The sequence below is a fragment of the Nocardioides antri genome, from assembly GCF_008373765.1.
Classification (GTDB): domain Bacteria; phylum Actinomycetota; class Actinomycetes; order Propionibacteriales; family Nocardioidaceae; genus Nocardioides; species Nocardioides antri.
In genome coordinates this window covers 1-56631 of the sequence record NZ_VUJW01000009.1, presented here as the reverse complement: position 1 = coordinate 56631, position 56631 = coordinate 1, and the positions used below count along the sequence as shown (strand labels likewise).

Here is a 56631-nt window from a genome sequence, read left to right as displayed (position 1 = left end):
CCAGTACATCGGCGACGGCACCGGCGGCGGCGACCTCGACCTCGTCAGCAACGCGTTCACCAACAACGAGCCGAGCATCGCCACCGGTGGCGGAGGCCTTGCGATCGTGGCCGGCGCCAAGGGACCGGCGACGCTCGACATCCTCAACAACACGATGCGCGACTCGCTCACCAACATGCTGACGATCATCAAGAGCCGGGACGTCGCCGCGGGCACCAACAACCTGGTCGCCAACATCACCGGCAACACCATCGGGACCCCCGGGACGGCCAACTCCGGCTCGGTCGAGGGCGACGGCATGGAGATCTCCACGTTCGGTGACGGCAACGCCACCTTCAACGTGACCAACAACGCGATCCACCAGTACAACTCCAGCGGCATCCAGTTCGTCGCGGGTGGCGGGGTGGCCGAGTCCGGTCAGTTCAACCTCAACATCAGCGGCAACACGGTGAGCAACTCGGGCACCAACCCCAACATCACGTTGCTGCAGGGCATCCGGGTCGACAGCGGGGTCGACGGCGGTGACACGTTCGCCACCTGCGTCGACTTCGGCCCGAACTCGATCACCGGCTCCAGTGACGCCGCCAACAAGGACTTCCGGCTGGTGGCGAGCCAGAGCACGACGCTCCGGCAGCCCGGCTACGCCGGCGGTCCGAGCGACGGGACCGCCTTCGCTCTGTACGCCGCAGCGCAGATCGGCGGCGGCGCGCAGGGCACCGCGGTCGCCAACCCACCGGCGACGTTCGCCGGCTCCGGCACCACCTGCCCCTGATCGCGGACCAGAAAGCGAACCCCATGTCAGAACCGTTCCTGTCGGAGATCCGGCTCTTCTCCTTCAACTTCGTCCCGAAGGGTTGGGCGATGTGCAACGGGCAGCTGCTGCCGATCAACCAGAACCAGGCGCTGTTCTCCCTGCTCCAGACGACCTACGGCGGCAACGGGCAGACCAACTTCGCCCTGCCCGACCTGCGCGGCCGGGTGCCGATCCATTTCGGCAACGGCCACCACCGCGGGGAGAGGGCCGGCTCGGAGTCGGTGACGCTCAACATCCAGCAGCTGCCGCAGCACCTCCACTTCATGAACGGGTCGACCGTGGCGACCGGTGGCAACGACAACCCGTCGAACCGGTTTCTCGGGAGTGCCGGCAACCTCTATCACGCGCCGGCCGGCCTCACGTCGATGAACCCGGGCACCATCGGCAACACCGGCGGCAGCCAGGCGCACGAGAACCGGATGCCGTTCCTCGCCCTCACCTTCGCGATCGCCCTCCAGGGCATCTACCCCTCGCAGAACTAAAGGATCAGGTCGTGTCCCAACCCTATGTCGGCGAGATCCGGATGTTCGGCGGCAACTTCGAGCCCAACGGCTGGCGGTTCTGCAACGGCCGGATCCTGCCGATCTCCGAGAACGAGACCCTTTTCCAGATCATCGGCACGACGTACGGCGGCGACGGCGAGCAGACCTTCGCCCTGCCGAACCTGCAGAGCCGGATCCCCATCCACCAGACCAACCCCGGGCCGCCACCCGGCATCAGCCACTACATCATCGGCGCCACCGGGGGCGTGGAGTCGGTGACGCTGACGACGCAGCAGATCCCGGTCCACAGCCACGTCGCGATCGGGGCCGCGGTGACCGGCGACCAGACGAGTCTCGACAACGCGCTGCCGGCGAACTCGGTGACGATCACGCCGTACCTCAACACCGCGCCGGACGCGCCCTTCAACCCAGCGGCAATCGGGCCCGCCGGCGGGAGCCAGCCGCACGAGAACATGCAGCCCTACCTCTGCGTCAACTTCATCATCTCCCTGTTCGGGCTCTTCCCGAGCCAGACCTGAGGCGCAAGGAGCGTTCATGTCCGACCACTTCCTGGCCGAGATCCGCATCTTCCCGTTCGAGTTCGCGCCCAAGGGGTGGGCGCTCTGCAACGGGCAGCTGTTGCCGCTCTCGCAGAACACCGCCCTCTTCGCCCTGCTCGGGACGGTCTACGGCGGCGACGGCAAGTCGACGTTCGCGCTGCCCGACCTGCAGGGCAACGCGCCCATGCAGCCCGGCCAGGGCGGCGGCCTGAGTCTGCGTCTCCTCGGCGAGGTCGGCGGCGCGGAGTTCATCACCCTGCTCGAGAGCGAGATGCCGGCGCACAGCCACACGATGAGCGGCGCGACCCAGGACCCCGCGCTGGCCAAGATCGTCAACCCCAACGCGTCGTGGGCGTTGAGCCAGGGTGGCGGGATCTACCAGTCCTCCTCGAACACCCAGCTCTCGCCGCAGGCGGTGGCGCCCACCGGCGGCAGCCTGCCGCACACCAACCTGCAGCCCTACCTGGTCATGAACTACTGCATCGCGCTCCAGGGCATCTTCCCGCAGCGGTGGACGTGATGAGCACGACCGCCGACCGGGTCACCCACACGCTGCGGGCCGCGACACCCCAGGACCGGGAGTTCCTCCTCGCGCTCTACGGCACGACGCGCGACGACCTGTCGCTGCTGCCGCTCGACGAGGAGCAGCGGGACGCGCTGGTGCGGATGCAGTTCCACGCCCAGGACATGCACTACCGGCAGACAAACCCGAACGCCGACGTCGACGTGATCGAGGTCGACGGCCGCCTCGTCGGCCGGCTGTACGTCGACCGGCGGCCCGGGGACATCCGGATCATCGACATCAGCCTGCTGCCCGAGGACCGCGACGCCGGCCTTGGCAGCGCGCTCATCCGGGCCGTACAGGCGGAGGCAGCGGCCAGCGGGCGGACGGTGAGCCTGCACGTGGCGGTGGGGAACCGCGCTGCCGACCTCTACGTCCGGCTGGGGTTCAGGGTCATGTCCGACGTGGGCGTGTACCGGCTCATGGAGTGGAGGGCGCGGTGACGGTCGGATCAGGCGAAAGCGGCCTCGTAGCGCGGTCCCTTGTTGTCCGGACCGAGCGGCACCAGGAACAGCGCGAGCTCACCCATCTCGTCGTGCTCGAGGGCCCAGAGGCCTTGGCTCAGCTGAGGGGCGGTCGGCCCGCGGAACAGCAGCGAGAACTGCTGCCGGGTCGCTCCGTCGGGGCCTTGTCCGGAATCCTCGAGCCCGACTTCCACTTCGCTCAGGATGAGCGGGAGAACGGAGTCGTCCGGCAGGCGCACGCGGAAGTCCTCACCCACGCGATCGGCGAAGTCGGCGTGCGTGAACCACGGGGTCTCGGTCACCCGCCGATGCTATCCAGGAGGACCCCATGACCGACGTCTCCCGCCGCAGTGTGCTGGGCATCGGCGCCGCCGGGCTCGCCGCGAGCGCTCTGGGCATCGTGGGACCGATCGCCGGAGCCCCGGGCGCGCAGGCCGCCGACCCGTCGTACACGTCTGCCGCGTCGCTCTATCTCCGGCCGCGCTTCGCCTCTCTGCGCGGCAAGGGCTTCAGCCTCGTCCGCAGCGGCGTCGGCGTCCCGGTCGTCCTGCGGCAGGTCGCCGACCTCGCCGGCGCACCCGCCGGAGCGACGGACCAGTTCCGGCTGACGTTCTCGACCAGGGGAGCGGTTCCGGAGCAGGGGACCTACTCGCTGCGACGGGCGGGGTTCACCCCGACGTCGTTGTTCGTCGTGCCGGGCGCGGACGGCACGACACTGACCGCCGTCATCAACTCAGCCGGATAGGGCTGCCGCCTCGATCCGCACCGGCACGCCGTTGAGGTGGGCCATCCCAGACGCACGCTCGAGATCGGCGACGTCGGCGGGGAGCACCTCGTTGACGTTGGCGCCGCCGGCCGCGTTGGCGACCTGCCAGCCGGCGTCGCGGTGGCCCCAGCCGTGCGGCACCGCGATGCAACCGGCCACGACCTCGTCGGTCACGCGGGCAGGGATCTCGATCGAGCCCTTCGCCGTGCTGACCCGCACCACCTCGCCGTCGGAGAGACCGATGTCGGCCGCGTCCTTGGGGTGGACCATGGCGTACTGCCGGCGCTCCGGGTCGCGGTGCTTCGGCGTGTTGTGCATCCACGAGTTGTGGGAACGCACGTCGCGACGACCGATCAGCAGCAGGGGATAGTCGGCGTCGGGCCGGGCGCTCTCGAGGAGGCGGGCAAGCTCCGCCTCGACCACGTCGCCGTCGAGCCGCACCTTCCGTCCGCGGTGGAAGACGTGGCGCTTCAGCGTGCCGGCCTCGAGGTGCTCGGCGAGCACGACGCCGCGCGGGTTCTCCTTCAGCTTCGCGACCGAGAGTCCGCCCGGGCGCAGGCCGAACCAGTCGCCGTCGCGGCCGGTGCGCAGCAACAGGTCGACCAGGCGCTCCGGCGTCAGTCGTCCGGCCGCGGGCGCGAGGGCACGGAGCGCGAGGCGGCCGAACCTGCCGGTCCCGACGAGCTTCGTCGCCGGTGCCGACAGGGCGGCGAAGCCCAGCTCGCGGGCGAGGTCCTCGATGATCTCCCAGTCCGGGCGCGCCTCGCCCCGCGGCGGCACGACCGCCTCGGTCCACTGCACGAACGGCTTGAGGTGGAAGTCGAGCGCGGCGATGACGAGGTCGTCGCGCTCGTAGAAGGACGCGGCGGGCAGCACGTAGTCCGCGTGGCGGTGGGTCTCGTTGACATAGAGGTCGATGCCGACCTGCAGGTCGAGCTGCCCCAGCGCACGCTCGAGGCGGTTGCTGCCGGGCACCGAGAGGACCGGGTTGCCGGCGGAGACGAGGAGCGCGCGCAGCTGGCCCTCACCGGGCGTCTCGATCTCCTCGGCCATCAGCGGTGCGGGCAGCTGGCCGATCACCTCCGGCAGGTCGCCGACGCGCGACCGGTAGGTGTCGTAGGTGTCGATGCCGGCCAGGTGGGCGATGCGCGGCAGGTCGATGGTGCCCCGGCCGAAGAGCAGCCCGCCCTCCCGGTCGAGGTTTCCGGTGACGAGGTTGAGCGCGTCGATCAGGAGGTTGACCAGGGTGGCGTGGCGGCCGAGGCAGGCCCCGGTCCGGCCGTGCGCGGCGGCTGTGCGGGCCCTCGCGAAGTCGCGGGCGAGCGTGCGGATCTCTGCGGCCGGTACGCCGCACCGCTCCTCTGCCAGGTCCGGTGGGCACTTCAGCGCGGCGTCGCGGAGCGTCCCGACGCCGGTGGACTGGCGTGCGATCGCCGCTTCGTCGGCGAGGCCCTCGGTGAAGATCACGTGGAGCATCGCGAGCAGCAGCCAGGCGTCGCCGTCGGGACGGACGCCGACGTGCTCGAACGCGCGTGCGGTCTCGGTACGGCGCGGGTCGACCACGACGACCCGGCCACCGCGGGCGACGATCTCGGTGAACCGCTCCCGCAGGTTCCCCGCGCTGATGAGGCTGCCGCGGGAGACGAGCGGGTTGGTGCCGATCAGGAGCGCGAAGTCGGTGCGCTCGAGGTCGGGCACCGGGACGACGACGGGGGAGCCGTAGAGCAGGGCCGAGGCGACGAAGCGGCTCGACGTGTCCTGGGTGTTCGGCGTGTAGAGGTGGCGGGACCCGAGACCGCGCAGGAACCAACCGATCCACAGCGCGTGGGAGTGGCTGAAGGCGGTGGGGTTGCCGCCGTACCAGCCGATCGACCCGCCGCCGTGCCGCCGCCGGATCTCCCGCAGCCTCGCGCCGATCTCGCTGATCGCGGTCTCCCAGGAGACCTGCTCGAAGCTGCCGTCGGGGCGGCGCCGCAGGGGGTGCAGCACCCGGTCCTCGTCGTTCTGCACGTGCAGGAACTCCAGGCCCTTGGGACAGGAGAACCCGGCCGTGACCGGGTGGTCCTTGTCGGGCCGGATCCTGACCAGTCGGTCGTCCTCGACGGTGGCGACCATGCCGCACGTCGGCTCGCAGATCCGGCAGAAGGTGGGCTTCTCGACCGTGGGCATACCGGGCACTCTAGCGCCTGCTAAGCCGTCGGTGGGGGTGCCTGGTCGCCGGCTCGATAGCCTGAGCGGGTGAGCACCCGCGCCGAGCAGTACGCCGCCGACGTGCTCGGGCGCGAGCAGATCTCGCCCCACCTGGTGCGGGTCACCCTCGGCGGCCCCGGGCTCGCCGGCTTCACGTCGACCGGCATCCCCGACGAGTGGGTCGGCCTGGTCGTGCCGGGCCAGTTCCAGAGCCGCTACTACACCGTCCGCTCGTGGGACGGCGCCGAGCTGGTCCTCGACGTCGTGGTGCACGAGGTCGGGCTGGTGACCGAGTGGGCGAGCGGCGACTGCGTCGGTGACCGGGTCACGATCACCGAGCCCAAGGGGTCGTTCGCATTGCCCGACGGCGCCTCGTGGCTGCTGCTCGTCGGCGACCTGACCGCGCTGCCGGCGATGGCCCGGATCGCCGAGACCCACGGCGCGGCGCTGCCGACCCGGATCTGGGCCGAGGTGCCCGACCTCCCCGAGCAGCTCGGTGACTATCTCCCCGCGGGCGACGACACCACCTGGCTGTCGCTGCCGGACGGCGGCGGCAGCCGCCTCGCCGCCGTCGTGGAGACGATCGACTGGCCGGCCGGCGACGGGTACTTCTGGATGGCCGGGGAGTCCGCGCAGATGCGGGCGATCCGCAAGTTCCTGATGCGGGAGCGGAGGCTGCCGTCCACGGCCTACGACGTGATGGGCTACTGGCGCTCGGTCGCGGCCCGGCAGCCCCGACCGGTCGACCCGGGCCCGATCTGGCGCGCCGGCAAGGCGGCGGGCAAGACCGACGACGAGATCTGGGCCGACTACGACCGGGCCGCACAGGAGCAGGGGCAGCGATGAGTCGCGAGTTCGACCACGAGAACGACGATCTTGACGACGAGCTCGACGACGAGCTCGACGACGAGCTCGACGAGGACTTCGCCGGGATGCCCGCTCCGGCGCCGGCCACGTTCACCTCGACCGAGGGCTTCCGGAGCGGATTCGCCTGCTTCGTGGGACGCCCGAACGCCGGCAAGTCGACCCTGACCAACGCCCTCGTCGGGCAGAAGATCGTCATCACCTCCGACAAGCCGCAGACCACCCGCACCGTCGTCCGCGGGATCGTGCACCGGGCGGACGGGCAGCTGGTGCTGGTCGACACCCCGGGCCTCCACAAGCCGCGCACCCTGCTGGGGGAGCGGCTCAACGACCTGGTGACGGCGACCTGGTCCGAGGTCGACGTGGTCGCGGTCTGCTTCCCCACCGACGAGAAGATCGGCCCCGGCGACCGGTTCCTCGTGAACGAGCTCGCCAAGGTTCGGCGTACGACCAAGATCGCGGTCGCCACCAAGACCGACCTGGTCGCCCCCGACCGGATCGGGGAGCACCTGCTCGACATCGCCGAGCTCGGCCGGGAGACCGGCACCGAGTGGGCCGAGATCGTGCCTGTGTCAGCGGTGGCGGGCGACCAGATCGACCTGCTCGCCGAGCTTCTCGTCGGCCTGATGCCGGAGGGGCCGGCGCTCTACCCCGACGGCGACCTCACCGACGCACCCGAGGAGGTGCTCGCGGCCGAGCTGATCCGCGAGGCCGCCCTCGACGGAGTCCGTGACGAGCTGCCCCACTCGATCGCCGTCGTGGTCGAGGAGATGGGCCTGCGCGAGGGACGCCCCGACGACAAGCCGCTCCTCGACATCCACGCCAACCTGTACGTCGAGCGCGACTCCCAGAAGGGCATCGTCATCGGCCACCGCGGCTCCCGCCTCCGCGAGGTCGGCACCGTCGCGCGCAAGCAGATCGAGACCCTCCTCGGCACCCCCGTCTACCTCGACCTCCGCGTGAAGGTCGCCAAGGACTGGCAGCGCGACCCCCGCCAGCTCCGCAAGCTCGGCTTCTGACCCCCGTTGAATCCGCCCCCGTGACTAGTCGGGCGCCCAGCAGAGGCCGTAGGTCTGGCCCATCTCCCACTGCTCCTCGGTGGGGTACTCGTAGCCCCACTCGTAGTCCAGGGGGTCGGCGGCGACGTCGAGACCGGCGTCCTCGCAGGGTGACGCGAGCTGCTCGCGGACGGCCCGCTCGCCGGGATAGGTGCGGGCGTCGTACGGCACCACCTGGATCGCGCGCCACGAGTGGTCGGCGGAGCAGATGACCCGCTCGAAACGCTCGGCGTCGGGGGCGGCGGTGCCGCACATCGCGTAGCGGTCGCGCAGCTCGGGCTTGTCGAGCGCGCCCTCGAGGCTGGTGTCGGGCTGGGCGAGCTGCCCGTCGCCGGCGACGACGACCACGTCGCAGCGGTACCAGTGGGCACCCTCGTCCGACTCCTCCACGCTCGGCGTGAACCACACCGGCCGGATCATGCTGAGCCGCAGCGCCGCCCGGTCGCCGCCGACGAACGGCAGCAGCGCGTCCGGGCACGCTTCCGCAACCTGCGCCTGGACCCGCTCGGAGTCCACCGCCAGCAGGTGGCCCTCCGCAACGGTGTCGAGCGTGCCGACGGCGTAGGTCTCCGAGGTGTGCGGCTCCCCGCACGGGGTGGGCTTCTTGGCGCTCGTCGGCGCCAGCGCCTGCCGGAAGGAGAGCCGGTAGCACGCGCCGTCTTGCGGCGGCTTCGGCGGCGGGCCGGCCGTCGGAGGCGTCGCCGGTGCGGTCGTCGAGGGCTCGCTCGACGGCTCCTCGTCGCCACCTGAGCACCCCGCGACCGCGGTCGCCGCGAGCGCGACGACCAGGGCGTACGACGCCGCGCGGCGTCGTACGACGGCGTCACTCACTGGTCTTGGCCCAGCACACCGAGCGTCGGTTGCCCGCCTGCCACTCGGCCTCGTGGAAGTGGGTGAAGGCGTACTCGAACCGGGCGGGGTAGTTGAGCCAGGCCTGGATGGACTTGGCGCAGAACGCCTTGGTGCGGCTGGCGACGACCTGGTCGCCGGGGTAGTCGTCCTCGGGCTCGCCCAGCTTGATCGTCGTCGCCGCGCGCCAGTCGTGCTCCTGCGCGCACGGCACCTTCTCGCCCTCGGCGACCGTCGGCCCGACCGCGCAGATCAGCCACCGGTCGTCGGGACGGCCGAGCAGCAGGCCCTTCGCGGTGGTCGGCAGCGGGCGGTACTCCTCGCTGGAGGCGTTCCCGCCGACCACGTCGCAGCGGTACCACCGGGCTCCGTCGTCCCACGCCTTCTCGGACGGCCGGAACCACGCCCAGCTCACGATCGTCCGCAGCACCAGGCTCTCGTCGGCGGCGCCGAGGAACTTCTCGAACTTCTTGGTGCAGGTGCGGTAGGCGAAGTCGCCCACCGCCTCGTCGTCGTAGTCGACGTCGTCGAGCTCGTCGGGGAACTCGCCGATCGCGAACGTCTCTGCGGTGTGCTTCTCCTTGCAGCTCACCGTGCGGGTGGAGTTCGCCGGCTTCTCGACGTCGTCGGGAGTCAGCACGCGGCACGCGCCGAGCTCGGGGATCTCGGTCGAGTCCACCTGATCGGGGTCGACGTTCTTGCCCTGCGGCTCCGAGGAGCAGCCGGCCAGCGTCAGCAGCGCGGCGAGCGCGCAGGCGACGGTGGCGCGCGCGAGCGTCATCGCCGATCCCCTTCGTGTCAGGTGCTGAGCAGTGCCGCGATCGTAGCGCCCAGCTCGTACGCCGCCGCGCGCTCCTCGTCCCCGACGTCGCCGAGCACGGCGAGCACGTCGTACGACTGCTTCCAGCCGAGCGCGCCGACGATCGACTGCACGGCGCGCACCCCGCCGGTGAGGTCGTACCGGCCGTGCATCCAGAGGGCGTACGGGCGCCCCTTCGTGGCGCCCTCGGACTCGCCGGCGCCACCACTCGGGTCGAGGGCGCCACCGACCGCGAGGAACGTCGAGTCGAAGAAGTGCTTGAGCGCCCCGCTCATGTAGCCGAAGTTCACCGGCGAGCCGAGCAGATAGCCGTCGGCTGCCAGCACGTCGTCGGCGGTCGCCTCCAGCGCAGGTCGTACGACGACCTCGACCCCCTCGATCGCGTCGTCGCCCGCGCCGCTCAGCGCGGCGTCGAGCAGGGCCTGGGTGGAGCGCGTGGGGGAGTGGTGGACGACGAGCAGTCGGGCCATCCGTGCAGGCTAGTCCGCCCGCCACGACGCAGCGGGCCCGCACCGGAAGGTGCGGACCCGCTGGGCGGTGTCGTGCCGCGTCAGGGCACGTTGGTGATGGTGTCGCCGGTGTCGAAGGTCGCGGTGTCGGTTCCGGCACCGCCGTTGCCGCTGTCGTTGCCGGCGATGTTGTCCCGGAGGCGGAGCGCGTCGTTGCCGTTGCCGCCCAGGAAGGCGTTCGCCGATCCGTTGCCGGTGAGGATGTCGTTGCCGTTGCCGCCGGTCACGTTCTCGACCAGGGAGGCGTTGTCGCCCTCGCCCGCGGCACCGTCGTTGCCGGTGGCGCTGGCGCCCAGCGTCACCGTGACTGCGGCCGCCCGCGTGCCGTAGTTGAGGGTGTCGATGCCCCCCTGTCCGCTGAGCACGTCGGCGCCGTTGGCGGCGGCGCCCTGGACGAACTTGTCGTTGCCGTTGCCGCCCTGCTCGGTGTCGTTGCCACCGAGTCCGTTGACGACGTCGTTGCCGTTGCCGCCGACGAGCAGGTTGGGGACCGCGCTGCCGGCGAGACTGTCGTGGCCCGCACCGCCGGTGGCGTTCTCGACGGCGAGGAGGGCATCGCCCTCGCCGGCCGCGCCGTCGTTCGCCGTCGTGCCGGTCAGCGTGACGACGACGGGCGTCGTGCGGGCGGCGTAGCTGATCGTGTCGACGCCGGCCTGGCCGTCGACGCGGTCGGCGCCGTCGGGGGCTGCGGCCTGGAGGATCGTGTCGTTGCCGGCGCCGGCGCAGATGGTGTCGTTGCCACCCCCGCCGGTGATCGTGTCGGTGCCGGTGCTGCCAACGATGACGTCGGCTCCGGCCGTGCCGTTGATCGTCCCCGACCCGGTGATGGTCGCGGTCAGCCCGTTGCAGGTTGGCGGCGGCGTCCCCACGATCGGGAACGTCGCGAGCCGCTGGTTCTGTCCGGGCTTCACCGTGCACGGTGCGTCGAAGGAGCCGTCGGGGTGGCCGCCCGGCAGCGCGATCGGCTCGCCGGAGGAGTTGCGGGCGATCATCCGCAGGTCGAGGTTGCCGATGTCGATGGTGCCCTCACCTGCCTCGGGGAAGGTCAGCGACGGGGTTTGGCCGGTGGCGGGGATGTCGAACGGCCCCGAGGCCGGGACCGGCGTCGGCGGAATCGTGACCGGCACCTGGACGTCGGGCAGGTCGACCTGCGGCGCCTGCACGTTGACGTGCGACACGGCGGTGCCCTCGATGGTCTTGGCGCCGATGAGCGCCAGGCCCGAGGTGGTGGTCGCGCTGACGGTGCTGATCGCCTCGATATCGAACGGGGCCGTCGGTACGCCGACCTGGGCCTGCGCCGGCAGGTCGACGGCGATGTCGACGGTCAGGTCCTGCTGGTTGATCAACGGGTACGTGCAGGTGTAGTCGAGCGTCAGGGTGGCGGCGGCCGAGGCGGGCGCGACGCCCGACCCGACGAGCAACCCCGTCCCGAGTGCTCCTGCGGCGATGACGGCCAGCCCTCGTCTGGCCTGCTGAGTAGATCTCACGGTTCTCCCTCTCCCCGGTGGTGACGCGGTCGCGCCACCCTTCGAGGGGAGGTCGGCCGCCGGCAACGGCGGGACCGGACTGGTGCACACCTTTACCGAACCGAGACGTGATCTTGCGACGTGCATGACGGTCCGGGCGGCCAGGTCGCGCGCGGGTTGTCACCCTGGCGAGGGTGTCGTCTCGTCAACCGACGTGACCCAGGCCCGGTCCAGGTCGTTGGTCCTGCATGCCGATCGGGCGGCCACGGGCGGTCGTCCGACGAACCTGGAAAGGACGTCCCCATGCGCTCCCGCATCACCGCCGCCCTCGCAGCCACCGCCGCATTCGCTGCTGCCGTCGTGTCGACCATCCACCCCGCCGAGGCGATCGTGGGGGGCTACCAGGTCACCGACGACCGCTTCGGGTTCATGGCCTCGATCCAGAGCAAGGGCCAGAACGGCACAGCCGGCCACTTCTGCGGCGGCTCGGTCATCGCGAAGCGGTGGATCCTCACCGCCGCCCACTGCATGGTCGACACCCGCCCGGGCGACATCCAGGTCGCCGTCGGCCGCGACAACATCGACACCGACGTCGCGCAGGGCCAGACCCTTGCCGTCGACAGGATCGTGGTGCACCCGAGGTACGAGGACACCGGCACCCACGACGCAGCGCTGATCCACGTGACCGCCGACATCACGACCGCGCCGGCGATCGCCCTTGCGGCGCCGGGCCAGGACTCGCTCGAGCAGCAGGGCGCGCGGCTGACCGTGGCGGGCTGGGGCACGGAGTTCTTCGGCTCGCCGGTCGTCCCGGCCCAGCTCAAGGCCGTCGACGTCCGAGCCGTGGCCGACGAGAACTGCGTCACCAACGGCCTCATGGGCTTCCAGGCCGCCACCGAGGTCTGTGCGGAGGAGCTCGGCGGCGACTCCTGCCAGGGTGACTCCGGCGGCCCGCTGTTCGGTCGCCTGGCCGACGGACGCAGGGTCCAGGTCGGCATCGTCAGCTACGGCCTCGGCTGCGCCACGCCGGGCTTCCCCGGGGTGTACGGCGAGGTCAACAACCCCTCGATCCACAACTTCATCACCACGACCGCCGGCCTGGGTGGCACCACGGCCACGGGCGGCAAGAAGAGGTAGCCCTCTCGGCTGCGGTGCCGAGACGTGTGCCGCACCTCGGGCCGATGCTTTAGAGTGGCCTTGTCATGTTGCGCGCTCTGCTTCTTAGCGGCCGCAGCGAGGTCTGACAGCCGGACCCCTCGCTGCGGAGTGAGTTGCGCGCCCGGCGCCCCGCGAAACCCCACAGCGAGATCAGCCGAGGTAAGTCATGACCACCATCCCGAAGCAGCAGCCGAGCGGCATGCCGTTCCACCGCTACACGGCATTCGAGCCCGTCACCGTCCCCGATCGCACCTGGCCCGACCAGAAGATCACCGCCGCGCCGCGGTGGCTCTCCACGGACCTGCGTGACGGCAACCAGGCGCTCATCGACCCGATGAGCCCGTCGCGCAAGATGAAGATGTTCGAGCTCCTCGTGAAGATGGGCTACAAGGAGATCGAGATCGGGTTCCCGGCGGCGAGCCAGACCGACTTCGACTTCGTCCGGCAGCTCGTCACCCAGGAGAAGATCCCGGACGACGTACGCATCTCGGTGCTGACCCAGGCGCGCGAGGACCTGATCGAGCGCACGGTCGAGTCGCTGGTCGGAGCCGACAAGGCGACCGTCCACCTCTACAACGCGACCGCGCCGCTCTTCCAGCGAGTCGTCTTCAACGTCACCGAGGCCGAGTGCATCGCGATCGCGACGCGCGGAACCGAATGGGTCATGAAGTACGCCGAGCACCTGCTCGACGGCACCGACTTCGGCTACCAGTACAGCCCCGAGATCTTCACCCAGACCCCGACCGACTTCGCGCTCGAGGTGTGCGAGCGGGTCTCCGACGTGTGGCAGCCCGAGCCGGGTCGCGAGATCATCCTCAACCTGCCGGCGACCGTCGAGATGTCGACGCCCAACACCTACGCCGACCAGATCGAGTACTTCGGCCGCGGGCTGACCCGGCGCGACGTCACCGCGATCAGCCTGCACCCCCACAACGACCGGGGTACGGCGGTCGCCGCGACCGAGCTCGCGCTGATGGCCGGTGCCGACCGGGTCGAGGGCTGCCTGTTCGGCCACGGCGAGCGCACCGGCAACGTCGACCTGGTCACGCTGGCGATGAACCTCTTCAGCCAGGGCATCGACCCGCAGGTCGACCTCTCCGACATCGACGAGATCCGGCGCACCGTGGAGTACTGCACCCAGCTGCCGGTCCACCCGCGCCACCCCTACGCGGGCGACCTCGTCTACACCGCCTTCTCCGGCTCCCACCAGGACGCCATCAAGAAGGGCCTCGAGGACCTCGACCGGATCGCCGCCGAGCAGGGCAAGCCGGTCAGCGAGATCCCGTGGGAGGCGCCGTACCTCCCCATCGACCCGAAGGACGTCGGCCGCACCTACGAGGCCGTGATCCGCGTGAACAGCCAGTCCGGCAAGGGCGGCGTGGCCTACGTCCTCAAGGCGGAGCACAGCCTCGACCTGCCGCGCCGGGCGCAGATCGAGTTCAGCCGGGTCATCCAGGAGCGCACGGACGCCCAGGGCGGCGAGGTGACGCCGGACGAGATCTGGTCGATCTTCAAGGCGGAGTACCTCGAGCGCGAGGACCCGTACTCGCTCGAGCGCTGGACGTCGGTCACCGACGCCGAGGGCGACGACCAGCAGGAGGTGCACCTCGTCGTGCGTGGCGAGGAGCGCACGTTCTCCGGCATGGGCAACGGCCCGGTGGCGGCGTTCGTCGACGGCATGCGGCAGGCGGGCGCGGACATCCGCGTGCTCGACTACGCCGAGCACGCCCTCTCCTCGGGCGGTGACGCGGTCGCAGCGGCGTACGTCGAGTGCGAGATCGCCGGCGAGATCGTGTGGGGCATCGGCATCCACCACAACATCGTCACCGCCTCCCTCCGCGCCGTCGTCTGCGCCGCCAACCGCGCGCAGGCGCAGACCATCCCGCACCTCGGCTGAGCGGCCTGCCAGGATGGAGGGGTGAGCGAACGACACCTCGCCTCCGAACGGGTCGGACAGTTCTTCGTCGAGAGCGACGGAGGACGCGACCGGCTGGAGTACACCGAGTACGGCACCGGTGACGCCTGGGTCGTACTGCTGCCGGGGCTGCTGATGCCGCGGCGGATGCACGCCAGCCTCGCGCGGACGCTGGCGTCCGCGGGTGCGCACGTGGTCACCCTCGACCTGCTCGGCCACGGCCGCTCGGACAAGCCGGACGACCCGTTCGCCTACTCCATCACCGCCTTCGCCGAGCAGGTCGTCGCCCTGCTCGACCACCTCGGCGCGCAGCAGGCGGTCATCGGCGGGACGTCGCTGGGAGCGAACGTGACCCTCGAGGTCGCCGCCACCGCGCCTGAGCGGGTTCGGGGGATCCTCGTCGAGATGCCGGTGCTCGACAACGCGCTCGAGGTCGCGATCGTGTCGTTCGCGCCACTGCTCCTCACCGCGCGGGTGTTCCCGTTCGCCGTCTCGGGCCTGCGGTTCGTCACCCGGCGGGTGCCGCGCGGGATCGTCCCGTGGTGGGTGGGGATCGGCCTGGACACGGTCGACCACAAGCCCGGCCCGCTGGCGGCGTACGTCCACGGGCTGTTCTTCGGCCACGTCGCGCCGCCGGCGGCACAGCGGCGGCGGATCACCGCACCGGCGCTGGTCATCGGGCACCCGCGCGACCCGCTGCACCCGGCGTCCGACGCCGAGATGCTCGCCGGGGAGCTGCCGAACTCGACGTTCGAGAGGGCGAAGTCGATCCTCGAGTGGCGGCGCTCGCCGGAGCGGCTCGACCTGGTGGCGACGAAGTTCGTGCTCGGCTGCTGGCGCCCGGCGCGTCGGAGCCGCCGTACGGCGAACTGACGCCCGGGGGAGCAGAATAGGAAGAGTGCTCTACCGCGACGAGGCGATCGTCCTCCGGACCCACAAGCTGGGCGAGGCCGACCGCATCATCACGCTGCTGACCCGGGAGCACGGCCGGGTCCGCGCGGTGGCGAAAGGCGTACGCCGTACGACCTCCCGGTTCGGGTCGCGGCTCGAGCCGTTCACCCACGTCGACCTGCAGCTGGCCGAGGGCCGCAGTCTCGACACGATCACGCAGGCCGAGACGCGCGGGGCGTATGCCGCCGCGGTCGGTGCCGACTACGAGTGCTACACCGCCGGCACGGTGATGCTCGAGACAGCCGAGCGACTGGTGGTGGAGGAGCGGGAGCCCGCGGTCCAGCAGTTCCTGCTGCTGCTCGGCGCGCTGCGGGCGATGGCGTCGGGGGAGCGGCGGCCCGGGCACGTGCTCGACTCCTACCTGCTGCGCTCGCTCGCGGTCGCCGGCTACGCCCCCGCGTGCGTCGACTGCGCTCACTGCGGACGGGCGCCTTCACCTGGTGCCGACGGCGGCCCGGGCTCGCACCGCTGGTTCAACCCGGCCATGGGCGGCGTCCTCTGCGCCACCTGCCGGATCCCCGGCTCCGCGAGCCCGGCCGCCGAGACCCTCCTGCTGATGGGTGGTCTGCTCGCCGGCGACTGGCCCGTCGTCGAGGCCGCCGATCCCCGTCACGTGCGGGAGGCAAGCGGGCTGGTCGCCGCCTTCGTCCAGTGGCAGCTGGAGCGGGGCCTCAGGTCGCTGGTGTACGTCGAGCGGTAGGAGTGGGGGCTGCTCGTGCTGCAGGTTCATCAAGGGATGTCGCTGAACCTGCACCTCCCAGGGTGTGTACGGCGTGGGAAGTGCCGCTTCGACAACATCCCTTGATGAACCTGCGAAGGAGCCCGCCACCCCCGCGCCGAGCAGGACGAAGCGGCTCACCCCGCCAGCCTCGCCAGCCGCTCGACGCGGCGTCGAATCTCGATCGGACGTTCGTAGTCGGCCCAGGTGAGCCGGAGCATCGCTGCACCGGTGACCTCGCGAAGCTCGTCCTCGCGCTTCTTCTCCTCGAAGACCGCGTCGCCGGGATTCTGACCTGGCTTCAACAGACGCCCGTACTTGATCCTGCCGTCGAACTCGCCCATCAAGTTGAGCTGCGGCCACCACCAGTCGACGATCCCGATCAAGATGCCGTGGCGATCCCGTACCTCGTATTGCAGGACCGGGGCGGGCAGGCCGACGATCCGGAAGGTCCATCTGCCGCGGGACTCCCCGACGGACCCGGAGCGCCCGTCGGCCATGCGCACGGGGATGTGGAGGTGGCGCATGAATGGCCAGTGCTGCATCAGGCGGAATTGCGCGGCGAGCTCCTCGTGATCGAACTTCCTGTTGCGGAGTCCGGCGTCGAACAGGCAGAGCGCGGGTTCGTTGGAGAGACGGGACCCGGCCTCGAGCGCACACCGAGCCGGCGGCAGCACCCGCTCCCCGGCGACCACCATGACGTCGTTGTCGACCGTCAGACCTTCGTGATGGACGACGTCACCTTCGATGCGCCCTGGACCGCCGTCCAACCGGGTGACGTGCACGCGATCAAGGGGAGCGCCCCAGACCTCGATGTCGTGCCTGACGCTTCCCGACACATGACTCAGTGCCACGACATCGCCGAGTGACCGGAGCACGGCGCTCGACCTCACCCGATGGCGCCCGACCTCGTCGAGACCTTCCCACTCGTCGGCGAACGCGTAGTACCCCCGCCGGAACCGGACCCACGTCCGAGACCTCACCATGCGCGCGACCGCGCGGTCGTCGTACCCGGCTTCACGCGCTTCTTGGCGAGTGAAGAATCCGTGTTCGGACGTGAGGAATCGAAGCGGGTCCACGGCCACAATGTGGGGGCCACCACCGTCACGCAGCGGGCTATTCACCGGTGCCTGTGGACCGCTGTGCGAGGCGAGCCGTCTGTGGACGGATCCTGGTGCGATCGACCCGTGCAGGTTCATCAAGGGATGTCGGCGAGCATGCACTTCCCAGGGTGTGTACGGCGTGGGAAGTGTCGGTCCAGCAACATCCCTTGATGAACCCACAGCCCCCGCCTGACACACTGCACCCCGTGCGCCGCACCTCGAAGACGACGACCCGCCGCGAGCCCCGCAAGCCCGACCCGCACCCGTCCGGCGCGCGGCCCCCTGCGATCCCCGCAGAGCTGGTGCCGAAGCACGTCGCCATCGTGATGGACGGCAACGGGCGGTGGGCGAAGGAGCGGGGGCTGCCGCGGACGCGGGGGCACGAGCAGGGGGAGCACTCGCTGTTCGACGTGGTCGAGGGTGCGATCGAGATCGGGGTGAAGGCGGTCTCGGCCTACGCGTTCTCCACCGAGAACTGGTCGCGCAGCCCCGAGGAGGTCAAGTTCCTCATGGGCTTCAACCGCGACGTGATCAGGCGGCGGCGCGACGAGATGCACGAGCTCGGCGTGCGGGTCCGGTGGGCCGGGCGGGCGCCCCGGCTGTGGAAGTCGGTGATCAAGGAGCTCCAGGTCGCCGAGGAGATGACGAAGCACAACGACGTCCTCACCCTGACCATGTGCGTCAACTACGGCGGCCGCTCCGAGCTCGGCGACGCGGCGCGGGCGCTGGCCAAGGATGTCGCCGCCGGTCGCATCAACCCCGACAAGGTCACCGACGCCACCCTGGGGCGCTACCTCTACGTCCCCGAGCTCCCCGAGGCCGACCTGATCTGGCGCACCTCGGGGGAGCAGCGGCTGTCCAACTTCATGCTCTACCAGGCGGCGTACGCCGAGCTCGTGTTCTCCGACGTGCTCTGGCCCGACGTCGACCGGAGGCACCTGTGGCAGGCGGTGGAGGCCTACGCCAGGCGCGACCGGAGGTACGGCGGCGCCGATCCTTCCTGAGGATGAATCCCCTGCCGGGAGGCGTGCAGCCGCCGTACGCTTCGGAGCCATGAGGTCCCCCCGTACCGGCGCGCTGCTCACGGCCGCCGTCCTCGCCGTCCTCTCGCTGACCGCCTGCGGTGACGGCGACTCCGAGGCGTCCGACCCCGAGACCGTCGCCACGGTCACGATCACCCCGGGAGCCGACAACACCTCGGTGCCGACGGACACGACCACCGCCACCGAGCCGACCACATCGACGACGTCGACGACCGAGTCGATGACGGAGATGACGATCGCCCCGACCGGCGCCGTCGACGAGGCGGAGCTGGCCGAGGACATCCAGACCGCCCAGGAAGTGACCGACGCCTGGTGGGCGCTGCACTGGAAGGACTACTTCACCGGCCGCTACACGCCGCCCAACGTGGTGGGGCTCTACGACGGCTACGACGAGGCGAACGCGCCGACCTGCTTCGGTGAGCCGCTCCCGCCGGGCAACGCCTTCTACTGCCCCGACGGCGACTACGTGGCGTGGGACAAGACCCTGCTCGAGCTCGGATACGAGATCGGCGACGCCTGGCCCTACCTGATCATCGCCCACGAGTGGGGACACGCGATCCAGGCCGACCTGTCGATGGACCTGCACTCGGAGCAGTACGAGCTGCAGGCCGACTGCCTTGCCGGCGCGGTCCTGTACGGCGCCGCCAACGACAACCCGCCCACGCTGGAGTTCGAGCCGGGCGACGAGAAGGAGATCGTCGACGGGCTCAACCTTATCGCCGACGAGGTGCCCTGGGGCATGTCCGGCGACCACGGCGACTCGTTCCAGCGGATCGAGGCGTTCAACCTCGGGCGCACCGAGGGAGTGCCGGGGTGCCTGCCGGAGCAGGTCGAGAACTGACCTGGTCGGTTTCCACAGGAGACAGTTTCACCGGCCAGCCGGTGAAACTGTCGCTGGGAGTACGAACCTTCATCGGCCAAGCGACAGTTTTCTCGGCCAAGTTCGCGCCTGCACCCGCCGCGCATCCGCCAGCGGCCACGGGCCGCCCCTGCCGGGCTCAGTGCTCGTCGTAGTGGTGGTCGTGCTCGGCGTGCCGATGGCCGTCGTGGACGTAGTCGACGTGGTCGTCGTGTGGCACCGCCAGGTGGCCGCAGCCCGGCCCGTGCTGGTGGGGGTGCTCACCGGCAGGCTCGTGCCCGGGGGCACTGCCGCTGAGGAACGGCGCTCGTAGTCGCGCCCGGCGGCGGGCCCAGACCCCGACCGGCCATGCCACGACGTACCCCGCGAGGGCGAGGAGCACGATCGTCGGGCCCGGCGCGGCGTCGACCTGGTACGACGCGAAGGCGGCGATCACGAGGCCGCCGACCGAAGCGACGGTGCCGAGCACCATCGCTGCGGCGATCGTGGTCCGGAACGAGCGGGTGAGCTGCTGGGCGGTCGCGACCGGCACGACCATGAGCGCCGACACCAGCAGCAGTCCCACCGTCCGCATCGCCACCGTGACGCTGACCGCAGCGAGCACCGCGACGAGCACGTTGTAGAACCGCACCCGGAGGCCGGCGACGCGCGCGAACTCCTGGTCCTGCGCGACGGCGAAGAGCTGCGGCGCGAGACCGAGGCAGAGCGCGAGCACGGCCGCGGCGAGTCCCATGGTCACGATCACGTCGTCGATCGACATCGTCGTCAGCGAGCCGAACAGGTACCGCTGGAGCGTGGCGGCGCTGCTGCCGCCGATCCCGCTGATGAGGATGCCCCCCGCGAGCCCGCCATAGAACAGCAGGGCGAGCGCGACGTCGCCGTTGGTCTGGCCGCGCTCGCGAATGACCTCGATCAGCACGGCGCCGGCGATCGCGACGATCACCGCAGCCCAAAGCGGCGACGTGTTGGTCACCAGCCCGATCGCGACTCCGGTCACCGCCACGTGGCCGATACCGTCGCCCATCAGCGCCAGCCGGCGCTGGACGAGGAAGGTGCCGACGGCAGGCGCGGCGAGACCGGTCAGCAGGGCGGCGATGAGCGCCCGCTGCATGAACGGCGCCGCGAACAGCTCGTCCGGACTCATCACTGGCGTCCGTTCGGCGGGTCCAGCGGAGAGGTGACCCGTGGTGCGTGGTCCTGGTGGTCGGGGGACGCGGGGTGGTGATGGTGCGTGTGCGGCTCGCCGAACCACGACTGGTGGACCTCGTGGTCGCGCAGCGGCGCGCCGTCGTAGGCCAACCGGCCGTCGCGCATGACGACCGCGCGGTCCACGAGCGGAGCCAGCGGACCGAGCTCGTGCGCGACGAGTACGACGGTCGCGCCCCTCGCCTTCAGCGCGGCCAGTGCGCCGGCGAGCGCCTGCTGGTTGGGCAGGTCGACCCCGGCGGTCGGCTCGTCGAGGAAGAACAGCTCCGGCTCGCCGGCGAGCGCCCGGGCGATGAGGACCCGCTGCTGCTGACCACCGGAGAGGTGACTGACGGCGTCGCGCCGGCGGTGGGCGAGGCCGACCACCTCAAGCGCCTCCTCGATGGCGGCGCGGTCGACGCGGGAGAGCGGCCGCAGCAGGCGCCGCCGGGTCAGCCGGCCGGCGGCGACGACCTCCCAGACCGAGGCCGGCACACCGGAGGCGGCCGTCGCGCGCTGGGGGACGAACCCGATCCGGTGCCAGGTCCCGAAGTCGTCCAGCGGGGTGTCGAAGAGCCGCACCTCGCCCTTGCTGAGCGGGCGCAGGCCGACCAGGGCCCGGACGAGCGTCGACTTGCCGGACCCGTTGGCGCCCATCAGCGCCAGGAAGTCACCCACCCCGACCGTGAGGTCGATCCCGCGCAGCACGGGACGTCCTCCGATCTCGACCGCGCCGTCGGCGATCGAGACCGCGGCAGGGGTCAGCGGCATTCGTTGGCCTCGCGGATCGATTCGAGATTGGACTCCATCAGAGAAAGGTAGTCCTCGCCATCGCTGGCGTCGGTCAGCCCCTCGATCGGGTCGAGTGTCGCCGTCCTGAGGTCGAGGTCGGACGCCAGGCCCGCAACCAGGTCGGGCTCGAGCGGCTCGCTGAACACCGTGGTGATGCCCTCGTCCCGGATCAGCTCCTGCAGCTCGCCGAGCACCGCCGCCGTGGGCTCGGCTTCGGGGGACAGGCCGACGAGAGGGGCGATGTGCACGTCGTACTTCTCCAAGTAGCCGAACGCGTCGTGCGACACCACGATCGTGTCCCGCTCGCAGTCGGCGAGGCCGGTCGTGAACTGCTCGTCGAGGGCCTCCAGGTCGCTGCGCAGGGCGGCCGCGTTCTCGTCGTAGTCGTCCGCGTGGTCGGGGTCGATCTCCGCGAGCTCCTCGGCGACCGCGTCGCCGAGGTCGGCCACCCGCAGCGGGTCCTGCCAGAAGTGGGGGTCGACGTCACCGTGGTCGTGCTCGTCCTCGCCCTCGTGGGCCTCGTGCTCCTCGTGGGACTCCTCGGCGGCGACCAGGTCGACGACGTCCGCGGCGTCGAGGGCGACGCCCGCCGCGTTCTGCTCGACGGCGTCGTCGACCGACGGCTGGAAGCCATGCTCGAAGACGACGAGGTCGGCCGATGAGATCTCCGCCGTGGTGCTGACGTTGAGCTCGAGGTCGTGCGGCTCGGTGCCCGGCTGGGTCAAGAGCTCCACGTCGGCGTGTTCGCCGGCGACGCGCTCGGAGACGTAGGCCAGCGGGTAGAACGCGGCGGCGACGTCCACGCCGTCGTCGGCGTTCGCGCCCCCCTCGTCGAACGCCGAGCACCCGGAGGCGGCGAGGGCAAGGACGGTCAGCACCGGGACGGCGAGAGACAAGCGCATGAGAATCATTCTCAACTCTGGGTGCGCCGCGCGTCAAACCGGCGCGGCATCGCCAGTAGGGTCGTGCGGTGCTCGTCGTCAACAGGTTCCGCGTCCCTGCCGGGGAAGCCGCGGCGTTCCGCGCGCAGCTCGACGAGGCGCACGCCGTGCTCGCCGCCCAGCGTGGGTACGTCGACGGCACCCTAGGCCGCAATCTCGACGAGCCGGAGCTGTGGGTGCTCACCACCCGGTGGGAGAGCGTCGGCGCCTACCGACGGGCGCTCTCGACGTACGACGTCAAGCTCGGCGCGGTGCCGATCCTCAGCCGTGCCATCGACGAGCCCAGCGCCTACGAGGTCGTGGAGCCGAACTCGGTTCTTAACGTCCACGACGCCCGCGTAACCTAGGGCGCCCAAGACTTCCCGGCAGCCGGCCGGGCAGCCCCATAGAGAAGGAATCACCGTGGCCAAGCCGCCCCCCTCCGCCGTCGACCAGGTCGTCTCCCTCGCCAAGCGGCGGGGATTCGTCTACCCGTGCGGTGAGATCTACGGCGGCACCCGCTCCGCCTGGGACTACGGCCCGCTGGGAGTCGAGCTCAAGGACAACATCAAGCGCCAGTGGTGGAAGTCCATGGTGCAGATGCGCGACGACGTCGTCGGCCTCGACTCCTCGGTGATCCTGCCGCGCCAGACCTGGGAGGCCAGCGGTCACGTCGCGACGTTCAGCGACCCGCTCACCGAGTGCCAGTCGTGCCACAAGCGGTTCCGGGCCGACCACCTCCAGGAGGAGTACGCCGAGAAGAAGGGGATCGACAACCCCGATGACGTCGACCTCGCGACCCTCGCCTGCCCCAACTGCGGCACCCGCGGCGCGTGGACCGAGCCGCGCCAGTTCTCCGGCCTGCTGAAGACCTACCTCGGCGTCATCGAGGACGAGTCCGGCCTCCACTACCTGCGCCCCGAGACCGCGCAGGGCATCTTCCTCAACTTCGCCAACGTGGTGACGTCGAGCCGGATGAAGCCCCCGTTCGGCATCGCCCAGGTCGGCAAGAGCTTCCGTAACGAGATCACGCCCGGCAACTTCATCTTCCGTACCCGCGAGTTCGAGCAGATGGAGATGGAGTTCTTCGTCAAGCCGGGCGAGGACGAGGAGTGGCACCAGTACTGGATCGACAACCGCACGCAGTGGTACGTCGACCTCGGCGTGAAGGCCGACAACCTGCGCCACTACGAGCACCCCAAGGAGAAGCTCTCCCACTACTCGAAGCGCACGGTCGACATCGAGTACCGCTTCCGCTTCGCGGGCTCGGAGTGGGGTGAGCTCGAGGGCATCGCCAACCGCACCGACTTCGACCTGTCGACGCACGCCGAGGCCTCGGGCCAGGACCTCAGCTACTTCGACCAGGCCGCGTCGGAGCGCTACGTCCCCTACGTCATCGAGCCGGCGGCGGGCCTGTCCCGGAGCCTGATGACGTTCCTCGTGGACGCCTACTCCGAGGACGAGGCGCCCAACACCAAGGGTGGCGTCGACAAGCGCACGGTGCTCCGGCTCGACCCGCGGCTGGCGCCGGTCAAGGTCGCCGTGCTCCCGCTGTCGCGCAACGCCGACCTCACGCCGAAGGCCAAGGACGTCGCCGCCGAGCTGCGTCGCGGCTGGACGGTCGACTTCGACGACTCCGGCGCCATCGGCCGCCGCTACCGCCGCCAGGACGAGATCGGCACGCCGTACTGCGTCACCGTCGACTTCGAGACGCTCGAGGACCACGCGGTGACGGTGCGCGAGCGGGACACGATGCAGCAGGAGCGGGTCGGCCTCGACCGACTGACGGCCTACTTCGCCGAGCGGTTCGTCGGCTGCTGATCTCGATCGCTGTCAGACTGAGCCCGTGACCCCTGTCTCCTCGATGACGAAGCGCGTCGGCGCCGCGGTGGTGGGTGGCGTGCTCTCCGTCGGGCTGCTGGTCGGCTGCGGCGGCACCGACGGCGACACCGAGGAGGACGAGCCGTCCGCCGCGTCGTCGGCCACGGAGTCGACGCCCACCGAGCCGACGTCCGGCTACCTCCCGGTGCCGGCGGGCACGACACTGACCGAGCCCGGCACGACGCTCGGGTTCGGCGACGCCGCGACGATCGCGTGGCGGCCGCAGCAGGACACCGTGATCGCGCTGGAGCTCACGGTCGAGCGCATCGACGAGACGTCCTTCGAGGAGTCCTTTGAGGGATGGGTGGTCACGAAGCAGATGAAGGGTCAGGTGCCCTACTTCGTGCGGGTGACGGCGACGAACGTCACCGGCACGCAGATCGGCGACCTGCTGGTCCCGCTCTATGCCCTGTCGAGCGCCGGCAGCCTGTACGAGCCCCTCGACTTCCGCGAGGAGATCTTCGAGCCGTGCCCCGGCGGCGAGCTGCCCGCCCGGCTCGCGTCCGGCAAGTCGACGGACCTGTGCCTGGTCTACCTGCTGCCGGAGGGTCATGCCCTCTCCGCGGCTGCGTTCGACCCGGTCGGCGAGCTGGAGCCCGTCACGTGGCGCGGCGAGATCACCGAGATCGAGAAGCCTCGCGACAAGAAGGGCAAGAAGGACAAGAAGGGCAAGAAACAGCGCGACGCGGGCTGATTTCGCCCGGGCGCCGGGTCGGCCGGACAATGGGCGCATGACGTCGACCGCTGTTCCGCACCCGGGCCTCGAGCTCGGGTCGCTGCGCGTGCCGACCCCGGTCGTGCTGGCGCCGATGGCGGGCATCACCAACGCGGCGTACCGGCGGCTCTGCGCCGAGTTCGGCGCCGGTCTCTACGTCTGCGAGATGATCACCAGCCGCGGCCTGGTCGAGGGCGACGCGACCACGAAGCGGATGCTCGTCTTCGACGACGCCGAGCAGATCCGCTCGGTCCAGCTCTACGGCACCGACCCGGTGTACGTCGGCAAGGCGGCGGAGATCCTGTGTGCGGAGTACGGCGTCGCCCACATCGACCTCAACTTCGGCTGCCCGGTGCCCAAGGTCACTCGGAAGGGCGGCGGCGGCGCGCTGCCCTGGAAGCGCGGACTGCTGGCGCGGATCCTCGAGGCGGCAGTCGCCGCCGCGGCGCCGTACGACGTGCCGGTCACCATGAAGACCCGCAAGGGCATCGACGACGACCACCTCACCTATCTTGACGCCGGCCGGATCGCGGAGGAGTCCGGCTGCGCGGCGATCGCGCTGCACGGGCGGACGGTCTCGCAGGCCTACTCCGGCGAGGCCGACTGGGACGCGATCGGCCGGCTGGTCGAGCACGTCGACATCCCGGTGCTCGGCAACGGCGACATCTGGGAGGCGGCGGACGCCGTCCGCATGGTCGAGCAGACGGGCGCCGCCGGCGTGGTGGTGGGCCGCGGCTGCCTCGGTCGCCCCTGGCTCTTCCGCGACCTCGCCGCCGCCTTCGAGGGCAGTACGACGACCACCCTCCCGCGCCTCGGCGAGGTCACCGCCATGATGCGTCGTCACGCCGAGCTGCTGGTCGAGCACATGGGGGAGGAGCGGGGCTGCAAGGAGTTCCGCAAGCACGTGACCTGGTACCTCAAGGGCTTCGGTGCGGGCGGCGAGATGCGCCGATCGCTGGGCCTCGTGGACACGCTCGCCGACCTCGACCGGCTGCTCGCCGAGCTCGACCCGACGGAGCCGTTCCCGGTCTCCGCGCTCGGCGCGCCCCGGGGTCGCCAGGGCTCGCCGCGCAGCCGGGTCGTGCTCCCGGAGGGGTGGCTGGACGACGCCGACGGCAGCGAGTGCCACCTCCAGGAGGCGGTGGACGAGACCACCGGAGGGTGATCGGGAACACCCCGGAAACCCCGGTTGGGGATTCGCGCGGTGGAAAAGCCGTGTGCTTTAGTCGATCTTCGTGCCCGGCGCCACTACGGTGGCCCGGGCACTGACCAGAGAAGCGACAGCAAAGGAATCAGCGCGTGGCCAATCAAAGCCACAAGCGGGAAACCGCGCGACGCAAGCCCCGGGCTGCGCTCATTGCGGCCCCCCTGGCAGTTCTTGCAACCGGCGTCGCAGTGACGGCCGGTGTGGCGGGCTCCCAGCCCGCGCAGGACCTCCTGACCGCCGACTCGAGCCTCGCGGCCGCGTCCATCGGCGACAGCAGCAGCGACCGCGACCGCGAGCGCGAGCGGGTGCCCGTCCTCTCCCGTGACAACGGTGGCGAGCGTGGCGCCGTCGCCGGCCAGGTCGTCGAGCCGATCAGCCCCGTCGAGAAGATGCTCACCGACAAGGCCGTCGCCACGGCCATCAAGAAGGCCGACACCAAGCTCTGGACGTCGACCGCGCTCAACCTCTGGACCCGTCCGGACGGCAAGGCGAAGAAGGTCGGCGTGATCGAGGGCGCCGAGCGGGTGCTCGTGACGGGTCGGGCGATCAGCGGTCGCGAGGAGATCGTCCTCGACGGCAAGGCCCGGTGGGTGACCGCCGGCTACCTCAGCGCCGACAAGCCGTTCGCCATCGGTGGCGAGTGCACCAACGGCAGCTCCGTGCCGTCGGGTGTCAGCCCCAACGTCCAGAAGGTGCACGAAGCGGTGTGCGCCAACTTCCCGGAGATCACCGCCTACGGCACGTTCCGCAGCGACGGCGAGCACGCCCAGGGCATCGCGATCGACATCATGGTGTCCGGGGACCGGGGCTGGCAGGTCGCGGAGTTCGTGCGCGAGCACTACTCCGAGCTCGGCGTCAGCTACGTGATCTACTCCCAGCAGATCTGGTCGGTCGACCGCTCCGGCGAGGGTTGGCGGGGCATGGAGGACCGCGGGTCCACCACCGCCAACCACTACGACCACGTCCACGTCACGACGTACTGAGACCGGCCGTGAGCGCGGCCTGGAGGGTCCGTGCCGCCGCCGCGAACCCGGACGGGTTCGGACCGGTGAAGTTCAGCCGCAGGTAGGGACCCGCCGGCTCCGTCGGGAACCACTCGTCGCCAGGGGCGACCCACAAACCGCGGGTCTCGCACTCCCGGGCGAGGCGGACGACGTCCGTGCCGTCGGGGAGTCGTGCCCACAGGTGGAGCCCGCCCGCCGGGACGTGGTCGACGTCGAGCGCCGGGGCGTGCTCACGCAGGCTGGCCACCAGCAGGTCCCGGCGCTCCCGGAGCTGGGGACGTAGTCGGCGGAGGTGGGTGCGCCAGCCAGGGTCGGTGACGACCTCGAGGGCGGCCTGCTGGAGCAGGGCGCTGACGTACATCGCCTCCGCTGCCTGGTCCGCCGCGAGCCTCTCCAGGGCCGGGCCTCGAGCGAGGACGGCTCCCACGCGGATCGTGGGGGACATGCTCTTGGTCAGGGAGCGGATGTAGACGACGTGGCCGGAGGTGTCCTGCGCCGCGAGCGGCTGAGGGTCGGCGTCGATGCCGAAGTCGTGAGCCCAGTCGTCCTCGACGAGGAACGCGTTGTGGTGGCGTACGACCTCCAGCACCGCGGTCGCCCGGCGCGGGGACCACCGGGCCCCGGTGGGGTTGGCGAAGCTCGGTTGCGCGTACAGCGCCCGAGCGCCGGTCTCGCGCAGGGTCCGGTCCAGCAGGTCCGGGTCCGGCCCGTCGGCGTCGCCCGCGACCGGCACCGGCCGCACCCCGGCCTGGTGGGCGGCCAGGATCGCGCCCCAGTAGGTCGGGGACTCCATCAGCAGCGGCTGTCCCGGCGCGACCAGGGCACGGAAGATCGACGTCAACCCACTCTGGGTCCCCGGGACGATCACCACGTCGTGGGCGCTCGGCGCCGCACGCTCTGCCGGTGTCGCGCCGGCCACCTCGGTCGCGAACCAGGTCCGGAGCTCGGGCAGCCCGGAGGCCGGGGGTCGGGCGAACGCGGCCGCGCCCCTCGCCGCACGGGCCAGGGCCGCGCGGACCAGGCGGTCCGGGAGCAGCCCCGGCTCGGGGTAGCCGGAGTGGAGCTCCTGGACGTCGTCGCGGGCGGTGCGCAGGGCGCCGGCGATCCGGGGAAGCGCACTGCGCGGCGGGCCGAGTGCTGCGGTCTGCCAGCCGTAGTCCTGGGGGCGGGCGGACCGCGGGGTCAGGACGAAGCTGCCGACGCCGGGCCGACTCTCGATGAGTCCCGCGGCGGCGAGCGTGCGGAGCGCCTTCTGGACCGTGACCGGGCTGGCGGCGTACTCCGCGACGAGCCGGCGCGTCGACGGCAGCTGCGCCCCGGGCGCTGCCCCCTGGATCCACGCGCGGATGCCGTCGACGATGCGGCTGCTGCTATCGTCGTTCATGGGTCAGTACGATAGCGCTACTCGCGCAGTCTCGCCGCCGCTACCGCCCGCCGCCAGCGGCCTTGCCTGGGGACTGGTGGGCGTCGCCGCGTTCTCGTTCACCGTTCCGCTCACCAGGGTCGCGGTCGGCGGGCTCTCGCCGCTGTTCATCGGTGCGGGACGGGCGGTGGTCGCGGCGCTCCTGGCGGGCGTGGCGCTGGCCGTCGTCCGGGCAGCGAGACCGGTCGGCATCCAGTGGCTACGGATCGGTGTCGTCGCTGCCGGCGTCGTCGTCGGCTTTCCGCTGCTCACCTCCTACGCCCTCACGGTGACCGCGGCCAGCCACAGCGCCGTCGTCATCGCGTTGCTTCCGGCGGTGACGGCGGTGGTGGCGGCGCTGCGGACCGGCGAGCGCCCGCCCCGGATCTTCTGGTGGTGCTCGGCCGCGGGCGCGGCGGCCGCCGTGGCCTTCGCGATCCTGCAGGGCGGCGGGCTCGGCGAGCTCCACGGGGCTGACCTGCTGCTGTTCGGAGCGGTGCTCGCGGCGGCCATCGGGTACGCCGAGGGCGGTTTGCTCGCCCGCGAGATCGGGTCCTGGCAGACCGTGTCCTGGGCGCTGGTCGTCGCCTCCCCGCTGATGGTCGTCCTGACCGGTGTCGCCGTCGCCGAGCAGGTGCCGTCGGGGACGGCGGTGGAGTGGGCCTCGTTCGCCTACCTGTCGGCGGTGAGCATGTATCTGGGGTTCTTCGCCTGGTACCGCGGGCTGGCGATCGGCCCGATGCCGCGCGTCAGCCAGGTGCAGCTCGTGCAGCCGGTCATGAGCATCTGCTGGGCCGGGCTCCTGCTCGGGGAGCACATCGGGTGGACCACGTTCGGTGGTGGCCTGGTGGTGATCGCCTGTGCTGCCGGGGCCGTGCGCTCGCGGCTCGCGACCGCCGGAGGTTCCCCGGGCTCAGGACCCGCTGAGGTCTCGCAGCCAGGCGTCCGGCTCCCACATGACGCGGAGCCGGATGATTCCGGAGCTCCCCAGCCGGAGCAGCACGAGCCCGCCGGCGCGGTCGGTGGGAAGGAAGCCGACCTTGATCCGGCCGTGGCGGGTGAAGATCTCGGTGGCGACGACGTCCCAGTCCGCAGGTGCGTAGACGAGCCGGTCGATCCGACCGCGCTCGTTCGGGAAGTCGTCGATGAGGTGCGGGCCCTCACGGGTGAGGTCCCGGCTGCGCGGACGCCACACTCCGTCCAGCTCGCCGTGGGTGGCGTGCGGCGCGAGCTGGAGTCGTAGCGCGCCGAGCGGCTGGGCGTAACGATGCGGGTAAGGGAACTGCGGGGCACCCATGGCGCCGCCTCTCGTGGCCGGCCGCGGCTCGGCACCGGGTGTACCGAGGTTCCCCCGACCTGACTCGATCGTACGTCGCGTGGGAAGCCCGCGTGCCGCTTCGCCCTAAGGCGCGGTGAGCCGCGCGTGCCAGGCGGCCGCCGACGCGTCGGTCAGGGACGCCACCTGGTCGACCACCACCCGGAGTCGCGCCGCGTCGTCGGCGGACTGGTTCCAGTCGGCGACGAAGGCCTCGTCCAGCTCGTCCGGAGCCCGGTCCAGCAGGACGGTGACCAGCTCCGTGAGAAGCTCACGCTGACGCTCCTGGAGGGCGACCCGCTCGTCCGCCTGCATCACGTAGTGCGCGGCGATGCCCTTGAGGACGGTGATCTCGATCCAGGTGTCGGCCGGGATCACCAGGTCCGCGTGGTAGCGGACGAAGGGTCCGTCGCTCGCCTGGAAGGTGGCCTGCTGCACGGCACCGCAGAAGCGGCCGATCAGGTCGCTGGTGAGGTTCTTCAGGGCGGCGAGGCTGCCCCGCGTGCCGTCGTACGACGACGGGGGCCAGCTGCCGATCTGCTGCAGCCGTGCGAGCACCTCGTCGAGCGTGTCGTCATCGAGATCGGGCGCGTACCACGCGCGGACCGTCTCCCAGACGCCCGCGCGGTCGAGCCGGGTCAGGTCGATCTTGCCGGCGACGGTGCCGTCCTCGACGTCGTGCACCGAGTAGGCGACGTCGTCGGCGAGGTCCATGACCTGGGCCTCGACGCAGCGGCGCCGTCCCGGCGGGGCGCCCTTCCGCAGCCAGCGGAACGCGGCCAGGTCGTCGTCGTACACGCCGAACTTCGAGCCCTCCCGCGTCATCCCGTCGCTGTGCACGCCGCCGGGCTGGGGCGCCTCTGCGAGCGGCCAGGGATACTTGGTGCACGCGTCGAGCGTCGCCCGGGTGAGGTTGAGGCCCACCGAGGTGCCCGTCGGGTCCGCGGTCTTCGCCTCGAGCCGGGTCAGCAGGCGCAGGGTCTGGGCGTTGCCCTCGAACCCGCCGCAGTCGGCCGCCAGCCGGTTGAGGGCGCGCTCGCCGTTGTGCCCGAACGGCGGGTGCCCGAGGTCGTGCGCGAGGGCGGCGGTCTCGGCGATGTCCGGGTGGGTGCCGAGCGCCCGGGAGAGGTCACGGGCGATCTGGGCGACCTCGAGGCTGTGGGTCAGCCGGTTGCGGACGAAGTCGTCGCTCTGCGGCCCCACGACCTGGGTCTTTGCCGCCAGTCGCCGGAAGGACGCGGCGTGGACGACGCGTGCCCGGTCGCGCTCGAACGGCTTGCGCTCCGGCGCGTCCACCCGCTTCGGCGGCTCGGGCACGATCCGCTCGCGGTCGGCGGCGTCGTAGCGCTCCTCGACCTCCTCCACCGGCCGGACACTACCGGTCCCGGGGCGGGCCTAGACTCGCCAGCCGTGAGCGCGGCGAACCCGGACGACGACACGTCCCCGCTGGTCTGGCTGCCGTTCGAGGCCGACCTGCTCGGCAACGTCCCGTCCGGCCTGCGGTGCGAGGTGGTGGACCCCACCGTCGCCGTCCCGCCCACCGTGGGCGAGGTGGCGTTCTACGTGCCGCCCTACCAGGTCGGACCGCGGGTGGCCGAGGTGCTGGACCGGATGGGCAGCCTCCAGGTGGTGCAGACGCTGACCGCCGGTGTCGACAACCTCCGCGACCGCGTGCCGGCCGGCGTGACCCTCTGCAACGGCCGCGGCATCCACGACACCTCCACTGCCGAGCTGGCGCTCGCGCTGATCCTCTCCTCGCTCCGGGGTGTCCCCGGCTTCGTCCGCGCCCAGGACCGGCGCGAGTGGAGGCCCGAGGTGCGGCCGGCCCTGGCCGACCGGCGAGTACTGATCGTCGGACACGGCGCGGTCGGCGCGGCGATCGAGGCACGGCTGCTGCCGTTCGAGGTGGAGGTGGTGCGGGTCGCACGGTCGGCGCGTCCCGGCGTCCACCCGGTCTCGGCGCTGCCCGACCTGCTTCCCGACGCCGACGTGGTCGTGGTGATCGTGCCGCTCACGGCGGAGACACGCGGCCTCGTCGACGCCGACTTCCTCTCCCGGATGAAGGACGGCGCACTGCTGGTCAACGTGGCCCGCGGCCAGGTCGTGGTCACCGACGACCTCGTCGCCGCTCTGCGGTCGGGCCGGATCGCTGCCGCCGTCGACGTCGTAGACCCCGAGCCGCTACCGCCCGACAGCCCGTTGTGGGACGCCCCGAACCTGCTGGTCTCGCCCCATGTCGGAGGCGCCAGCAGCGCGATGTGGCCGCGTGCCTACCGTCTGGTCCGCGAGCAGCTGCACCGGTTCGATGCAGGCGAGCCGCTCGTCAACGTGATGTCCGGGGCGTACTGAGCCACCTCCCTGCGGTGGGGATGTGGAGCGGGCCGCACCGCGGTCGGCAACTGCTCGTAGGATCGCCGACATGGCCGGCCGGATTCGCGACGACGACATCGCGACCGTCCGTGAGAAGGCCCGGATCGAGGAGGTCGTGTCGTCGTACGTCACCCTCCGCAACGCGGGGGGCGGGTCGCTCAAGGGGCTGTGCCCCTTCCACGACGAGAAGACGCCGTCGTTCACCGTCCGGCCCGAGCGGGGCTGGCACTGCTTCGGCTGCGGAGAGGGTGGCGACGTCATCTCCTTCCTCATGAAGATCGACGGCCTGACGTTCGTCGAGGCGGTGGAGCGGCTGGCGGACAAGTACGGCGTCGACCTGCGTCGCGAGGAGGGCGGACCGGACGACCGCCCCAAGGGTCCGCAGCGCCGGCGGCTGATCGAGGCGCACGCTGTCGCGCAGGAGTTCTACGCCGGCCAGCTCGCCACTCCGGAGGCGCTCCAGGCGCGGCAGTTCCTGTCCGAGCGGGGCTTCGACCAGGCAGCAGCGGCGCACTTCGGCGTCGGGTTCGCGCCGCGGGACGGCGAGGCGCTCTGGCACCACCTCCGCGACCGGAAGTTCTCGCTGGACGAGGCGGTGGCCGCAGGTCTGGTGGCGGTCGGTCGCGGTCCCTACGACCGGTTCCGGGGCCGGCTGCTGTGGCCGATCCGCGAGACCAACAGCGACACCATCGGCTTCGGTGCCCGCCGGATCTTCGAGGACGACAAGATCGAGGCGAAGTACCTCAACACCCCCGAGACACCGATCTACAAGAAGAGCCAGGTCCTCTACGGCGTCGACCTCGCCCGCCGCGACATGGCGCGCACGTCCCAGGCGGTGATCGTCGAGGGCTACACCGACGTGATGGCCTGCCACCTCGCCGGCGTCACCACCGCGGTCGCGACCTGCGGCACCGCCTTCGGCGACGAGCACGCGAAGGTGCTGCGCCGCCTGCTCGCCGACCACGAGGAGTTCCGCGGCGAGGTGATCTTCACCTTCGACGGCGACGCAGCGGGGCAGAAGGCGGCGCTCAAGGTCTTCCACGGCGACCACCAGTACGTCGCCCAGACCTATGTCGCGGTCGCGCCCGAGGGCATGGACCCCTGCGACCTGCGGATGAAGGGCGGCGACGCAGCGGTGCGCGAGCTGATCGCGACCCGGCAGCCGCTCTACCGGTTCGTGCTCGCCAACGTCGTCGGTCGCTACGACCTGGACCGAGCCGACAGCCGCGTGGACGCGCTGCGGGAGGCCTCCCGGCTGGTCGCCAGCGTGCGGGACCGGTCGAAGGTCGACGCCTTCGCCCGCGAGCTCGCCGGCCTGGTCGGCGTCGACCCAGAGGAGGCGCGGACCGAGGTCCGTCGCGCCGTCGCTCGCGGTCCCCGGACCGACCCCCGGGGCTCCGCGCCGGAGGAGCCGCCCCGACCTGCGCGAGCGGACCTGCCGGACCTGCGGGACCCGCGGTTCGGGATCGAGCGCGAGACGCTCAAGCTGGTCCTCCAGCACCCGATCGCGATCGGCCGCACGACCGCCGACATCGGGACCAACGACTTCACCCATCCGACCTACCGCGGTGTCTGGGCACTCGTGGAGAAGGCCGGCGGCCCCGCTGCCGGCGACGGCGACCCGAGCTGGGTGAGCAAGATCCGCGAGGCGGCCACGGACCCGCAGGTGACATCGGCGGTGAGCGCGCTCGCGGTCGAGCCGATCCTCACTGCGAGGGAGCCGGACGCGTCCTACGTCGCGCACCACGTGTTCCGCCTGCTCGAGCTCACGACGCTGCGCCGGATCGCGGAGCTGAAGTCCCGGCTCCAGCGCACCAACCCGGTCGAGCACCCGACGGACTACAACAAGATGTTCGGCGAGCTCGCCGCGCTCGAGCAGCACCGTCGTACCCTCCGCGACCGGATCATCGGCTCGTGAGGTCCCGGCTCTCGCGCGGCGAGCGGCTGCTCGCCCGGGCGACCACGACGACCGGCGCCGAGGTGGGCGGGTCGCGCGACGCCCTCTTCCTGCCCGAACGCGAGCCGTCGCGGCTGCCGTGGGAGGAGATCGCGACCGCCGAGTGGGACACCGAGGAGCGGGTGCTCCGCGTCGTCGAGGTCGGCACCTTCGGCGAGGCCACGCCGGAGCACCTGCTCGCGCTCGACGAGCCCGACCGGCTGCTCTCCCTGATCCGCGAGCGGGTCACCGCCAGCATCGTGGTGCAGCGCCACGTCCTCGTCCGCGACCGGCTCGGCGTCCGCGTCCTGGGCCGCCGGGCCCCCGGGAAGCACGGCCCGATCGCCTGGTTCGTGGACTACGACGCGGGCCTCGACCCGGCCGATCCCGCGGTGGCCGCGGTCGTCGACGACGCCCTCGCCACGGCACGCGGCGACGTGGGGGAGTAGCCGCGATACCGATTTCATCGGTGCCCGCCGAACTTGCTAACCTGTGCGGGCTGTCCGGCAGTGCCGGGCGCTGATCCCCTGTAGCTCAACTGGCAGAGCATTCGGCTGTTAACCGGAGGGTTGTTGGTTCGAGTCCAACCGGGGGAGCAGAGAGAAGGGCCCCTGACCTGCATCGCCAGGTCAGGGGCCCTTCTGCTTTGTCGCAGGGGTCAGGCCGCACGTCCGACGATGAGCGCCGCAGCGATGTCGACGGCGCGCCGGGCCTGGAACGCCGCCGCCTCCAGGGCGACCTCGTCCGGGGGGCCGTCGCCGGAGACGTGGGAGGCGCCGTACGGATTGCCGGACCGGAGCTGGACGGGGTCGGCGTAGCCGGGTGGGACGAGGATGCCGCCCCAGTGGTAGAACACGTTGGCCAGCCCGAGGAGCGTGCTCTCCTGCCCGCCGTGCGCGGTGTTCGATGCCGTGAAGGCCGAGCAGACCTTGTCGGCGAGCCTGCCCTCCTGCCACAGGGGACCGGTGCTGTCGATGAACGCCTTGAGCTGGCTGGAGGGTGTGCCGAATCGGGTGGGGGTTCCGAACAGCAAGACGTCGGCCCAGGCCAGGTCCTCGAGGGCCGCCTCGGGGATGTCGGCGGTGTCCCGGCGGTGCTGCTCCCACGCCGGGTTCGAGCTGATCGCGGCCTCGGGGGCCAGCTCGGGAACCCGGCGCAGGCGCACCTCCGCACCTGCCTTCTCGGCGCCCTTTGCGGCGGCCTCCGCCAGTGCGTGCACCGTCCCGGTGGCGCTGTAGTAGATGATCGCGGCCTTCACTTGCTCCATGGTCGCTTCCTTCCTCTCCACGTCTCCGGTTTGCAGGTACGACGACGCAGCCCCCGGGAGTGTGAGGCGCGCGCCTCACATCTCGGCGGTCTACCTCGTCGGAGAGGTGCGGCAAGATCGAGAAGATGAGACCGAGGAGCTGCCGACAAGATGACCACCGCACCCAGTCCGGAGGAGCACCCGCCCGACGGGAGCCTGACCGCGCTCGTGGGTGAGCGGCGCCACCTGATCAACCTCGCCTACCGGCTGCTGGGCTCGTTCGCCGATGCCGAGGACGTGGTCCAGGAGACCTACGCCCGCTGGTACGCCATGTCGCCCGGCCAGCGCGATGCCGTGGAGTCTCCCGGGGCCTGGATGACCAAGGTCGCCAGCCGGATCTGTCTCGACCTGCTACGGTCGGCTCGCGCCCGACGGGAGAGCTACGTCGGCGAGTGGATCCCCGAACCACTCCCCGACCGCGCGGCATGGGTCAGCGGCCGACCTGGCAGCGCGCCCGAGGACCCGGTCGACCGGGTCACGCTCGACGAGTCGATCACCATGGCCTTCCTGGTGGTGCTCGAGTCGATGACGCCGGCCGAGCGGGTCGCGTTCGTGCTCCACGACGTGTTCGGCTACCCGTTCGCCGACGTCGCCGAGATCGTCGGCCGGACGCCCGGGGCTTGTCGACAGCTGGCCTCCTCGGCCCGCCGTCGGGTCGCCTCGGTCCACGCTCAGCGGACACCGGGCCCGCAGCTGGCCGAGACCGTCAGCAGGTTCAAGCAGGCATGGGAGGACAGGGACGTCCCGGCCCTCGTGAGCATCCTCGACCCGGACGTCACCGCCGTCGCCGACGGTGGCGGGCTCGTCAGCGCGATGCTCGTCCCGATCGAGGGAGCCCCGCTGGTGGCGCAGACGCTCGTCGAGATCGCCGCGAGGGAGCCTGGGATGACGATCCGGGAACGGCGGGTGAACGGACTGCCCGGTCTCGTCGTGCAGCGGGACGACGTCGTCGAGACGGTGCTGGCGTTCGAAGGCGCGCATGGCCGGATCAGGAGCATCTGGGCCGTGCGGAACCCCGAGAAGCTCCGAAGGTGGGCACCGGCCTGACGGCAGGGTCGATCCGGTCTCGGTCCTCAGTCCTCGTGGCCGGCACGCCACAGGGCGAGGCTCGAGCGCAGTGCCAGCAGCAGCGTGAGTGACTCGGAGGAGTCGATGAGGTCGCCGAACATCTCGCGCAGGCGGCGCAGCCGGTAGCGCACCGTCTGCGGGTGGACGTCGAGCTGCTCGGCCAGCGCGGGCGCGCTGCCGTGGGTCTCGAGGTAGAGCAGCAGCGTCTCGGACAGCACCTGCCGGCTCCGCTCCGGCTCTCGCATGAGCGGCGCCAGGTGGCGCTCGATGACCAGCTGCCGCAGCAACGGCTCGGCGTGCAGCCACAGCGTGGCGACGTGGTCGGAGCACTGCAGCACCGGGTCGGCCGGCAGCACGCCGAGCTCGCGCAGCTCGAGCGCCCGGGACGCCCATCGCGCGCCGTCCGCGGTGTCGTGGACCGAAACGGACCAGCTCACCGCGACGGGCAGGCCGGCGAACGCCGCCCGCACCCGTGTCAGGACGCCCTGGGCGTGGCTGGCCGCGGTGATCACAGTGGTGACCGGCTGGTCCACCTGGACCAGCGCGGTGTCCGGCAGCCCTGCCACGTCCGGCAGGTCGGCGCCCGCCGGCGTGCCGACGGCGATCACCTGGACCGACTGGGGAAGTCGCCAGCCGGTCGACGCTGCCAGCTCCTCGAGGTTCGCCGACTGCGCCCCCGACAGCAGGGCGGCGATGAGCGGGCCGCGCCAACGTGCCGCGTCCTGCTGCAGCTCGCTCTGGGCACCGAGGTAGCCGATCGAGATCTGCCGCTCGAGGTTGTCGATGTGGGCGAAGAGCAGGTCCCCGAGCCGCCCGAGGACCCCGTCCGGCACCTGCAGCTCGCGGCACCGGCGATGGATGACATGCCACGAGCTGCGCGCGGCGATCAGCATGATCGCCCGCAGGTTCTCCAGGGAGTTGCCGTGGAGCGCTTCCTGACGGCCGACGTCCTGGAACAGCGCCTCGATGTCCGGTCGCCGGCCGGGCCCGTTCTCGAGGATCTCGATGAAGCTCGTGATGCCTGCCCGGATCGGTTCCTGGAGGATCGCCAGGAGGTCCTCGCGATGGCGGTTCCGGAACGGGGAGATCCGGTCCTGGATCACCCCGGTCATCTGGTCGGTGAGCGGCTCCGTCAGGGACCTCGCCACCCGGGCGATCTCCGGCGGCAGCGCGAACGCGCCGCTTCCCGAGCGTTGTCCGAGTGGAGCCTCCACTCGCGTGCCGGTTCGTGCCGATGGCTGCAGCGTCACAATCATTTCCCACCCCTGAGGGCGGCACCCGAGACCGGTGCCACCGCGATGCGTACGAGCGGACGCCGCCGGCGCCGCTACCTCCCGTTGTGACGGAGGGTTTCATCGCACGCCCCTATGTGCCATCGGGGTAAATGCGTAAACTCGCGGCCCGGGAGACGTACGTAGGGTCGGGAGGACCTCGGTATGGCGATGGGGGCGCGATGACGACGACGCCGGAGCCACTGCCCGTCGAGGTGACGACGTACGTCGGACGCGAGTCCGAGACTGCAGAGCTCCGGAGGCTGATCGACGTCTCGTCGATCGTCACCCTCACCGGCCCGGGCGGTGTCGGCAAGACCCGCCTCGCCTCCCGCGTTGCTGCCGCCGTCGCCGACCAGTTCGCCGACGGCGTCCTGTTCGTCACGCTGGCCGACCTGCGGGAAGGCGCGCTGCTGGCGAGCACCGCGGCCGAGGCGGTGGGCGTCGCCGACCGCTCCACCCGGTCACCGCTCGACCTCGTGGTGTCCGAGCTCCGGGATCGCTCGGTGCTGCTGGTCCTCGACAACTGCGAGCACCTCGTCGAGGAGTGCGCCGCCCTCGTCGACACCCTGGTGAGGGCGTGTCCCGGCCTCGTCGTGCTCGCCACCAGCCGGCAGTCGCTCGGCGTCGAGGGCGAGCGGATCCTGCCGGTCCGGCCACTGAGCATTCCGGAGCCGGGCGAGGCGACCGGCCGCCTGCTGGAGTACGACGCCGCCCGGCTGTTCGTCGACCGGGCCACGGCCGTCGTCCCCGACTTCGCGATCACCCCCGAGAATGCCGAGGACGTCGTGCGCCTCTGCCACCAGCTCGACGGGCTGCCGTTGGCGATCGAGCTGGCCGCGGTGCGACTCCGTGCCCTGTCTGTCCGCCAGGTGTGCGAGCGGCTCGACCGCCAGTTCACCCTCCTCAAGGGGCCCCGCCGGATCGGGCCGGCCCGGCACGAGACGTTGCGCGGCCTCATCGACTGGAGCTACGAGCTGTGCAGCGCGCAGGAGCGCCTGCTGTGGAAGCGGCTCTCGGTGTTCGCTGGCAGTGTCTTCCTCGACGCCGCGGAGGCCGTCTGCAGCGGCGACGGCCTCGAGACGGACGAGATCCTCGACGTCATCGACGGCCTCATCGACAAGTCGATCCTGCTGCGGGTCGAGCAGGCGGGCATCGTCCGCTTCCGGATGCTCGAGACGGTGCGGCAGTACGGCCAGGACCGGTTGCGGGACGCGGACGACCTGTCCCACTGGCAGCGGCGACACCGCGACTTCTACGTCGGGCTCACGGCGCAGTTCGCCGCCGAGTGGGTCGGCCCCGACCAGGCCGCGTGGATCGAACGCCTCGGCCGCGAGCACAGCAACCTCCGGCTCGCCCTGGACTTCTGCGCCCAGGACCCCGCGGAGGCCGCCATCGGCATGGAGATGGCCCACTCGTTCAAGGAGTACTGGGTGCTGCGCGGTTTCAACACCGAGGGCCGCATCCAGATCAGCAAGCTCCTCGAGGTCGCCGCGCCGAACGCGCCCGGCCGGGCCAAGCTGATGTGGAACTACGCCTTCCTCGCGATCGTCCAGGGCGACGAGCCCGCCTACGAGGTCGCGCTGGCGGAGGGCAAGCAGCTCGCGGCCGCGAACGGCGACGACCTGGCGGCGGCGTACTGCCAGCACGTCGAGGCCTACCACGCCCTGATCGGCAACGACATGCCGACCGCGGTCGACCTGTTCGGCCGGGCGGCCCGGAGCCTCCACGAGCTCGGTGACCTGGGCGGTGAGCTGTGGTCGACCTACAACTTCGGCATCGCGCTCGCGCTCAACGGCGACCTCGACCGTGGCCGCGCCGTCCTGCGCGAGTGCATCGACGAGTACGCCGCGCGCGGCGAGTGGTTCTGGCGGTGCTGGGCGTTGTGGTCCCTCGGCGCGGCGGAGTACCTCGCGGGAGACCTCGTCGAGTCCCGCAAGCTGTGCGAGGTGGTGCTGCGCCGTCAGATGGAGCTGCGTGACCGCGCGATCATCGCCTTCGCCCTGACCGTGCTGTCCGGCGTGGCCGCGCGCACCCTCCACGACCGCCGCTCGGCGCGCTTGTTCGGGGCGGCCGCGACCGTCTGGCGGTCGTTGGGCACCTCGCCCCGCCGCTACGGCGCGTTCGCGCCGCAGGTCGAGAACGACACCGCGGAGGTCACCGGGCGGCTCGGGTGGGACACCGCCGCCGAGGAGTTCACGGTCGGGGCCGAGATGACGCTGACGGAGGTCCTCGAGTACGCCCTCACGAGCTGGGACGACGAACAGCTCGATGCTCCGCCCGCCAGCCCGCTGACCCCGCGGGAGCAGCAGGTCGCCGAGCTGGTCGCCCGTGGGATGACGAACCGCGAGATCGCGGACGAGCTGGTCATCGCGCAACGCACCGCGGAGACGCACGTCGAGCACATCTTGTCGAAGCTCGGCTTCAACAACCGCTCGCAGGTGGCGAGCTGGGTCACCGAGCGCCGGGCCACAGTCACCTAGGTCGCAAGAACGGATCTCGGTTCGGTAAAGGTCGACGGTCCGTCGACCGCTGCGTGGCCGCTGCCGGCCCGCCCTCGAAAGGGTGGTCCCACATGTCCGCAGAGCCGGGAGAGGGAGATTCGTGGGATTCACCAAGCAGGCCAGACGAGGGTTGGCCGTCGTTGCCGCAGGGGGGCTCGGTGCCGGATTGCTCGTCGGGTCGGGCGTCGCGCCCGCGTCCGCGGCAGCGACCCTGACCCTCGACTACACGTGCACGTACCCGTTGATCAACCAGCAGGACCTGACCGTGGACATCACGGTCGACCTGCCGGCAGAGGCCGAGGTGGGCGTCCCCACCGCGCCGTTCGACATCGAGGCGGTCAGCACTGTCAGCGCGACCACCACCTCGGGTCTGGCACTGATCGGCGCCAAGACCATCGAGGGCACGGCGATCTCGCACGTCAACGTGCAGGCGCCGCAGGTCAACCTGCCCGACGTCCAGGTGCCGGTCACGATCCCGCAGACGCCGGTCCCGGCCTCGGGGGCGTTCGACATTCCCGCCACCGGCCAGACCCCGTCGCTGACCTTCCCCCAGGTGGGTCAGGGCACCATCGACATCGGCAACCTCGACCTGCGGATGATCGCCCGCAACTCCTCCGGCGAGCCGATCGCGCTGCCCGGCGGCCACCCGGACGGCTCGTTCGACGCCCCGTGCACCGTCGAGCCCGGACAGGACCAGCGGCTGGCGACGTTCCCCATCGTCGGCGACCCGGGGTCGAACACGGCTCCGGACGCCACCGATGTGGCGGGCACGACCACGGCGAGCAAGTCGGTCGTGCTGACGCTGGCGGGGTCGGACGCCGACGGTGACCCGCTGACCTACGCGGCGGCCGACGGCGCGAACGGCTCCGTCTCACTCGCGGGCGACGTGGCGACGTACACGCCGGACGACGGCTTCGTCGGCACCGACACCTTCACCTACACCGTCTCCGACGGCGTGGCCGAGGCAAGCGCGAGCGTGACCGTCGAGGTGGCGAAGGCGCCCACGACGACCAAGGCGACCCCGGCGCGGAAGCGCGCCAAGATCGGCAAGCCGATCAAGGTCAAGGTCGTGACCACGGCGCCGGCGCTGACGCCGACGGGCAAGGTCACGATCAAGCGCAAGGGCAAGGTCGTCGCGAAGGGCACGCTCTCCGAGGGCCAGGCGGTGCTGACGATCCCGCGCAAGGTCACCAAGCGGCTCAAGCGGGGCAAGGCGACCTTCGACGTCAAGTACGCCGGGTCCGCCGTCGCCACGCCGAGCGCCGCCGAGCTCACGGTGAAGATGGTCCGCTAGCCCAGTTCTCGGGGCCGGCAGCGCGCTGCTGCCGGCCCCGACCGGGCCCGCTCGGCGGCGTCGCTCCACGCCACCGGACGACAGGCCCTCCCCAGTCAGGCCCGCAATCCGTGCGATCACCCCCCTGTCCACGGATTGCGGGCCTGACGCCATGTCCGGCGCTGGCAGGCACGATCCCCGCCCGGCGTGAGCGTGATGACAAGTCACCAGCGGCCCCAGGAGCGGTCCGCTCACCCCCGTCGCAAGCGGCGATCTCGTTTCGGTAACGAACGACCGGGACCGCACCGGTTCGTTGCGGCCCTCTCGGAGCTGGTCGAACTGTGTGCCACGCCGGGCGGTTCTCGGCCGGCACCAACCAACCTGAGTACGGGAGAAGGAACATCATGGGAATCACCATGCGGCCCAGGAGGGCACTGGCACTCGCTGCCTCGAGTGCGCTCGGGGTGGGCTTGCTGGCCGGGGCTGGGGCATCGACCCCGGCGAGTGCCGCGCCCGCCAACATCACCCTCAACTACACCTGCGTCTACCCGCTGATCAACGGCCAGGACCTGACCGTGGCCATCGAGGTGGCGCTGCCGGACCAGGCAGTGGCCGGCGAGCCGACCGCCCCGTTCGACATCGAGGCGATCAGCACCGTCAGCGCGAACACGACCTCGGGCCTCTCCCTGATCGGTGCGAAGACGATCGAGGGCAAGGCGATCTCGCACGTGAGCGTGCAGGCGCCCCAGGTCAACCTGGCCGACGTCCAGGTCCCGGTCACCGTCGCCAAGACCCCGGTCCCGGCCTCGGGTGCGTTCGACATCGTGGCGACCGGTCAGACCCCCTCGCTGACCTTCCCGGAGGCGGGTGAGGGCGTCATCAACATCGGCGCCCTGGACCTCAACATCATCGCCCGCAACGCGGCCGGTGAGCCGATCGCGCTCCCCGGCGGCAAGCCGGACGGCTCGTTCGACGTCCCGTGCACGCTGAAGCCGGGCCAGGACACCGAGCTCGCCCGGTTCCCGATCGTGGGGGACTCCGGCGACAACACCCCGCCGACCGCGACCAACGTCTCGGCGACCGCCACCACCGCCACCGCGGTGCAGATCCCGCTCAAGGGACAGGACGCCGACGGTGACCCGCTGACCTACACCGTCAGCACCCCGGCCCACGGCACCGCCACCGTGAGCGGCTCGACCGCGACGTACAAGTCAGCCGCCGGCTACACCGGCGCCGACTCGTTCACCTACACCGTCTCCGACGGCCAGGACACGGCGACCGCGACCGTCAACGTCACCGTGAGCGGCTCGACGCCCACCAACAACCCGCCGAAGGCGGACCCGGTGAGCGCCACCACGCCGAAGGACACCGCGGTCTCGATCCCGCTCAAGGGCAGTGACCCCGACGGTGACACCCTCACCTACACCGTGACCGCTCCGGCGCACGGTACGGCGACCGTCGCCGGCTCGACCGCGAACTACAAGCCTGCTGCGGGATACGTCGGCTCCGACTCGTTCACCTACAAGGTGGCCGACGGCAAGGGCGGCACCGCGACCAACACCGTGAGCGTCACCGTGACCGGTGGCAGCACGGGCGGGATCAACTACAAGTTCGCGCTCACCGGCAGCTCGTTCATCAAGGCTGCGAACGGCAACGTCCCGCTGAAGGGCTCGATCAACGCCAACTTCGACCTGGCCACGGGCAGGTACGACGCCGACCTCGTCCTCAACGACACCGCCGGGTCGTTCAAGGTGATGGGCTTCCTGCCCGCCACGGCGAAGATCGGCTTCCAGCAGGTCGGCAAGACCAAGGGCAGCCTGACCGGCGGGCACCTGGTCTCGAACTCGTCGATGTACGTCGTGCTCAAGTCGGTCAGCCTCTGGGGCTTCCCGGTCGGTGGCGGTGCGAACTGCAAGACGGTGACCCCGGCTGCGATCAAGCTGGACTCGAAGGCCGACCCGTTCAACCCGCTGGTGGGCGGACCGATCGGCGGCACCTACACGCTGCCGGCGCTCAACGACCAGTGCGGCCAGTTCGGGTCGATGATCAGCACCTTCATGGCCGGTCCCGGCAACACCATCACGGCGAAGCTCACGCCGAACAACTGAGATCGAAGTAGCTGACCCCTGCTCGGGTGGGGAACGCAGCAATCGCGGTCGCGTCGTCGCCGGTAGGCGACGGCGCGACCGCACCGCATCGAACGGACGGGCAGGAACCGATGATGACGAAGACCGATCCACGGGGGAGAGTGGCGGCTGCGACAGTGGGGCTGGCAGCGGTGCTGTCGCTCACCGCCTGCGGCGGCGACGACCAGAAGACCGAGAGCTCGGGGGAGCCGCCCGCCGAAGCGGCCACCGAGGTGGCCCCGGTGGACCCGGTGGTGGAGTGGGCGGACGGGATGTGCGCCACGGTGGCGCAGACCGCCACCGCCCTGGAACCGCCGCAGATCGACGAGTCCGACGTCGCGGGCGCGCTCGGCGTCCTCTCCGGGATGTTCGCGACGATGGCCGACCAGCTGGAGCAGCAGCATGCGGACCTGACCGGCCTCGAGGCGCCTCCCGGCGACCGCGAGCGGTCGGCATACCGGACGGCGCTGCGCCACCTCGACGAGGCGGGCCGCGTCGCCCGCCGGGTCGGCAGGTCGTTGGCAGGCTCGGCCGCCCATCCGCCGGCGACCATCCGGAAGGCGTTCGCCGCGACCGGCGGGCTCCAGGTCGACGGCGCCGACTACCCGGGGTTCGTGCTGGACCTGGCCGGCCTCAGCAAGCCGTTGATGTCGGCGATCCGCGAGGCGCCGTCCTGCGCCGACGTTGCGCCGCTGTGAGCAGCCGACGGTCCCGCTGGGCGCGGGGTGCGGCCGTGATGGCCCTGTGCGGAGGGGTGGGCCTCAGCGCGTCGGAGGCGTCCGGGGACGACGGGCTGCCGCCGCCGCAGGACGGCCAGCTCAGCGGCTCCGTCGCGTCCTCGGGGCGGGGCGAGATCGCCGTCGGGCGCCAGTGGTTCCGGCTCCCGCGCCTCGCCCTGTGGGCGAACATCGGCAACGCCGACGACGGAGCGGACCCGCCGAACGTGCGGGCCGAGGTCTACATCATGTCGCCCTCCCGCAGCACGCACCGGTACGGCGAGGGTCCGGAGTTCGGCGTGCGGACGCTCGCGTTCGGCCTGATCCCGGCAGAGGCGACGGTGCAGATCGCCCAGGTCCGCGACGGGCAGTTCCCGGAGCCGTGGGTGGTCGGCGGGGGACCGGTCCTCGGCGAGGGCGACCACGTCATGGAGGGCCGTGCCGAGATCCGGATCACCGGCCTCGCCCTCGACGGCCGGGCAGTCGCCGACCTGACCGGCGTGTGCCGCGCGCCCGTCGACCTGCGCCTCGAGGCGGGGCCGGGCTACCTCCCGTACCAGGGCGGAGAGCTGAGCGGCGCGATCGACGTCCCGGCGTTCCGCGGGTGCGGCAGCCCGCACCTCGACCGGCTGGTCACGTCGATGGTGTCCGGGCCTGACAACGAACTCACCGTCCGGCAGGGGCCGATCTCCATCGGCAAGCCGTGGCCGGACACGACGCCGCCGACCTACCCGCTGGACCGCTGATGGGCGCTGTGCCCGCGGTCACAAGGGGCGGTAACGGTTCGGTAACGCGGGGTGTCCCGGCGGGTGCCCGCGTTGCCGGTCACCCGGCCGCCGACGAGTCTCACCGCAGGGAGTCGGAGTCCGGGAACGACAGGGGAGGGGCAGCGTGGGCGCGAGCGTGCACGTCGAAGGGCTGACGAAGACGTTCGGCCGGCAGAACATCTGGCGGGACGTGAGCTTCGAGCTTCCCGCGGGCGAGATCACGGCGCTCCTCGGGCCCTCGGGCACCGGCAAGTCCGTGCTCCTCAAGGCGCTGATGGGCCTGGTCACCCCCGAGGCCGGCTCGGCCGTGATCGACGGCGTCGACGTCGTCACGGCCTCGCAGGCCGAGCTCGAGGGGGTACGACGCGGCATCGGCGTCCTGTTCCAGGACGGCGCCCTGTTCGGGTCGATGACCCTGCGGGACAACGTCGCCTTCCCGCTGCGGGAGCACACCCGGATGACCGAGGCGGAGATCCGGGCGAGGGTCGGCGAGAAGCTCGACCTGGTCGGCCTCCTCGGCGCCGAGCACAAGCTCCCCGGCGAGGTGTCGGGCGGCATGCGCAAGCGGGCCGGTCTCGCGCGCAGCCTCGTCCTCGAGCCCGAGCTGGTGTTGTGCGACGAGCCCGACAGCGGGCTCGATCCGGTCCGGACGGCGTTCCTCGCCCAGCTGCTGGTCGACGTCAACGCCCAGACCGACGCGACGGTGCTGGTGGTCACCCACAACATCGACATCGCCGCCACCCTGCCCGACAACCTCGGCATGCTCTTCCGCAAGGAGCTCGTGATGTTCGGGCCCCGGGAGGCGGTCCTCACGACTGACGACCCGACCGTCGTCCAGTTCCTCCACGGCGGCATCCACGGCCCGATCGGCATGGCCGAGGAGGCCGACCGCGGTCGCCACGTGCTCCGACCGACGGCGAGGTTCTACGCGTGCGCCGAGACGCTGGCTCCCCAGCTCGTGTCGTCCCCCGGTCTGCCCGACCGGGTGGGCGCCGCCCGGCACGCCGCCCGGGTCCGTGCCGCGGGCGACGTCGACGCGCTCGTCGTACGACAGCCGCCGCCGGACGTCGAACGTCCCGACCCGCCGCTGCCGCCGTCGTACGGACCGGTGCTGCGCGGGACGCGCAACGTCGGGTCGCTCTACGCGCTGGCGCTCGACGTCATCCGGCTGATGCTGACCCGCCGCCCGCGGTGGCGCGAGGTGCTCGAGCAGTTCTGGTTCGTCGCGAGCGTCTCGATCCTGCCGGCGGCGCTGGTGGCGATCCCGTTCGGCGCGGTCATCGCGCTCCAGCTCGGCACGCTGACGGTGCAGATCGGCGCGCAGTCCTTCACCGGCGCGGCCAGTGTCCTCGCGGTGATCCAGCAGGCGTCGCCGATCGTCACCTGCCTCGCGATCGCCGGGGCCGGCGGTGCTGCCATCTGTGCCGACCTCGGCGCGCGCACGATCCGCGAGGAGATCGACGCGATGAAGGTCCTCGGGATCTCGCCGGTGGAGCGACTGGTCGTGCCGCGCGTGGTGGCGGCGATGGGCGTCGCCGCGCTGCTCAACGGGCTCGTCTCGGTGGTCGGGGTCGCGGGCGGCTACGTGTTCAACGTCGTGGTCCAGGGCGGCACGCCGGGGGCGTACCTCAGCAGCTTCACGGCGCTGGCGCAGATCGCCGACCTCTTCGTCGGTGAGATCAAGGCCCTCATCTTCGGCTTCCTCGCCGGCGTCGTCGCCGCCCACTGCGGGCTCAACCCGGCGCCGGGGCCGAAGGGGGTCGGCGACGCCGTGAACAAGGCGGTCGTCGTCACCTTCCTCCTGCTCTTCTTCGTCAACTTCGTGGTCACGACTCTCTACCTCCAGATCGTCCCGGCGAAGGGGGCGTGAGCATGCGGGCGCTCCTCCTCCGGCCGGTCGCCGCGATCGCCGACCTCGGCAGCGAGCTGCGGTTCCACGCACGCGCGCTCGCCTGGGTGCCCGGCGCGCTGCACCGCTACCCGAGGGACGTCGTCCGGGTGCTGGCGGACGTCACGTTCGGCTCCGGCGCGCTCGCCGTGATCGGCGGCACGATCGGGGTGATGGTGGGCATGAGCCTGTTCACCGGCACCGTCGTCGGGATGCAGGGGTACGCCGCCCTCAACCAGATCGGCGCGTCCGTGCTGAACGGCTTCATCTCGGCCTACTTCAACACCCGCGAGATCGCCCCGCTGGTCGCGAGCCTCGCGTTGTCCGCCACGGTCGGCTCCGGGTTCACCGCGCAGCTGGGTGCGATGCGGATCTCGGAGGAGATCGACGCACTCGAGGTGATGGCGGTCCGCAGCGTTCCCTACCTGGTGACCTGCCGGATCATCGCCGGGTTCGTCGCCGTTATCCCGCTCTACGTGATCGGCCTGCTGACGTCGTACCTCGGCTCGCGCGCGATCACGGTCTACTTCTACGGCCAGTCCGCCGGGACCTACGACCACTACTTCGGGCTGTTCCTGCCGCCGATCGACATCCTGCTTTCCTTCGCGAAGGTTCTCGCGTTCGCGGTGATCGTGATCATGATCCACTGCTACTACGGCTTCCACGCCACCGGCGGGCCGGCCGGCGTCGGGCGCGCGGTGGGACGGGCGGTACGACGCACCATCGTCACCGTCGCCGTGCTCGACTTCGTGCTGTCGCTCGCACTGTGGGGCACGACGACAACCGTGAGGATCGCCGGATGAGGCGCGGTGTCGACATCGTGCTGGGCTTCGCCTACATCGGCATCGGGCTCCTCGTCCTGGCCGGCTCGATGGCGGCCTACCAGAAGGTCTTCACCGACGACGTCCGCGTGCTCGTCGAGGCGGGCGACATCGGCAACGCCCTGCGTCCGGGATCGGAGGTGAAGTACCTCGGTGTCCCGGTCGGTACGGTCGACGACATCCGGCCGACCGCCGACGGCGCGACCCTGGTCCTCGACATCGAGTCCGACCGCGCCGGGACGATCCCGCGCGCCGCGGTCGTGCGGATGGTGCCCGAGACGCTCTTCGGCGAGCGGTACGTCAGCATCGTGCAGGAGGGCGCCGACGACGAGACCGGCCTGAGGGACGGCGACGTGCTCCGGCAGGACGCCTCCGACGAGGCGCTCGCGGTCGAGCACGTCTTCGACTCGCTGCTCCCCGTGCTCACGGCGGTCGAGCCGGCCGAGCTCAACGCCGCGCTCAGCGAGCTCGCCTCCGCGCTCCGCGGGCAGGGCGCGGCCCTGGGCGACGCGATGGTCGAGTGGGGCGACTACCTCCGGCGCCTGAACCCCGAGGTGCCGGCACTCACCCGCGGGCTCGACCGACTCGCGGAGGTCGCGGACACCTACGCCGAAGCGGCCCCGGACCTGCTGGCGGCGATGGACGACCTGTCCGTCGTCAGCCGCACCGTGGTGGAGCGGCGCGAGGCGCTGGAGGAGCTCTTCGGCACGGTGACCGGGGCGGCCGGCACGACGACCGGCTGGCTCGCACCCGAGGTAGGGACCATCGTCGGGCTGTCGGAGCAGAGCCGTGCGGTGCTCGAGGTCCTCGCCCACTACGCACCCAGCTTCCCGTGCCTGGGGCGAGCGCTGACGGATCTGATCCCGCGGACCGACGCCGCGCTCGGAGCGGGCACGGACGAGCCGGGACTCCACGTCGAGCTGTTCGTCGTACCTGCGCGCAGTCCCTACGGGGCGGGCGACAGCCCGGCGCTGTCGCCGGGAGCGCCACCGCGGTGCCCCAGCACGGGTGGCAGCACGGACCCGGCGTACGCCGCGCTCCCGGCGTGGACGCCGCTGATCGCGGGACCGCTCAGCACGCCGGAGGGTGCGCGATGAGCGCGGGCAGCAGCTCCGTCCTCGGACCCCTCTGGAAGAGCGCGGTCTTCATCGTGACGACCACGCTGGCCACCGCGGTGCTCGCGTTCACCATCCTCAACGGCAGCGCGGCGCCCGGCACGACGTACCGGGCGGTGTTCGTGGAGGCACCCAGCCTCAACGCGGGCGACGACGTGCGGGTCGCCGGCGTGCGGGTCGGTCAGGTGACCGAGGTCGAGATCGTGGACCGCCGGCTCGCGCAGGTGACGTTCACCGTCGACACCGCGGTCGACCTGAGGTCCGACGTCGAGGCCGAGATCCGGTTCCGCAACCTGATCGGCCAGCGCTACCTCGCGCTCGAGCAGGGTACGGCGACCGGCGACCTCGAGCCGGGCTCGACGATCCCGGTCGAGCGGACCCGGCCGGCTCTCGACCTCACCCAGCTCTTCAACGGCTTCCAGCCGCTGTTCCGGCTGCTGTCGCCCGAGGACGTCAACGAGCTGTCGTTCCAGGTGATCCAGGTGCTGCAGGGCGACGGTACGACGATGGCGGGCCTGCTGCGGCACACGGCCGGCATCACCTCGACCCTCGCCGACCGCGACGAGGTGATCGGCGAGGTCATCACCCAGCTCTCGCGCGTGCTCGAGACCGTCGACAGCCGCAGCGACGACCTGCGAGGCCTCGTCACGTCGCTGCAGCAGCTGGTGTCCGGGCTGGCCGGCGACCGCGACAGCATCGGCGACGCCGTCGAGTCGATGGGGCACGTGACCGAGGGTCTCGGTGGCCTCCTGGCCGGGAGCCGGGTGCCGATCGGGCGGACCATCCGCGGCCTGGACGGGCTCGCAGGCAACCTGGTGGCGGCCGAGGCCGACCTCGACCGCATCTTCGAGAACCTGCCCCGGAAGCTCGAGGCCGTTGGCCGCACCGCGAGCTACGGGTCGTGGGTCAACTTCTACCTCTGCTCCGTCGGTGGCGCGATCCCCGACGTCGAGGGCTACGAGGGCGGCAAGGGTGCCGACGCCGGCGCGGAGAGGTGCAGGTGATGAGGTCCTTCAGCGAGCGGAACCCCGCGTGGATCGCGGTGGTCGGCACGGTGCTGCTGGTCGCCGGGTTCCTGGCGACGTTCTACTCCGAGTCGCTGCCGGTGATCGGGCGCGGCACGACGTACACGGCGCACTTCGCCGAGGCCGCCGGACTCACGACGTCGAGCGAGGTGCGGGTCGCGGGCGTCAAGGTCGGCAAGGTCACCGACGTACGCCTCGACGGCACGGAGGTCGTGGTGGCCTTCACCGTGAAGGACGCCTGGCTGGGCGACCGGACCAGCGCGGCCATCAAGATCAAGACGCTGCTCGGGCAGAAGTACGTCGCGCTCGAGCCGGACGGCGAGGAGGAGCTCGACCCGGACGACCCGATCCCGCTGGAGCGCACGACGGTGCCGTTCGACATCGCCGAGGCCACGAGCGGGCTCGCCACCAACCTGGAGGAGATCGACGTCGAGCAGCTCGCCGACAGCTTCCGCGCGATGAGCGCCTCCTTCGAGGACACCCCGGCGGACGTCCGCGCGATGCTGGACGGACTGTCGGGGCTGGCGAAGACGATCTCCAGCCGCGACGAGGAGCTGGCGACGCTGCTGAGAAGCATGCGGAGCGTCTCCGGGACCATGGCCGACCTCGACGGGGAGGTCGAGGACCTGCTCGTCGACGGTGACCTGCTGCTCACCGAGCTGGACGCGCGTCGCGACGCGATGAGGCTCCTGCTCCGTGGCACACGGCAGCTCTCGCGCCAGGTCGTCGGCGTCATCGGCGACAACGAGGAGGTGCTCGCGCCCGCGCTGGCCAAGCTCGACCGCGTCTCGCGGATCCTCCAGCGCAACGAGGACCACATCGACGAGGCGCTGCGGCTCCTCGGGCCGTACTACACGCTGCTGACCGACGCGACGGGCTCCGGCCCGTGGGTCGACGGTTACCTCTGCGGCCTCTTCACCGAGGTCGACGGGGTGCAGCGACCGCACCTCGACCCCGACCGGCAGCGCAACTGCCACCCGGAAGGGGGTGGGGGCCGATGACGCGCCTCACGGGAGCCAGGATCCGGGCCGCCGGCGCAGCCGTCGCGCTCGTGGCGGTCCTCGCCGGGCTGCTCGTGCTCCGCGCCAGCACGGACCAGGAGCCGATGCGCGTCACCGCGGAGTTCGAGAGCGCGGTCGGTCTCTACGCCGGCTCGGACGTCCGGGTCCTCGGGGTGAAGGTCGGCAAGGTCACCGGCGTCCACCCGGACGGCGACCTGGTGCGCGTCGAGCTCGAGATCGATGCCGAGGTGGCAGTGGCGGCCTCCACCCATGCCGTGATCGTCGCGCCGACCCTGGTCAGCGACCGCTACGTGCAGCTCTCGGAGCCGTGGACCGACGGCCCGCGGTTGGAGGCGGGTACGACGATCCCCACTGCCCGCACCGCCGTGCCGGTCGAGGTCGACCAGCTCTACGAGAGCCTGGACCAGGTCGTGTCCCTCCTCGGCCCCGAGGGGGCGAACCGCGACGGGGCGCTGTCGGAGCTGATCTCCGTCGGCTCCGAGAACCTCGGCGGCAACGGCCGCCGGATCCGCCAGGTGCTCGCCGACCTCGGGGCGGCGACCGGGACTCTGTCCGACTCCGGTGCCGACACCTTCGCCATCGTCGACAACCTCGACCGGTTCGCGCGGGTGCTCCTGGCGAACGACGGCCACGTCGCGGACGTCGACCGGCAGCTCGCCCGCGTCACCCGGACGCTGGCCACGGACCGGCGCGTGATGCAGGACGGCCTGCGCCACCTCGCGGTCGCGGTGGGCCTCGTCGAGCGCTTCATCGAGGACAACCGCGGGCACATCGACACCTCTGTCCGCGAGCTGGGTGCCACGGTCGACCTGCTCGTGCAGCGCGAACGGTCGCTCGCACAGATGCTGGCCGTCGCTCCTGTGACCGTCCAGAACGTGCTCCGTTCCTACGACGCGGGCAGGCGGCTGCTGGTCGGGCGGGGCAACCCCAACGACGTCACGCTCTGGGACCCCGGCACCGCACGCCTGCCGCTGCCGCTCTCACCGCCGCGAGAGGAGGGCGCCGGATGAGCCGCCCGCGCACACCCGCCCTTCGTCGTACGCTCGCCGCGGTCGTCGCCGGCGCGACGATCGCACTGCCGGTGACCGGCTGCGGCGTGACCGGCGGCGTCTACGAGATGCCGCTCCCCGGCGGCGCCGACCTCGGCCAGCGGCCGATGACGATCACCGCCGAGTTCGGCGACGTCCTCGACCTGGTGCCGCACTCGGGAGTCAAGCTCGACCACGTCGACGTCGGCGAGGTCACCGCGATCGACCTCGCCCCCGACGGACGGAGCGCCGTGGTCACCCTGCGCATCCGGGGGGACCTCGGCCTCTCCGCCGACACCAGCGCACGAATCCAGCAGACGAGCCTGCTGGGGGAGAAGTACGTCGCGCTCGAGCCGGGCGACAGCGCGGACGCCCTGGCCGACGGCGCCCGGCTCGAGCGGCTCCGCACGTCGCAGGCGGTCGGCGCGGAGGAGGTGCTCGGAGCCCTCTCGGCCCTGCTCAACGGTGGCGGCATCGCCCAGTTCCAGACCATCTCCCGCGAGCTGCAGGCGGTCGGCGGTGGCCGCACCGACGGCGTCCGTGCGTTCCTGGAGGAGATGGGTGACCTCGTGGGCAGCCTCGACCGGCGGCGTACGTCGATCACCGACGCCATCGACGGCCTGCACGCGCTCAGCACGTCACTCGACGACAACCGCGCGCAGATCGACCGGGTGCTCACCGACCTGACGCCGGGCATCGAGGCGCTCGCCGACCAGCGCAGCGAGCTCGTCGGGATGCTCGAGGCGCTCGACCGCCTCAGCGTCGTGACCCTCGACGTGCTCGACCGGGCCGGCGACGACATCGCCGCCGATCTCGACGCGCTGGCACCCGTCCTGGACCAGCTGGCACGGACCGGCCGGGACCTGCCGCTCTCGCTCGAGGTGCTCCTGACCTTCCCGTTCACCGATGCCGTCTTGGAGGCGGCGCGCGGCGACTACCTGAACCTCTACGTCACGCTCCACCTCAGCAGCACCGGGTTCCTCTCCCAGCCCGACGACAGGTGGCCGTATCGCACCGACGCCGACCCCGTGCCGCTGCTCTTCGAAGCGCCGCCCGAGGACCAGCCGACCGAGCCGACTCCGGAGGTGTCGGGATGAGCGCGCTCCGGCTCCGGTTGCAGATCACCGCGTTCGTCGTGATCGCGGCGCTCGGCATCACCTACGTCGCTGCGACGTACGTCGGCGTACCCCGCCTCGTCGGCCTCGCCGGTTACCACGTGACGGTCGAGATGCCGCGGGCCGGCGGGCTGTTCCAGAACGCCGAGGTGACCTACCGCGGCGTGCCGGTGGGACGGGTCGAGGAGATGCGCGCCGGACCCGAGGGGGTCCGCGCCGAGGTGGTGATCACCTCCGACATCGACATCCCCCGCGCCGTGGAGGTCCTCGTCCGGACCAGGTCGGCGATCGGCGAGCAGTACCTCGACCTCCGGCCGACCGAGGCAGGTGGTCGTTCCCTGGTGGACGGGGACACGCTGACCGTCACGGAGGAGCGGCTGCCGATCCCGCTCGAGGACCTGATGGGCGACCTGGTGGCGTTCAACGAGTCCGTCCCGACCCGCGACCTGCGGCGCGTGGTCACCGAGCTCTACGACGCCACCCAGGGGACCGGTGACGACCTGCGGGTGCTGCTCGACGCCTCCTCGGGACTGGTGCGGCACGCCAGCGACGGCTTCGCGGCGACGTCGTCGCTGATCCACAAGGGCGAGGCGGTGCTCCGGACCCAGGTCGAGAACTCCGACCACATCCGGTCGTTCAGCGCGGACCTGCGCCTGATCGCGGAGACCCTGGCCGCCTCCGACCGGTCCATCGACGACCTGATCAGTAGGGCGCCCGGCGCTGCGCGGCAATTCGGCCGTCTGATCACCGAGATCGGCGCTCCGCTCTCCGGCCTGTTCGGCGACCTGCTGACGCTCAACGGTGTGCTCGCGAGCCGGCGCGCGGAGATCGCGGACGTGCTCGGGCGTGCGCCGTACGTGATCGACGCGTACTCCTCCGCCCTCCAGGGCGGCTTCCTCCGGATGGGGCTCGTCGCCAACGTGACCGACCCGGTCCCGTGCACCACCGGCTACGGCGAGACCGCGCGCCGCGAGGGCCTGGAGACGTCCGATGGCCGGCTGCGCACCGACGTGCGCTGCCAGAGCCCGTTGGTGCGCGGAGCCAGCGGCGCACCGAACGACGAGAGGTGAGGACATGACGGTAGAGGTCGAAGCTCGCGCGGACGCGCTGGCGGACCGGAAGGTGGTGACGGTCCGTCGCCGGGGCAGCGAGACGGCCGACGGTGCGGCGATCCGGCGGTGGCGCCACCGGGCGTACGCTGCGGCTGTTCTGGCCCTCGCTGCGGGAGCCGTCCTGCTCTGGCAGGGCGCCCGCCCCGACGCCGTACCGACGGACACGGCGCACGCCGCGGAGACCCGGGACCAGGTGCTGATCGCAGCCAGTGCGGCGGTGGAGACACTCAACACCCTCGACCACCGCGACGTCCCGGGCGGGATCGACGCGTGGGAGTCGGTGACCACGGGCGGGCTGGGCGACCAGATCGAGGGCATCGGCGAGAAGGAGGTCGTGGCGCTCGCCAAGGCCGGGGCGGTGTCCACCGCGCGGGTGGTCGAGGCGGCCGTCGTCGAGCTCGACGTCTCCGCAGGCAGCGCCGAGGTCCTCGCGTTCACCGAGGTCACCGTGACGCCGCGGTCCGGTGCAGACGCGATCGATCGGCATCGATACGTCGTCGAGCTGCAACGTGTCGACGAGCGGTGGCTGGTGACGGCGCTGACGCCGATGGAGCTGGAGCGATGAGCACCCTGCAGGGGCTGCGTACCGCCACGGCCGTGCTGGTCGGCGCCGCTGTCGCCGCGATCGCGACCGTCCTGGTCGCCCCGCCCTCGTCGGTACCCTCGCCGTCCGACCGCCTCAACGTCGCCGTCGTCGACGCGGACGCGACGGCCGAGGTCGTCACGGCCGTCGAGGACGGGCTCGGGCGGATCCTCGTCTATGACTACCGCCACCCGCATCGCGCCGAGAAGCCCGCTGCGTCGTTCCTGACGGGTGCGGCCTCCGAGCAGTATCAGCAGATCTACGACGTCCTCGCCGCCGTCGGTCCACGCCAGAAGCTGATCCACCGATCGACGGTGTCCCGGGTCGGGGTGCAACGACTCACGGGCTCGTCGGCCGAGCTCCTGGTGTTCCTCGACCAGGAAACGGTCCGCACCACCGACGGCTCGGTCAACCGGGCGCCGGCACAGATCCGGGTCGAGGCGGTCCGGACCGATGACGGGTGGCGGGTGTCGTCGATCGAGCTGCTCTGAGCGCTGCGGGCGGCTGTGCTTGGCTGCGCCTTTCGTGGGTGCCGCGCGGTGGGTGGGGCGGCACCGACTGCAGCCACCGCGCGAGACCCACGCGGCTCCGGCTCCTCGGATGAGGGATGGGTCTCGGGGCATGCCGACAGCCCCGCCTCTCGGCGGGGTGTGGGGCGTGGTGGCTACTGGTCGGGCGGAGCCGAGCTGAGGTCGTGGGTGCCGGTGGGGTCGACGAGCCATTGTCCGGTGGGTCCGGTCCACAGGTAGGTGCCCGGGGTGAGCATCCGGTAGGTCATTCGGCCGGCGGTCTTGAGGCGGTGGTGGCCGCGGCACAGTGGGGCGAGGTTGCAGGGGCAGGTCGCGCCGCCGTCGGCGTGGGCTCGGATGTGGTCGAGGTCGCAGCGTGAGGTCCGGTTGGTCGGGCTTGTCGAGATCGTGCAGTGGGGGAAGACGCAGTGGTGGTCGCGCAGGGTGACCTGGCGTCGGATCCGGTCGGGGATCTCGTAGGAGTCGACGGGCTGGTGGCCGGCCAGGTCGAGGACCGGGCGGACGACGACGTTCGTGCCGGGCGCACTGATCCATCGCTTGATCTGCTCGGCGGAGATTGGGGTGCGGGTGTTTGCGAACCGGGCGACGTTGTTGGTCGAGCTTGTCGAGACCTCGGTCGCTGAGAGGTGGAGGACGAGCTCGACCTTGCGACCGGGGACGGTGCGGGTGGTCTCCCCGGTGTCGGGGTCGGCGATCTGGAGGTCCAACGCGAGGTCGTGGCGGGCGAGCTCACCGGCCGCGATCGACCTTCGGACGTCGAGGGTCTCCTGGCAGCCGAGCTGGCCGAGGACCTTGGCCCGGCGGGCGATGGCGTGTTCCAGGTCGAGGGCGTCGGCTGCGTCGAGCAGCCCGGAGACGTGGGCGACGCCGTCGTAGCCGACCTGGGCGAGGTCGATGTCGAAGTGCCGGTGGTCCTGCGCCTCCCGGCGCTTCTCCTCAGCGGTTTCCGGGTCGAACCTGGCCAGGGCTTCCTCGACGAGCCGGTCGACCTGGGCCCAGGTGATCCCGTGGGCGAACGGGGCGAGGTGGCGGTCCACGAATCCGGCGGCGTCTTCGGGGAGGGTGCGGGTGGTGTCGGCGACCCGCAGCGCCTTCCACACCGGCACCCGACCCTCCAGCACCCGTGCCCAGGTCTTCGGCAGCCGGTAGGCGAGCTCGACGACCTGCCCGACGTAGGAGCGCCCCGAGTCCAAGGACCGGCCGAGGAGCGCGGCGAGCTCCATGACCGCGAAGTCCGAGACCAGCGGCTCGCCGGGGCCGGCGACCGGGAGGCCGGTGTCCAGGCCACGCTCGGTCAACGTCGCGGCGTCACCGGACTCCTCATCCACGACGTGCTCGCCGGCCCATTCGGCGATCGCGCGAAGCGTGGCGATCTCCCGCTCCGCGATAACGGTGCGGTGGGCGCGGATCCAGGCCAGCAGCTCCTCCGACCTCGACCCGTCGGCCGGGTGGAGGAGAGAGGCGGTCCCGAGATCCATGACGC

54 protein-coding genes, 1 tRNA gene and 1 pseudogene (1 of these 56 only partly in view) are annotated in these 56631 nt (G+C 71.4%); 40 read left to right on the top strand and 16 right to left on the bottom strand.

The features are described 5' to 3' along the window. The 5 genes in view from F0U47_RS14855 to F0U47_RS14835 are tightly spaced (at most 23 nt apart) and all read left to right on the top strand, a layout consistent with a single transcriptional unit that may run on beyond the window. Positions 1 to 772, top strand: the 3' portion of a protein-coding gene (locus F0U47_RS14855) for an Ig-like domain-containing protein (RefSeq protein WP_149751261.1). 4316 nt of this gene lie to the left of the window's left edge; 772 of the gene's 5088 nt are visible here — the last part of the coding sequence; its start codon lies beyond the left edge, outside the window; its stop codon occupies positions 770 to 772. Positions 773 to 795: 23 nt separating this feature from the next. Further along, positions 796 to 1296 carry a phage tail protein gene (locus tag F0U47_RS14850; RefSeq protein ID WP_149751260.1) on the top strand — a complete coding sequence of 167 codons (501 nt, stop codon included), beginning with the start codon at positions 796 to 798 and terminating at the stop codon, positions 1294 to 1296. An 11-nt stretch (positions 1297 to 1307) separates the two neighbouring features. After that, complete coding sequence (locus F0U47_RS14845) at positions 1308 to 1835, top strand: phage tail protein (RefSeq protein ID WP_149751259.1); 528 nt, start codon at positions 1308 to 1310, stop codon at positions 1833 to 1835. Positions 1836 to 1851: 16 nt separating this feature from the next. Beyond that, positions 1852 to 2376 carry a phage tail protein gene (locus F0U47_RS14840; protein ID WP_149751258.1) on the top strand — a complete coding sequence of 175 codons (525 nt, stop codon included), beginning with the start codon at positions 1852 to 1854 and terminating at the stop codon, positions 2374 to 2376. Next, entirely contained in the window at positions 2376 to 2861 is a 486-nt protein-coding gene (locus F0U47_RS14835) for a GNAT family N-acetyltransferase (protein WP_149751257.1), read from the top strand. Before F0U47_RS14840 ends, F0U47_RS14835 begins: the two co-directional genes overlap by 1 nt. A gap of 8 nt (positions 2862 to 2869) precedes the next feature. On the opposite strand, the gene F0U47_RS14830 is transcribed toward F0U47_RS14835, so the two are convergent. After that, positions 2870 to 3184: a DUF6916 family protein gene (locus F0U47_RS14830; RefSeq protein ID WP_149751256.1), complete on the bottom strand. Its 315-nt coding sequence runs from the start codon at positions 3182 to 3184 to the stop codon at positions 2870 to 2872. A gap of 26 nt (positions 3185 to 3210) precedes the next feature. On the opposite strand from F0U47_RS14830, the gene F0U47_RS14825 reads away from it, so the two are divergent. After that, positions 3211 to 3627, top strand: a complete 417-nt coding sequence (locus F0U47_RS14825; protein ID WP_149751255.1) for a DUF6916 family protein — start codon at positions 3211 to 3213, stop codon at positions 3625 to 3627. On the opposite strand, the gene F0U47_RS14820 is transcribed toward F0U47_RS14825, so the two are convergent. Next, the gene (locus tag F0U47_RS14820) at positions 3616 to 5817 is read right to left on the bottom strand and encodes a molybdopterin-containing oxidoreductase family protein (protein WP_149751254.1); all 2202 of its coding nucleotides are present in this window, start codon (positions 5815 to 5817) and stop codon (positions 3616 to 3618) included. The two genes, F0U47_RS14825 and F0U47_RS14820, sit on opposite strands and share 12 nt — an antisense overlap. A gap of 69 nt (positions 5818 to 5886) precedes the next feature. Between F0U47_RS14820 and F0U47_RS14815 the strand changes: the two genes are divergently transcribed. Both F0U47_RS14815 and era read left to right on the top strand, forming a co-directional pair. Then, on the top strand, positions 5887 to 6684 hold the full coding sequence (locus F0U47_RS14815; protein ID WP_149751253.1) for a siderophore-interacting protein: 798 nt from the start codon (positions 5887 to 5889) through the stop codon (positions 6682 to 6684). After that, positions 6681 to 7721 (top strand): GTPase Era, encoded by a 1041-nt coding sequence (gene era, locus F0U47_RS14810; RefSeq protein ID WP_223162793.1) that lies wholly within the window; start codon positions 6681 to 6683, stop codon positions 7719 to 7721. Before F0U47_RS14815 ends, era begins: the two co-directional genes overlap by 4 nt. Positions 7722 to 7745: 24 nt before the next feature. On the opposite strand, the gene F0U47_RS14805 is transcribed toward era, so the two are convergent. The 4 genes from F0U47_RS14805 to F0U47_RS14790 all read right to left on the bottom strand — a co-directional run bounded on the left by F0U47_RS14805 (position 7746) and on the right by F0U47_RS14790 (position 11425). Continuing rightward, entirely contained in the window at positions 7746 to 8591 is an 846-nt protein-coding gene (locus F0U47_RS14805) for a septum formation family protein (RefSeq protein WP_149751252.1), read from the bottom strand. Then, positions 8584 to 9390 carry a septum formation family protein gene (locus F0U47_RS14800; RefSeq protein ID WP_149751251.1) on the bottom strand — a complete coding sequence of 269 codons (807 nt, stop codon included), beginning with the start codon at positions 9388 to 9390 and terminating at the stop codon, positions 8584 to 8586. The genes F0U47_RS14805 and F0U47_RS14800 overlap by 8 nt, the downstream gene beginning before the upstream one ends. Positions 9391 to 9407: 17 nt before the next feature. Next, positions 9408 to 9899 (bottom strand): flavodoxin family protein, encoded by a 492-nt coding sequence (locus F0U47_RS14795; protein WP_149751250.1) that lies wholly within the window; start codon positions 9897 to 9899, stop codon positions 9408 to 9410. Positions 9900 to 9979: 80 nt separating this feature from the next. Further along, the gene (locus F0U47_RS14790) at positions 9980 to 11425 is read right to left on the bottom strand and encodes a DUF6801 domain-containing protein (RefSeq protein ID WP_149751249.1); all 1446 of its coding nucleotides are present in this window, start codon (positions 11423 to 11425) and stop codon (positions 9980 to 9982) included. A 282-nt stretch (positions 11426 to 11707) separates the two neighbouring features. On the opposite strand from F0U47_RS14790, the gene F0U47_RS14785 reads away from it, so the two are divergent. The 4 genes from F0U47_RS14785 to recO all read left to right on the top strand — a co-directional run bounded on the left by F0U47_RS14785 (position 11708) and on the right by recO (position 16128). Next, positions 11708 to 12541 (top strand): S1 family peptidase, encoded by an 834-nt coding sequence (locus F0U47_RS14785; protein ID WP_149751248.1) that lies wholly within the window; start codon positions 11708 to 11710, stop codon positions 12539 to 12541. Between the two features lie 187 nt (positions 12542 to 12728). After that, positions 12729 to 14459 (top strand): 2-isopropylmalate synthase, encoded by a 1731-nt coding sequence (gene leuA / locus F0U47_RS14780; RefSeq protein WP_149751247.1) that lies wholly within the window; start codon positions 12729 to 12731, stop codon positions 14457 to 14459. A 21-nt stretch (positions 14460 to 14480) separates the two neighbouring features. Next, on the top strand, positions 14481 to 15350 hold the full coding sequence (locus F0U47_RS14775) for an alpha/beta fold hydrolase (RefSeq protein WP_246159641.1): 870 nt from the start codon (positions 14481 to 14483) through the stop codon (positions 15348 to 15350). A 25-nt stretch (positions 15351 to 15375) separates the two neighbouring features. Then, positions 15376 to 16128, top strand: a complete 753-nt coding sequence (recO, locus tag F0U47_RS14770; protein WP_149751246.1) for a DNA repair protein RecO — start codon at positions 15376 to 15378, stop codon at positions 16126 to 16128. A gap of 155 nt (positions 16129 to 16283) precedes the next feature. Here recO and F0U47_RS14765 read toward each other — a convergent pair whose 3' ends face one another. Further along, complete coding sequence (locus F0U47_RS14765; protein ID WP_188111373.1) at positions 16284 to 17225, bottom strand: type IV toxin-antitoxin system AbiEi family antitoxin domain-containing protein; 942 nt, start codon at positions 17223 to 17225, stop codon at positions 16284 to 16286. Positions 17226 to 17455: 230 nt separating this feature from the next. Between F0U47_RS14765 and F0U47_RS14760 the strand changes: the two genes are divergently transcribed. Both F0U47_RS14760 and F0U47_RS14755 read left to right on the top strand, forming a co-directional pair. Beyond that, positions 17456 to 18253, top strand: coding sequence for an isoprenyl transferase (locus F0U47_RS14760; protein WP_246159640.1), 798 nt, complete (start codon positions 17456 to 17458; stop codon positions 18251 to 18253). Positions 18254 to 18302: 49 nt separating this feature from the next. After that, entirely contained in the window at positions 18303 to 19133 is an 831-nt protein-coding gene (locus F0U47_RS14755; protein WP_149751243.1) for a neutral zinc metallopeptidase, read from the top strand. A gap of 157 nt (positions 19134 to 19290) precedes the next feature. On the opposite strand, the gene F0U47_RS14750 is transcribed toward F0U47_RS14755, so the two are convergent. From F0U47_RS14750 to F0U47_RS14740, 3 genes are read right to left on the bottom strand one after another with little or no spacing between them, the layout of a single operon-like run. Further along, complete coding sequence (locus F0U47_RS14750) at positions 19291 to 20295, bottom strand: metal ABC transporter permease (RefSeq protein WP_149751242.1); 1005 nt, start codon at positions 20293 to 20295, stop codon at positions 19291 to 19293. Next, on the bottom strand, positions 20295 to 21107 hold the full coding sequence (locus tag F0U47_RS14745) for a metal ABC transporter ATP-binding protein (RefSeq protein WP_149751241.1): 813 nt from the start codon (positions 21105 to 21107) through the stop codon (positions 20295 to 20297). The genes F0U47_RS14750 and F0U47_RS14745 overlap by 1 nt, the downstream gene beginning before the upstream one ends. Beyond that, positions 21098 to 22030, bottom strand: coding sequence for a metal ABC transporter substrate-binding protein (locus F0U47_RS14740; RefSeq protein WP_223162792.1), 933 nt, complete (start codon positions 22028 to 22030; stop codon positions 21098 to 21100). Before F0U47_RS14740 ends, F0U47_RS14745 begins: the two co-directional genes overlap by 10 nt. A 68-nt stretch (positions 22031 to 22098) precedes the next feature. On the opposite strand from F0U47_RS14740, the gene F0U47_RS14735 reads away from it, so the two are divergent. The 5 genes from F0U47_RS14735 to F0U47_RS14715 all read left to right on the top strand — a co-directional run bounded on the left by F0U47_RS14735 (position 22099) and on the right by F0U47_RS14715 (position 26834). Further along, complete coding sequence (locus F0U47_RS14735) at positions 22099 to 22416, top strand: antibiotic biosynthesis monooxygenase family protein (protein WP_149751239.1); 318 nt, start codon at positions 22099 to 22101, stop codon at positions 22414 to 22416. A 55-nt stretch (positions 22417 to 22471) separates the two neighbouring features. After that, on the top strand, positions 22472 to 23869 hold the full coding sequence (locus F0U47_RS14730) for a glycine--tRNA ligase (RefSeq protein ID WP_149751238.1): 1398 nt from the start codon (positions 22472 to 22474) through the stop codon (positions 23867 to 23869). A gap of 25 nt (positions 23870 to 23894) precedes the next feature. Then, positions 23895 to 24623 carry a hypothetical protein gene (locus F0U47_RS14725; RefSeq protein ID WP_149751237.1) on the top strand — a complete coding sequence of 243 codons (729 nt, stop codon included), beginning with the start codon at positions 23895 to 23897 and terminating at the stop codon, positions 24621 to 24623. A gap of 37 nt (positions 24624 to 24660) precedes the next feature. Further along, positions 24661 to 25809 carry a tRNA dihydrouridine synthase DusB gene (dusB, locus tag F0U47_RS14720; protein ID WP_149751236.1) on the top strand — a complete coding sequence of 383 codons (1149 nt, stop codon included), beginning with the start codon at positions 24661 to 24663 and terminating at the stop codon, positions 25807 to 25809. A gap of 230 nt (positions 25810 to 26039) precedes the next feature. Next, the gene (locus F0U47_RS14715) at positions 26040 to 26834 is read left to right on the top strand and encodes a VldE C-terminal domain-containing protein (protein ID WP_149751235.1); all 795 of its coding nucleotides are present in this window, start codon (positions 26040 to 26042) and stop codon (positions 26832 to 26834) included. On the opposite strand, the gene F0U47_RS14710 is transcribed toward F0U47_RS14715, so the two are convergent. Then, entirely contained in the window at positions 26821 to 28239 is a 1419-nt protein-coding gene (locus tag F0U47_RS14710; RefSeq protein ID WP_149751234.1) for an aminotransferase-like domain-containing protein, read from the bottom strand. The genes F0U47_RS14715 and F0U47_RS14710 overlap by 14 nt on opposite strands. Here F0U47_RS14710 and F0U47_RS14705 point away from each other — a divergent pair. Further along, a pseudogene (locus tag F0U47_RS14705) lies at positions 28202 to 29110 on the top strand (DMT family transporter); the annotation flags it as partial. The gene F0U47_RS14710 and the pseudogene F0U47_RS14705 overlap by 38 nt on opposite strands. A gap of 60 nt (positions 29111 to 29170) precedes the next feature. Here F0U47_RS14705 and F0U47_RS22135 read toward each other — a convergent pair. Further along, positions 29171 to 29554, bottom strand: a complete 384-nt coding sequence (locus F0U47_RS22135; RefSeq protein WP_223162798.1) for a DUF5994 family protein — start codon at positions 29552 to 29554, stop codon at positions 29171 to 29173. Positions 29555 to 29659: 105 nt separating this feature from the next. Beyond that, positions 29660 to 30937: a deoxyguanosinetriphosphate triphosphohydrolase gene (locus tag F0U47_RS14700; protein WP_149751232.1), complete on the bottom strand. Its 1278-nt coding sequence runs from the start codon at positions 30935 to 30937 to the stop codon at positions 29660 to 29662. A 45-nt stretch (positions 30938 to 30982) separates the two neighbouring features. Between F0U47_RS14700 and F0U47_RS14695 the strand changes: the two genes are divergently transcribed. The 4 genes from F0U47_RS14695 to F0U47_RS14680 all read left to right on the top strand — a co-directional run bounded on the left by F0U47_RS14695 (position 30983) and on the right by F0U47_RS14680 (position 34474). Next, a complete protein-coding gene (locus tag F0U47_RS14695) occupies positions 30983 to 31921 on the top strand; it encodes a 2-hydroxyacid dehydrogenase (RefSeq protein WP_149751231.1) in 939 nt (312 codons plus the stop codon). 70 nt (positions 31922 to 31991) lie between these two features. Beyond that, positions 31992 to 33860: a DNA primase gene (gene dnaG, locus F0U47_RS14690; RefSeq protein WP_149751230.1), complete on the top strand. Its 1869-nt coding sequence runs from the start codon at positions 31992 to 31994 to the stop codon at positions 33858 to 33860. After that, a complete protein-coding gene (locus F0U47_RS14685) occupies positions 33857 to 34327 on the top strand; it encodes a hypothetical protein (RefSeq protein WP_149751229.1) in 471 nt (156 codons plus the stop codon). The genes dnaG and F0U47_RS14685 overlap by 4 nt, the downstream gene beginning before the upstream one ends. Before the next feature lie 74 nt (positions 34328 to 34401). Then, positions 34402 to 34474, top strand: a tRNA-Asn gene (locus F0U47_RS14680). A gap of 62 nt (positions 34475 to 34536) precedes the next feature. Here F0U47_RS14680 and wrbA read toward each other — a convergent pair. After that, entirely contained in the window at positions 34537 to 35145 is a 609-nt protein-coding gene (gene wrbA, locus F0U47_RS14675; RefSeq protein WP_149751228.1) for an NAD(P)H:quinone oxidoreductase type IV, read from the bottom strand. Between the two features lie 150 nt (positions 35146 to 35295). Between wrbA and sigJ the strand changes: the two genes are divergently transcribed. Continuing rightward, complete coding sequence (gene sigJ, locus F0U47_RS14670) at positions 35296 to 36231, top strand: RNA polymerase sigma factor SigJ (RefSeq protein ID WP_149751227.1); 936 nt, start codon at positions 35296 to 35298, stop codon at positions 36229 to 36231. Between the two features lie 26 nt (positions 36232 to 36257). On the opposite strand, the gene F0U47_RS14665 is transcribed toward sigJ, so the two are convergent. Beyond that, positions 36258 to 37466, bottom strand: coding sequence for a PucR-like N-terminal domain-containing protein (locus F0U47_RS14665; RefSeq protein ID WP_188111372.1), 1209 nt, complete (start codon positions 37464 to 37466; stop codon positions 36258 to 36260). Between the two features lie 239 nt (positions 37467 to 37705). Here F0U47_RS14665 and F0U47_RS14660 point away from each other — a divergent pair, with 239 nt between their 5' ends. From F0U47_RS14660 to F0U47_RS14585, 15 genes are all read left to right on the top strand, one after another. Further along, positions 37706 to 40006, top strand: coding sequence for an ATP-binding protein (locus tag F0U47_RS14660; RefSeq protein WP_149751225.1), 2301 nt, complete (start codon positions 37706 to 37708; stop codon positions 40004 to 40006). A 121-nt stretch (positions 40007 to 40127) separates the two neighbouring features. Then, positions 40128 to 41321 (top strand): Ig-like domain-containing protein, encoded by a 1194-nt coding sequence (locus tag F0U47_RS21285; protein WP_188111371.1) that lies wholly within the window; start codon positions 40128 to 40130, stop codon positions 41319 to 41321. A 383-nt stretch (positions 41322 to 41704) separates the two neighbouring features. Continuing rightward, complete coding sequence (locus tag F0U47_RS14650) at positions 41705 to 43408, top strand: Ig-like domain-containing protein (RefSeq protein WP_149751224.1); 1704 nt, start codon at positions 41705 to 41707, stop codon at positions 43406 to 43408. Between the two features lie 113 nt (positions 43409 to 43521). Then, positions 43522 to 44124: a hypothetical protein gene (locus F0U47_RS14645; RefSeq protein ID WP_149751223.1), complete on the top strand. Its 603-nt coding sequence runs from the start codon at positions 43522 to 43524 to the stop codon at positions 44122 to 44124. Then, on the top strand, positions 44121 to 44888 hold the full coding sequence (locus tag F0U47_RS14640; RefSeq protein WP_149751222.1) for a hypothetical protein: 768 nt from the start codon (positions 44121 to 44123) through the stop codon (positions 44886 to 44888). Before F0U47_RS14645 ends, F0U47_RS14640 begins: the two co-directional genes overlap by 4 nt. Positions 44889 to 45033: 145 nt before the next feature. Then, positions 45034 to 46779, top strand: coding sequence for an ABC transporter permease (locus tag F0U47_RS22600; protein ID WP_438362075.1), 1746 nt, complete (start codon positions 45034 to 45036; stop codon positions 46777 to 46779). A 2-nt stretch (positions 46780 to 46781) separates the two neighbouring features. Further along, a complete protein-coding gene (locus tag F0U47_RS14625; protein ID WP_149751221.1) occupies positions 46782 to 47600 on the top strand; it encodes an MlaE family ABC transporter permease in 819 nt (272 codons plus the stop codon). Beyond that, positions 47597 to 48715 (top strand): MCE family protein, encoded by a 1119-nt coding sequence (locus tag F0U47_RS14620; RefSeq protein WP_149751220.1) that lies wholly within the window; start codon positions 47597 to 47599, stop codon positions 48713 to 48715. The genes F0U47_RS14625 and F0U47_RS14620 overlap by 4 nt, the downstream gene beginning before the upstream one ends. Further along, positions 48712 to 49737: an MCE family protein gene (locus F0U47_RS14615; protein ID WP_149751219.1), complete on the top strand. Its 1026-nt coding sequence runs from the start codon at positions 48712 to 48714 to the stop codon at positions 49735 to 49737. The genes F0U47_RS14620 and F0U47_RS14615 overlap by 4 nt, the downstream gene beginning before the upstream one ends. Further along, positions 49737 to 50759: an MCE family protein gene (locus F0U47_RS14610; protein WP_149751218.1), complete on the top strand. Its 1023-nt coding sequence runs from the start codon at positions 49737 to 49739 to the stop codon at positions 50757 to 50759. Before F0U47_RS14615 ends, F0U47_RS14610 begins: the two co-directional genes overlap by 1 nt. Further along, complete coding sequence (locus F0U47_RS14605) at positions 50756 to 51790, top strand: MCE family protein (RefSeq protein WP_149751217.1); 1035 nt, start codon at positions 50756 to 50758, stop codon at positions 51788 to 51790. The genes F0U47_RS14610 and F0U47_RS14605 overlap by 4 nt, the downstream gene beginning before the upstream one ends. Beyond that, on the top strand, positions 51787 to 52905 hold the full coding sequence (locus tag F0U47_RS14600) for an MCE family protein (RefSeq protein WP_149751216.1): 1119 nt from the start codon (positions 51787 to 51789) through the stop codon (positions 52903 to 52905). Before F0U47_RS14605 ends, F0U47_RS14600 begins: the two co-directional genes overlap by 4 nt. Then, positions 52902 to 53993, top strand: a complete 1092-nt coding sequence (locus F0U47_RS14595) for an MlaD family protein (protein ID WP_149751215.1) — start codon at positions 52902 to 52904, stop codon at positions 53991 to 53993. Before F0U47_RS14600 ends, F0U47_RS14595 begins: the two co-directional genes overlap by 4 nt. 4 nt (positions 53994 to 53997) lie before the next feature. After that, positions 53998 to 54600, top strand: coding sequence for a hypothetical protein (locus F0U47_RS21280; protein WP_188111370.1), 603 nt, complete (start codon positions 53998 to 54000; stop codon positions 54598 to 54600). Beyond that, complete coding sequence (locus F0U47_RS14585) at positions 54597 to 55109, top strand: hypothetical protein (protein ID WP_149751214.1); 513 nt, start codon at positions 54597 to 54599, stop codon at positions 55107 to 55109. Before F0U47_RS21280 ends, F0U47_RS14585 begins: the two co-directional genes overlap by 4 nt. A gap of 173 nt (positions 55110 to 55282) precedes the next feature. Here the strand turns inward: F0U47_RS14585 and F0U47_RS21275 are convergent. After that, positions 55283 to 56631, bottom strand: a 1349-nt coding sequence (locus F0U47_RS21275; protein ID WP_188111369.1) for an HNH endonuclease signature motif containing protein, incomplete at its 5' end; no start/stop codon positions are given.

Bases quoted from the DNA above. Each gene is read 5' to 3' on its own strand.
- F0U47_RS14610 (WP_149751218.1), top strand. From the start codon at position 49,737: ATGAGGTCCTTCAGCGAGCGGAACCCCGCGTGGATCGCGGTGGTCGGC.
- F0U47_RS14600 (WP_149751216.1), top strand. From the start codon at position 51,787: ATGAGCCGCCCGCGCACACCCGCCCTTCGTCGTACGCTCGCCGCGGTC.
- F0U47_RS14620 (WP_149751220.1), top strand. From the start codon at position 47,597: ATGAGGCGCGGTGTCGACATCGTGCTGGGCTTCGCCTACATCGGCATC.
- F0U47_RS14835 (WP_149751257.1), top strand. From the start codon at position 2,376: ATGAGCACGACCGCCGACCGGGTCACCCACACGCTGCGGGCCGCGACA.
- F0U47_RS14820 (WP_149751254.1), bottom strand. From the start codon at position 5,817: ATGCCCACGGTCGAGAAGCCCACCTTCTGCCGGATCTGCGAGCCGACG.
- wrbA (WP_149751228.1), bottom strand. From the start codon at position 35,145: ATGGAGCAAGTGAAGGCCGCGATCATCTACTACAGCGCCACCGGGACG.
- leuA (WP_149751247.1), top strand. From the start codon at position 12,729: ATGACCACCATCCCGAAGCAGCAGCCGAGCGGCATGCCGTTCCACCGC.
- F0U47_RS14745 (WP_149751241.1), bottom strand. From the start codon at position 21,107: ATGCCGCTGACCCCTGCCGCGGTCTCGATCGCCGACGGCGCGGTCGAG.
- F0U47_RS14840 (WP_149751258.1), top strand. From the start codon at position 1,852: ATGTCCGACCACTTCCTGGCCGAGATCCGCATCTTCCCGTTCGAGTTC.
- F0U47_RS21280 (WP_188111370.1), top strand. From the start codon at position 53,998: ATGACGGTAGAGGTCGAAGCTCGCGCGGACGCGCTGGCGGACCGGAAG.
- dnaG (WP_149751230.1), top strand. From the start codon at position 31,992: ATGGCCGGCCGGATTCGCGACGACGACATCGCGACCGTCCGTGAGAAG.
- F0U47_RS14605 (WP_149751217.1), top strand. From the start codon at position 50,756: ATGACGCGCCTCACGGGAGCCAGGATCCGGGCCGCCGGCGCAGCCGTC.
- F0U47_RS22135 (WP_223162798.1), bottom strand. From the start codon at position 29,554: ATGGGTGCCCCGCAGTTCCCTTACCCGCATCGTTACGCCCAGCCGCTC.
- sigJ (WP_149751227.1), top strand. From the start codon at position 35,296: ATGACCACCGCACCCAGTCCGGAGGAGCACCCGCCCGACGGGAGCCTG.
- F0U47_RS14850 (WP_149751260.1), top strand. From the start codon at position 796: ATGTCAGAACCGTTCCTGTCGGAGATCCGGCTCTTCTCCTTCAACTTC.
- F0U47_RS14650 (WP_149751224.1), top strand. From the start codon at position 41,705: ATGGGAATCACCATGCGGCCCAGGAGGGCACTGGCACTCGCTGCCTCG.
- F0U47_RS14645 (WP_149751223.1), top strand. From the start codon at position 43,522: ATGACGAAGACCGATCCACGGGGGAGAGTGGCGGCTGCGACAGTGGGG.
- F0U47_RS14825 (WP_149751255.1), top strand. From the start codon at position 3,211: ATGACCGACGTCTCCCGCCGCAGTGTGCTGGGCATCGGCGCCGCCGGG.
- F0U47_RS14755 (WP_149751243.1), top strand. From the start codon at position 18,303: ATGAGGTCCCCCCGTACCGGCGCGCTGCTCACGGCCGCCGTCCTCGCC.
- F0U47_RS14625 (WP_149751221.1), top strand. From the start codon at position 46,782: ATGCGGGCGCTCCTCCTCCGGCCGGTCGCCGCGATCGCCGACCTCGGC.
- dusB (WP_149751236.1), top strand. From the start codon at position 24,661: ATGACGTCGACCGCTGTTCCGCACCCGGGCCTCGAGCTCGGGTCGCTG.
- F0U47_RS14800 (WP_149751251.1), bottom strand. From the start codon at position 9,390: ATGACGCTCGCGCGCGCCACCGTCGCCTGCGCGCTCGCCGCGCTGCTG.
- F0U47_RS14585 (WP_149751214.1), top strand. From the start codon at position 54,597: ATGAGCACCCTGCAGGGGCTGCGTACCGCCACGGCCGTGCTGGTCGGC.
- F0U47_RS14740 (WP_223162792.1), bottom strand. From the start codon at position 22,030: ATGCGCTTGTCTCTCGCCGTCCCGGTGCTGACCGTCCTTGCCCTCGCC.
- F0U47_RS14795 (WP_149751250.1), bottom strand. From the start codon at position 9,899: ATGGCCCGACTGCTCGTCGTCCACCACTCCCCCACGCGCTCCACCCAG.
- F0U47_RS14615 (WP_149751219.1), top strand. From the start codon at position 48,712: ATGAGCGCGGGCAGCAGCTCCGTCCTCGGACCCCTCTGGAAGAGCGCG.
- F0U47_RS14750 (WP_149751242.1), bottom strand. From the start codon at position 20,295: ATGAGTCCGGACGAGCTGTTCGCGGCGCCGTTCATGCAGCGGGCGCTC.
- F0U47_RS14710 (WP_149751234.1), bottom strand. From the start codon at position 28,239: ATGAACGACGATAGCAGCAGCCGCATCGTCGACGGCATCCGCGCGTGG.
- F0U47_RS14595 (WP_149751215.1), top strand. From the start codon at position 52,902: ATGAGCGCGCTCCGGCTCCGGTTGCAGATCACCGCGTTCGTCGTGATC.
- F0U47_RS14660 (WP_149751225.1), top strand. From the start codon at position 37,706: ATGACGACGACGCCGGAGCCACTGCCCGTCGAGGTGACGACGTACGTC.
- F0U47_RS14785 (WP_149751248.1), top strand. From the start codon at position 11,708: ATGCGCTCCCGCATCACCGCCGCCCTCGCAGCCACCGCCGCATTCGCT.
- era (WP_223162793.1), top strand. From the start codon at position 6,681: ATGAGTCGCGAGTTCGACCACGAGAACGACGATCTTGACGACGAGCTC.